The organism is Nonomuraea sp. NPDC050733 (assembly GCF_040654215.1).
Classification (GTDB): Bacteria; Actinomycetota; Actinomycetes; order Streptosporangiales; family Streptosporangiaceae; genus Nonomuraea.
The window spans coordinates 109,780-151,813 of the sequence record NZ_JBFAHO010000017.1; the positions used below are offsets into that span (position 1 = coordinate 109,780).

At 70.0% G+C, this 42,034-nt stretch carries 38 protein-coding genes and 2 pseudogenes (1 of these 40 cut by a window edge); 22 read left to right on the forward strand and 18 right to left on the reverse strand.

Translation table 11 applies throughout. From position 1 onward, the window contains the following. Positions 1-620: the 3' end of a hypothetical protein gene (locus AB0H64_RS25375; RefSeq protein WP_357628922.1), read on the forward strand. Its footprint begins 2,740 nt before the window's first position; only the last 620 of its 3,360 coding nucleotides appear in the window; its start codon lies beyond the left edge, outside the window; its stop codon occupies positions 618-620. A gap of 20 nt (positions 621-640) precedes the next feature. Here the strand turns inward: AB0H64_RS25375 and AB0H64_RS25380 are convergent, their stop codons facing one another. Both AB0H64_RS25380 and AB0H64_RS25385 read right to left on the reverse strand, forming a co-directional pair. After that, positions 641-1,585, reverse strand: a complete 945-nt coding sequence (locus AB0H64_RS25380; protein ID WP_357628925.1) for a hypothetical protein — start codon at positions 1,583-1,585, stop codon at positions 641-643. 161 nt (positions 1,586-1,746) lie between these two features. Then, positions 1,747-2,712 (reverse strand): annotated as a pseudogene (locus AB0H64_RS25385) (WYL domain-containing protein). Positions 2,713-2,764: 52 nt separating this feature from the next. On the opposite strand from AB0H64_RS25385, the gene AB0H64_RS25390 reads away from it, so the two are divergent. From AB0H64_RS25390 to AB0H64_RS25425, 8 genes are all read left to right on the forward strand, one after another. After that, the gene (locus tag AB0H64_RS25390; RefSeq protein WP_357628927.1) at positions 2,765-3,910 is read left to right on the forward strand and encodes an epoxide hydrolase family protein; all 1,146 of its coding nucleotides are present in this window, start codon (positions 2,765-2,767) and stop codon (positions 3,908-3,910) included. Between the two features lie 754 nt (positions 3,911-4,664). Further along, complete coding sequence (locus AB0H64_RS25395; RefSeq protein WP_357628929.1) at positions 4,665-5,540, forward strand: hypothetical protein; 876 nt, start codon at positions 4,665-4,667, stop codon at positions 5,538-5,540. Between the two features lie 142 nt (positions 5,541-5,682). Then, a complete protein-coding gene (locus tag AB0H64_RS25400) occupies positions 5,683-6,087 on the forward strand; it encodes a hypothetical protein (protein ID WP_357628931.1) in 405 nt (134 codons plus the stop codon). Positions 6,088-6,225: 138 nt separating this feature from the next. Continuing rightward, a complete protein-coding gene (locus tag AB0H64_RS25405; protein WP_357628934.1) occupies positions 6,226-7,218 on the forward strand; it encodes a zinc-binding dehydrogenase in 993 nt (330 codons plus the stop codon). A gap of 41 nt (positions 7,219-7,259) precedes the next feature. Continuing rightward, positions 7,260-7,601, forward strand: a complete 342-nt coding sequence (locus AB0H64_RS25410; protein WP_357628937.1) for an EthD family reductase — start codon at positions 7,260-7,262, stop codon at positions 7,599-7,601. A 53-nt stretch (positions 7,602-7,654) separates the two neighbouring features. Next, positions 7,655-8,671 (forward strand): RNA polymerase subunit sigma-70, encoded by a 1,017-nt coding sequence (locus AB0H64_RS25415; protein ID WP_357628940.1) that lies wholly within the window; start codon positions 7,655-7,657, stop codon positions 8,669-8,671. Positions 8,672-8,876: 205 nt separating this feature from the next. Then, positions 8,877-9,305, forward strand: coding sequence for a helix-turn-helix domain-containing protein (locus AB0H64_RS25420; RefSeq protein ID WP_357628943.1), 429 nt, complete (start codon positions 8,877-8,879; stop codon positions 9,303-9,305). 57 nt (positions 9,306-9,362) lie between these two features. Continuing rightward, a complete protein-coding gene (locus AB0H64_RS25425) occupies positions 9,363-10,646 on the forward strand; it encodes an MAB_1171c family putative transporter (RefSeq protein ID WP_357628946.1) in 1,284 nt (427 codons plus the stop codon). On the opposite strand, the gene AB0H64_RS25430 is transcribed toward AB0H64_RS25425, so the two are convergent. The 9 genes from AB0H64_RS25430 to AB0H64_RS25470 all read right to left on the reverse strand — a co-directional run bounded on the left by AB0H64_RS25430 (position 10,597) and on the right by AB0H64_RS25470 (position 24,259). Continuing rightward, positions 10,597-10,950: a hypothetical protein gene (locus AB0H64_RS25430; RefSeq protein WP_357628949.1), complete on the reverse strand. Its 354-nt coding sequence runs from the start codon at positions 10,948-10,950 to the stop codon at positions 10,597-10,599. The genes AB0H64_RS25425 and AB0H64_RS25430 overlap by 50 nt on opposite strands. A gap of 11 nt (positions 10,951-10,961) precedes the next feature. Next, a complete protein-coding gene (locus AB0H64_RS25435) occupies positions 10,962-12,908 on the reverse strand; it encodes a TOMM precursor leader peptide-binding protein (protein WP_357628952.1) in 1,947 nt (648 codons plus the stop codon). After that, positions 12,901-14,937, reverse strand: coding sequence for a YcaO-like family protein (locus tag AB0H64_RS25440; RefSeq protein ID WP_357628955.1), 2,037 nt, complete (start codon positions 14,935-14,937; stop codon positions 12,901-12,903). The genes AB0H64_RS25435 and AB0H64_RS25440 overlap by 8 nt, the downstream gene beginning before the upstream one ends. A 6-nt stretch (positions 14,938-14,943) precedes the next feature. Then, on the reverse strand, positions 14,944-16,362 hold the full coding sequence (locus tag AB0H64_RS25445) for a SagB family peptide dehydrogenase (protein WP_357628958.1): 1,419 nt from the start codon (positions 16,360-16,362) through the stop codon (positions 14,944-14,946). Then, positions 16,359-17,402: a thiopeptide maturation pyridine synthase gene (locus AB0H64_RS25450; RefSeq protein ID WP_357628960.1), complete on the reverse strand. Its 1,044-nt coding sequence runs from the start codon at positions 17,400-17,402 to the stop codon at positions 16,359-16,361. The genes AB0H64_RS25445 and AB0H64_RS25450 overlap by 4 nt, the downstream gene beginning before the upstream one ends. A gap of 3 nt (positions 17,403-17,405) precedes the next feature. Beyond that, complete coding sequence (locus AB0H64_RS25455) at positions 17,406-18,422, reverse strand: lantibiotic dehydratase C-terminal domain-containing protein (protein ID WP_357628962.1); 1,017 nt, start codon at positions 18,420-18,422, stop codon at positions 17,406-17,408. Further along, positions 18,415-21,072, reverse strand: a complete 2,658-nt coding sequence (locus AB0H64_RS25460) for a lantibiotic dehydratase (RefSeq protein WP_357628965.1) — start codon at positions 21,070-21,072, stop codon at positions 18,415-18,417. Before AB0H64_RS25460 ends, AB0H64_RS25455 begins: the two co-directional genes overlap by 8 nt. Positions 21,073-21,157: 85 nt before the next feature. After that, entirely contained in the window at positions 21,158-21,346 is a 189-nt protein-coding gene (locus AB0H64_RS25465) for a thiomuracin/GE37468 family thiazolyl RiPP peptide (RefSeq protein ID WP_357628967.1), read from the reverse strand. A gap of 186 nt (positions 21,347-21,532) precedes the next feature. Then, positions 21,533-24,259, reverse strand: a complete 2,727-nt coding sequence (locus tag AB0H64_RS25470) for a BTAD domain-containing putative transcriptional regulator (RefSeq protein ID WP_357628969.1) — start codon at positions 24,257-24,259, stop codon at positions 21,533-21,535. Between the two features lie 332 nt (positions 24,260-24,591). On the opposite strand from AB0H64_RS25470, the gene AB0H64_RS25475 reads away from it, so the two are divergent. After that, entirely contained in the window at positions 24,592-25,107 is a 516-nt protein-coding gene (locus AB0H64_RS25475) for a hypothetical protein (RefSeq protein WP_357628971.1), read from the forward strand. Between the two features lie 83 nt (positions 25,108-25,190). Here AB0H64_RS25475 and AB0H64_RS25480 read toward each other — a convergent pair whose 3' ends face one another. Both AB0H64_RS25480 and AB0H64_RS25485 read right to left on the reverse strand, forming a co-directional pair. After that, positions 25,191-25,463, reverse strand: a complete 273-nt coding sequence (locus tag AB0H64_RS25480; protein WP_357628974.1) for a hypothetical protein — start codon at positions 25,461-25,463, stop codon at positions 25,191-25,193. After that, positions 25,460-26,530, reverse strand: a complete 1,071-nt coding sequence (locus AB0H64_RS25485; RefSeq protein ID WP_357628977.1) for a LacI family DNA-binding transcriptional regulator — start codon at positions 26,528-26,530, stop codon at positions 25,460-25,462. Before AB0H64_RS25485 ends, AB0H64_RS25480 begins: the two co-directional genes overlap by 4 nt. Before the next feature lie 276 nt (positions 26,531-26,806). On the opposite strand from AB0H64_RS25485, the gene AB0H64_RS25490 reads away from it, so the two are divergent. The 7 genes from AB0H64_RS25490 to AB0H64_RS25520 all read left to right on the forward strand — a co-directional run bounded on the left by AB0H64_RS25490 (position 26,807) and on the right by AB0H64_RS25520 (position 34,285). Then, entirely contained in the window at positions 26,807-28,024 is a 1,218-nt protein-coding gene (locus AB0H64_RS25490) for a family 1 glycosylhydrolase (RefSeq protein ID WP_357628979.1), read from the forward strand. Positions 28,025-28,067: 43 nt separating this feature from the next. Then, positions 28,068-30,218 (forward strand): hypothetical protein, encoded by a 2,151-nt coding sequence (locus tag AB0H64_RS25495; RefSeq protein ID WP_357628982.1) that lies wholly within the window; start codon positions 28,068-28,070, stop codon positions 30,216-30,218. 117 nt (positions 30,219-30,335) lie between these two features. Continuing rightward, positions 30,336-31,676: an ABC transporter substrate-binding protein gene (locus AB0H64_RS25500; RefSeq protein ID WP_357628985.1), complete on the forward strand. Its 1,341-nt coding sequence runs from the start codon at positions 30,336-30,338 to the stop codon at positions 31,674-31,676. Next, on the forward strand, positions 31,673-32,608 hold the full coding sequence (locus AB0H64_RS25505) for a sugar ABC transporter permease (protein ID WP_357628986.1): 936 nt from the start codon (positions 31,673-31,675) through the stop codon (positions 32,606-32,608). The genes AB0H64_RS25500 and AB0H64_RS25505 overlap by 4 nt, the downstream gene beginning before the upstream one ends. Beyond that, entirely contained in the window at positions 32,605-33,504 is a 900-nt protein-coding gene (locus tag AB0H64_RS25510) for a carbohydrate ABC transporter permease (RefSeq protein ID WP_357628989.1), read from the forward strand. The genes AB0H64_RS25505 and AB0H64_RS25510 overlap by 4 nt, the downstream gene beginning before the upstream one ends. A 125-nt stretch (positions 33,505-33,629) precedes the next feature. Beyond that, positions 33,630-33,968 (forward strand): VOC family protein, encoded by a 339-nt coding sequence (locus tag AB0H64_RS25515; RefSeq protein ID WP_357628992.1) that lies wholly within the window; start codon positions 33,630-33,632, stop codon positions 33,966-33,968. Between the two features lie 5 nt (positions 33,969-33,973). Further along, entirely contained in the window at positions 33,974-34,285 is a 312-nt protein-coding gene (locus AB0H64_RS25520) for a hypothetical protein (protein WP_357628995.1), read from the forward strand. Here AB0H64_RS25520 and AB0H64_RS25525 read toward each other — a convergent pair. From AB0H64_RS25525 to AB0H64_RS25535, 3 genes are all read right to left on the reverse strand, one after another. Beyond that, complete coding sequence (locus AB0H64_RS25525) at positions 34,239-35,576, reverse strand: cytochrome b N-terminal domain-containing protein (protein WP_357628997.1); 1,338 nt, start codon at positions 35,574-35,576, stop codon at positions 34,239-34,241. The two genes, AB0H64_RS25520 and AB0H64_RS25525, sit on opposite strands and share 47 nt — an antisense overlap. Continuing rightward, positions 35,573-35,881: a BBE domain-containing protein gene (locus AB0H64_RS25530; RefSeq protein WP_357629000.1), complete on the reverse strand. Its 309-nt coding sequence runs from the start codon at positions 35,879-35,881 to the stop codon at positions 35,573-35,575. The genes AB0H64_RS25525 and AB0H64_RS25530 overlap by 4 nt, the downstream gene beginning before the upstream one ends. A gap of 167 nt (positions 35,882-36,048) precedes the next feature. Next, positions 36,049-37,008 carry a LysR family transcriptional regulator gene (locus tag AB0H64_RS25535; protein ID WP_357629003.1) on the reverse strand — a complete coding sequence of 320 codons (960 nt, stop codon included), beginning with the start codon at positions 37,006-37,008 and terminating at the stop codon, positions 36,049-36,051. A 51-nt stretch (positions 37,009-37,059) separates the two neighbouring features. Between AB0H64_RS25535 and AB0H64_RS25540 the strand changes: the two genes are divergently transcribed. From AB0H64_RS25540 to AB0H64_RS25560, 5 genes and pseudogenes are all read left to right on the forward strand, one after another. Continuing rightward, positions 37,060-38,451: an FAD-dependent oxidoreductase gene (locus AB0H64_RS25540; RefSeq protein WP_357629006.1), complete on the forward strand. Its 1,392-nt coding sequence runs from the start codon at positions 37,060-37,062 to the stop codon at positions 38,449-38,451. After that, a complete protein-coding gene (locus AB0H64_RS25545; protein ID WP_357629009.1) occupies positions 38,435-38,782 on the forward strand; it encodes an FAD-binding protein in 348 nt (115 codons plus the stop codon). The genes AB0H64_RS25540 and AB0H64_RS25545 overlap by 17 nt, the downstream gene beginning before the upstream one ends. Positions 38,783-38,795: 13 nt before the next feature. Next, positions 38,796-39,635, forward strand: coding sequence for an NAD(P)H-binding protein (locus AB0H64_RS25550; protein ID WP_357629012.1), 840 nt, complete (start codon positions 38,796-38,798; stop codon positions 39,633-39,635). Positions 39,636-39,671: 36 nt separating this feature from the next. Beyond that, the gene (locus AB0H64_RS25555; RefSeq protein WP_357629015.1) at positions 39,672-40,514 is read left to right on the forward strand and encodes an NAD(P)H-binding protein; all 843 of its coding nucleotides are present in this window, start codon (positions 39,672-39,674) and stop codon (positions 40,512-40,514) included. Between the two features lie 10 nt (positions 40,515-40,524). Further along, a pseudogene (locus tag AB0H64_RS25560) lies at positions 40,525-40,785 on the forward strand (Tn3 family transposase); the annotation flags it as partial. A gap of 41 nt (positions 40,786-40,826) precedes the next feature. Here AB0H64_RS25560 and AB0H64_RS25565 read toward each other — a convergent pair. After that, entirely contained in the window at positions 40,827-41,594 is a 768-nt protein-coding gene (locus AB0H64_RS25565; RefSeq protein WP_357629018.1) for a helix-turn-helix domain-containing protein, read from the reverse strand. 140 nt (positions 41,595-41,734) lie between these two features. Further along, positions 41,735-42,034 (reverse strand): alpha/beta fold hydrolase (locus AB0H64_RS25570; protein WP_357629021.1); only part of this gene is annotated, 300 nt, incomplete at its 5' end.

Below are 42,034 nucleotides of genomic sequence, written 5' to 3' on the forward strand. Positions count from 1 at the left end.
CGGTGTTCAACGCCGGCACGGTGAACTCCGACGGGGGCGTCAACCGCGTCACGCGCGAGGGCGCCGGGCGCTACCGGGTGACGCTGGAGGGCTCGGCGTTCGCGTCCGGCACCGGATACGTCCAGGTCACGCCGTACGGTGACGGCGCGGCGGCCCGCTGCGTCCCGGCCGGGAGCACGCCGGGGGCGGACCGGGTGGAGATCACCGTGGCCTGCCACACGATCGGCGGCGCGGTGCCGGCGGACTCGCCCTGGTTGTTGTCGTACGTGGACGGCGCGGGCCTGCACCGGGACGGCACGACCCCGGCGGCGTACGCCGGCGTGACCGGCGATCCGGCCGCCCCGGTCGTGGACCGGGAACATTCGTTCAGCGGCAACGGTGAGGTGCCCGCGCTCACGCGGCTCGGCACCGGCCAGTATCGGCTGAGCTGGGACACTCTGGGGAAGACCGGCGACAGTGTGCAGGTCACGGCGACCGGTACGGGCGGCGGATACTGCCACCTCGGGACCATCGACTCCTACTCGGCCCCGCCCCGGGTGTCGGTCCACGTCTGGTGTCACACCGCCGCCGGAGCCCCGGGCGATCACACGTTCGCCGTGGCTTACCTACGAGCCCCGTGACGCCGCGGCCTGCCTGGCGCTCAGAGGCGTGCCCGCCTGGCCAGCCGGCGTAACCAGCCGCGCCACCCCGCCACCCGGCCCGCCGGACGCCGCCGGGTGGCGACGGCGTCCCGGCCGGGCGCGGCCGGGAGGCGCTCCTCCAGCGCCGCCAGCACCCGTGCCGCCGCCAGCTCGGCGATCTCCCGCCGCTCGGCCTCGGCCTCCACGCGCCGTTCGTTCTCCTGCCGCCGCTCCGCCGCCCCCGCCAGCACCAGGTCGCCCGCCCACGCCAGCGCCGACAGCGCCGCGCCGCCCAGCAGGCCGGCCCAGAACAATGACCGGTTCGCCGCCTTCTCCGCCGCGACGTCGGTGAACGTGCCGTACGGGGCCGCCTCGGGGATGCCCGGGGTGTTCGCGACCTGCCGCCGCGTCCACCGCAGCCCTGGACCCCGGTAGTCGGGTGAGACCGCCTCGGGCTTCAGCCCGTTCTGGGCCGCCGGGTCCGTGTGGGCGAAGGTTGCTTCGTACGCGAGGTCGTACTCACGATCGGTGCCGAACCAGGTCGCGGTCAGCTCGGGCATCCGCACCACCGTGGTCGAACCGCTCTTCGCGACCAGCGGCTCGACCGGCTTGAACACCGCCGACAGCACACCGCGGGTGCCCGGTGGCGACGGGCACAGCCGGGTGGTTCTCGACTGCGGGGGGCCGTCGGTGTAGAAGTGCACGTCCGCCGACACGCACTCGCCGGGCTTGTTCTGGTCGACCGTCGCCAGGACCTCGACCGCCAGCCCCAGGTCGTCCGTCGCGATCAGCTTGACCGCCACATCCCGTGCCGGGCCGCGGATCAGCAGCGACACCGTGCTGGTGTCGCCGACCACCGGGAACGAGGGCACCGCCGCCTCGTACTGCCACCATCCGGCCAGCGTGAGCACGACGGCGCCGGAGATCAGGAACAGCGGGGTTCTGGTGGTCCTCGCGGCAGCCATGACCCGACGATGACAGGTGCGGCGGCATTCCGGCAGGCAGTCGGACTCTCAGGCGGACGTGGACTCCCGGGCGGACGCAGGCTCCCGGGCGGACGCAGGCTCCCGGGCGGACGCAGGCTCCCGGGGGTAGGGCAGGCCCGGCAAGCAGGACGAGCGGCTCGTCAGGTGGGCGGGTGCTCACGGGCCGCATCGACGAGGCGGCTGCCGAGCGCGCGGATGTGCCGGATGAGCTCGGGCGGTTCGTGCACCTCGAACGGGACGCCGAGCTGTGCGACCCACATGGCCAGCTCGTCGAGGGAGTTCGATCCGGTGCTGAGGACGCATGCGCCGTCGGCGACCGGCTCGACCACCGCCATCGTCGGCGGCATCCGGCCGGCGACCACCTCGGCCGGGGCGTGCACCGTGAACCGGCCGCGGTAGCGGTACGGGTTGACGGAGATCCGCTCCGAGACTTACCGGACCAGGTCGGCGCTGGGCGGGTCGCGGGGCGTGAAGCGTGGCCCGTTCGGGGTGTGCAGGCTCAGCCGGTCGACACGGAACGTGCGCCAGTCGCTCCGGCCGGTGTCCCACGCCACCAGGTACCAGCGGCGGCCGGAGTTGACCAGCCGGTACGGCTCGGCGATGCGGCGATCCCCGGTGCCGTCGTGGGAGCGGTAGGCGAACCGCAGGCTCTCCCGGTTGCGGACGGCCGCGGCGATCGCGGTGAGCACGGCCGGGTCCACGGCCGCGGCCTGGCCCGACAGCGGCACCGTGACCGACCGCAGGTCGCCGACGCGGTTCCGCAGCCGGGACGGGAGGACCCGCTCCAGCTTGGCGAGGGCGCGGACCGAGGTCTCCTCGATGCCCGCCACGCCGGAGACGGCGGCGGTGCCGAGCCCGATGGCGACCGCGACCGCCTCGTCGTCGTCGAGCAGCAGCGGCGGGAGTCCGGTGCCGGCGCCGAGCCGGTAGCCGGGGGTGCCCGCGGTGGCGTGCACGGCGTATCCGAGTTCGCGTAGCCGGTCGATGTCGCGGCGGATCGTGCGGTGCGAGACACCGAGCCGTTCGGCCAGCTCGGCGCCGGGCCAGTCCCTGGGGGTCTGCAGCAGTGACAGGAGCCGCAGCAGCCGTGCCGACGTCTCCAGCATGACGTCCCTCCTAGGACTGAACTTGTCCTAACCGGCTCCTACGGTTGCAGACATGAACGACGAATCGCAAATCCACCCGTTCCAGATCGACATCCCGCAGGCGCAGCTCGACGAGCTGCACGATCGGCTGACGGCGACCCGCTGGCCGGACGAGCTGCCGGGGGTGGGCTGGTCCTACGGGGTCCCGGTCGGCTACGCGAAGAAGCTGGCCGAGTACTGGCGGACCGGCTTCGACTGGCGTGCCGCCGAAGCCAGGCTGAACGCCTTTCCGCAGTTCACGACCCGGATCGACGGGCAGGACGTTCACTTCCTGCACGTCCGCTCCCCCGAGCCCGACGCGCTGCCGTTGATCATCACCCACGGCTGGCCGGGTTCGGTCGCCGAGTTCCTGAAGGTCATCGGCCCGCTCACCGACCCGGCGGCGCACGGCGGCGACCGGTCCGACGCGTTCCATGTCGTCGCCCCGTCGATCCCCGGGTTCGGCTTCTCCGGTCCCACCACCGAGACCGGCTGGGACCTGGAGCGGGTCGCGCGGGCGTGGGTGGAGCTGATGGACCGGCTCGGCTACCGGCGATACGGCGCGCAGGGCGGTGACAGCGGCTCGGTCATCTCACCGATGCTCGGCCGCGCCGCGCCCGGGAACGTCGTCGGCGTGCACGTCAACGGCGCGCTCGGGTTCCCGACCGGCGACCCGGCCGAGTTCGAGGGGCTCGCCCAGGCGGAGCTCGCCCGCCTCGCCCAGTACCAGGACCAGGACCGGGCCGGCTACGCGATCATCCAGGCGACCCGGCCGCAGACCGTCGCCTTCGGGCTGCACGACTCCCCCGCGGCGCAGCTGGCGTGGATCGTGGAGAAGTTCAAGGAGTGGACCGACCCGGCCCGGGAGCTGCCCGAGGACGCGGTGGACCTCGACCAGCTGCTCACCGACGTGAGCATCTACTGGTTCACCGGGACCGCCGCCTCGGCCGCGCGCCTCTACAAGGAAGGACAGAAGGGCTGGGGGGCGGTGGCCGAGTACTCGCCGCTGCCGCACGGCGTCGCCGTCTTCCCCGGCGACGCGGGGGTCCGGCGGATCGCCGAGCGCGAACACAACGTCGTGCACTGGTCGGAGTTCGACCGCGGCGGCCACTTCGCCGCGATGGAGGCTCCCGACCTGCTGGTCGACGACATCCGCGGCTTCTTCCGCCGGCTCCGCTGATCCTGGCATGCCGGGTACTCCCGAAGCCATGGCGTGCCCGGCGCCTCAGCAGGACCAGACGATATGCGAGTGGCGGCCGGCGGGCCACGACAGCCTGACCCCGCGACCGCGTCCAACGCATCCGGGTCAGTGCCGTCCCGCTCCTCCGGGTCCCCGACCACCAGGGTCGTCACGACCTCGCCGTCGACCACGTATTCGAGGTCTTCGACCCCCTCCAGTTCGTACAGGGGCCAGCCGAGGTAGAGCAGCCGCCCGCCGTCCCGGGTCAGCTCCACCCAGGACCGCCATCGCCACGTGTCGTTCCCGTCGAGTTGGATCACCTGGACCCAGCCCGGCGCTTGCGGGCCGATCCAGATGACGCCGTCGCCGTGCTCCGTGTAGCTGCCGGTGACGATTTCCCGCCAGCCGCAGGCCTGGGCGCTGCTCGGATCGGCGCGCAGCCTCCGTGCCACCTCCTCGACGTCCAAGCCTTCCACCCAGATGCCCCGGAACGGCGTGTCCCAGTCGATGCCGTGAGCGACCAGGAGCTCCCAGAGGTCCTTGTCAGTGTCCAATTCCGCGCTCCTTCTCCACACACCGGTATGCCTGAACCCCGGGCTGGAGTTGCTTGTCGGATTCTGCTTCATCACGGATCTTGGTGCTGCAGAGTGTCCGTCATGACGGCTTTGCACATGTTGGCTGGCGGGCTGGAGACTCTGCCTCGTCGGCGGAGCCTTGGGGCGTCAACGTGAGGCGTCGGCTCGCAGCCTCACTGGTGTGCGCGCTGGTCGCTGCTGCTCTGATTGCCGTGCAGGTCCTCGCAGCGGATCGCTTGGGCATCAATCGGTGGACGACCAGAGCGGGCCCCTACGATGACTACGTCGGCTGGGACCACGCGGTGACCCGCTCCACGTGGTACCCGGCCGTTTCCACGCTGGTCGCCTCCGCGATCACGTACCGTCTGCTCCGTCGTGCGTCGTGGTCCTGGCTGTGGCTGCCGGCCGCGGCTTGGCTCGGCTCCTGCCTGATCGCCGCTCCGCTTCTGTACGCCCTGGCATCCGCGGCTCCGGAAGAGGGCCTGAACTCCAGCCCATCCGAGGTGGCCCGGGCGACGATCATCGGCAGCGCGATCGGCGTCGCCGCGGCGATGGCTGCGCTACGGCATCGGGAGGTCGGGGTCGGCCTGGTGGCCTATGCCCTGTGGATCTCCCTTCTGGAGTTCACCAGACCCTGGTGGTGGGACAGGCCGCCGACCTTCGACCCCATGCTCACGGAAGGCGTGTTGAGCAGCGATACCGGTGAGTACGTGGTGAAGGCGACGTTCCTGGAGGCCGGTGGGGTCACCGCCGGGCTGATCGGACCCGTGGTGATCAGCGGCATCGTCGCGGCATGGGCGGCAGCGCGACACGGCCGATGGATGAGCGGCACTCTCGCAGGCGCGGCCGGACCGCTTCTGCTCTGCTCGGTCTATCTCACAACGGATCCGGGGTTGGGCGACCAGGAAAGCATTCAGAACACTTTGTGGGCCTACTCCATCCTGGCGCTGCTGATCGGACTGTGCGTCAGCACGATCATCGGTGCCGTCGCCCGGATCATCGTGAAGCGGAAGCAGGCTGGCGCTCGTCCAACAGCGCAAGGCTCACGTACCTGATAACCACCCCGTCATGCCAGAACCCCCCCGCCAGCGATCATCCGCCACCGCGCTGGTCGAGAGGAGTCTCTTGACCCTCACGTGGCGTCAGCCTGCATAGTCGGGACCGTGGAGGATAGCGGGGCTGCGCGAGATGCGGCGCGTGGCCCACCGCGTGGTGGTGCTCACCTTCGACACCGACGAGCCCGGATGGCGGGACCGGTTCTGGCTCACCCGCGACTACCTGCCCGAGTTTGCCGCCCTCCTCGTAGGATTTCCCTCGCTCGCTGGGATGGCCGACGCGATCGGCGCCCGCGCTGAGCCGGTGCCCATCCCGTGGGACTGCGCTGACGGCCTGTTCGAGGCGTACTGGCGCCGACCGGCGGCGTATCTGGAGGATCACGTGCGCCGTGCGATGTCGGTGTGGACGAGGGTCGGGCCGGAGGCCGAGCAGCGGGCGGTGCGAAGCCTCAGCGACGACCTCGACTCCGGCCGGTGGGCCGAGCGCAACAGCGGCCTCGCCGACCTCGAAGCGGCAGATCTCGGCCTGCGCCTGCTCATGGCCTGAACCGCGTCGCAGCGGGTCTCCCTGCACTCAGCCTCCTCCAGAGCCGATTCCTTTCGGTGGTGGCCGGGGTCTACATGAGAGAGGCCGGTCCGCGCCGGGCCTGCCTCTCCCATGTACGCCAAGAAAGGCTGATCGCCGATGAGCATTCCCGCGACCATGCGCGCGCTGGAGCAGACCTCCCTCAACGGCCCGCAGGACATGCGCCTGATCACCGACGCGCCGGTGCCGAGCCCCGGCCGGGGCGAGGTCCTCATCCGCGTGACGGCCGCCGGCGTCAACTTCGCCGACATCTCGAAGGCCCACGGCACGTTCCTGAACGGCCCGCGGCCGCCGTACCTGGCCGGTTTCGAGGCCGCCGGTGAGGTCGTCGCGATGGGCGAGGCAGTGACCGGCCCGCAACCGGGGGCCCGCGTGACCGGCGTCGGAACCGGCGCTTTCGCCGAGTACATGGTGCTGCCCGCGGCTGCGGCGGTGCCGGTGCCGCCCGGCTGGACGGAGCAGCAGGCGCTCGGCCTCGTCGTGAACTGGCCCACTGCGCTGGCCGCACTCAAGCCTCTGGGCGGCGTCACCGCAGGGCGGACCGTGCTGGTCCACGCCGCGGCAGGCGCGACCGGCCAGGCCGCGGTCACCATGGCCAAACACTACGGCGCGACGGTCATCGCCACCGCCTCTCCGGCCAAGCACGAGACAGTGCTGGCGCTGGGAGCCGACCACATCCTGGACTCCCGCGGCGGTGATCTCGCCGCCGAGGTGCTGCGGCTGACCGGCGGCGCCGGCGCGGACCTTGTGCTGGAGTCGGCAGGCGGCGCCACCTTCGTCGCCAGCCTGGCCGCCGCCAAGCGGGTCACCGGCCGTGTCGTCGTCTACGGCGTCGCAGGCGGCGAAGCCGCGATCACCAACTGGGACCTGGTGTACAAGCACCAGGTCCATGTCATCGGCCTCAACATCGGCGTGCTGATCCAGGCCGCGCCACAGATCTTCGGCGAGGTCATGGGTGAGCTGTCCGCGCTCGTCGCCGCCGGCGTGCTCACCCCCGGCCGGCCCACCGCGTACGAACTGGCCGACGGCCCGAAAACGCTCGCGGAGCTGGAGGCCAGAGCCACCGTCGGCAAACTGGCCCTGCTGCCCTGAGACAACCCGCTCGTACCAGCCCATGACAGGAGGCGAAACAGATGACCGCAACCGTGGACCCGGCCGCCAAGCAGACGGCGCGATTCGTCGTGATGTACGACACCCCTTCCGACGTCGACGCGTTCGAACGTCACTACAACGATGTCCACATCCCGTTGGCGAAGCAGTATCCGGGCCTGCGCCGTTACACGCGCAGTCATGAGCCGGCAGCCGTGATCGGCGAGCCGTGCTATATGTGCGTGATGCTGGACTGGGACGACATGGCCGCGCTGGAAGCCGCGCTCGGGTCCGAGATCGGCCGGCGCACCGCCGAGGATGCCGTGGCGAACCTGGCCCGCTACGCGACCTTCCGCGGCATGATCCTGCAGCTGGACGAGGTCTGATCGCAGATGCCGCCTCTGCGAGAGAGTGCCCGCGTCGTCGACAGGCTCGCGGCGTGACATCGCGTCTGCGGGCGGCACCGGATCGAGACCGGTTCACCACCGAGACCGAGCGGTTCCGCCGGGAGCTGTTGGCGCACTGCTACCGCATGGTCGGCTCGGCGCACGACGCCGAGGACCTGGTGCAGGAGACGTATCTGCGGGCGTGGCGGTCCTACTCCGGATTCACGGGCCGGGCGTCGATCCGGTCATGGCTCTACAAGATCGCCACCAACGTCTGCCTGACGGCGATGAAGCCGCGCCCGATCCGGGTGCTGCCCTCGGGTCTGACAGGCCCGTACGACGGACCCGATCGCCCGCCGAGTCCCGTCGCGCCGGGCGAGGTCTCGTGGCTGGAACCGCTGCCGGACGCATGGATCACCCCGCCCGCCGACGATCCGGCCGCGGTGATCGTCGAACGCGAGTCGCTGCGGCTGGCGCTCATCGTCGGTCTGCAGCACCTGCCCGCCCGCCAACGCGTGATCCTCATCCTGCGCGACGTGCTGGCCTTCTCGGCGGCCGAGACCGCGGAGATCCTCGACACCACGACGGCGGCGGTCAAGAGCGGTCTGCAGCGCGCCCGCGCCCGGCTCGACGAGCTGGAGCCCGAGCCCGAGGAACTACTCGAACCGACCGACCAACGGGCACGCGCGCTGCTCGACGGCTACATCGCGGCCTTCGAGCGCTCCGACGCCGGCCTGCTGGAACAGGTGCTGCGCATGGACGCCACGCTGGAGGCGACGCCGTTCCGCGAGTGGCAGGCGGGCCGGGCGATGTGCATCCACATGCTCGACACGTACGTGCTGGGCACACCGGGCGACTGGCGGATGCTCACGACCACCGCCAACGGCCAACCCGCCGCCGTCGTGTACCACCGGGACGCGGACGGCGCGCTCCGAGCCGACGGCGTCGTGGTGCTGGCCCCCACCGCCACCGGCGTCTCCCGCGTGATCAAGTTCCACGATCCCGCGCTGGTCGCGACGTTCGGCTTCCCCGACGTGCTCGAGCGCACGGGCGGGGTCATGTCCGCATGACGGAAGCGAGCATCGTGCGGCCACGCCGAGCCGTACAAGGGGCGAGTCAGGCGTGGCGGACGAGAAGGTTCGCCGCGGACTCCACGACGTGGGCGACTGCTGACCCGACGGCGCGTATGAGCGGTCAGGAAGGGGTCTGCCGTCAACCTCTGTGTAGGATGACGGCAAAGTCGCTAAACTCTGGCTGTTAAGGATCGGCACGGCGATGAGCGTTGATGAGTCTCCCCGGACGCTGGCCGACAAGCTGAACCGGTTGTTCCAGACGGTCCGTCGCCAAGGTGACGCCGAATACAGCAACGTCGCGGTCGCGGAGGCCATCAGCAAGGGCCAGGACGTACAGATCTCGCATACCTACATCTGGCAGTTGCGCACGGGCCGGCGGGTCAATCCCACGATCATGCACCTGACGGCGCTGGCCACGTTCTTCGGGGTGCCGGTCGCCTACTTCCTGGACGACGCGGAAACCGCCAAGATCGACAAGGATCTGGAGCTGCTGGCCGGCATGCGGAAGGCGGGTGTCACGCACATCGCCCTGCGCAGCGCCGAGCTGACCCAGGGCAGTCGCGCCGCCATCACCGAAATGGTCAATCAGCTCTGGAAGCTGGAGAATCCCTCCGATGAAGATGTCAGGTGATCTCTTGGCCGCCGATCGTCGACGTCCGCCGCCGGTCCCGGACCCGGCGCACACCTTTTGATCGGGCTGGCCGTCGCCGGATGGATCGCGGTGGGCATCAAGCTGTTCCACCTTCGCGCCCGACCCGGCTGCCGGTCGACGCGTTGGATCTGCGCCGCGTTGCTGACGCTCTCAGCGTCGATCTGCCTGCAGGACCAGACCGTCCACGAGGTGATCGACGGCCACACGGCGCTCAACACCGCGGGCACCCTTTCCAACTGCTTGACGTTGATGGCCGCGACATCCGGGCACTGTGCCTTTCTCCACATGATCTATCCGGCCGAGCAGGCCAGGAGGAGCACGCGGCTGCGTCTGCGGCTGCTGACCGGTGTCCTGGCACTGATCGGCGTCCTGCACGCGACGACCCCGTCGAACTACGCGGAGGCCCTGGCCAGTCAGAAGCTGGCCGTGCAGATCCCGGTGATCTCGGCCGCCGCCTACGTCTATGTCGCCTGTCTGACGTCGACCGTCATCGAGGTCGCGCGGGCCACGCACTACCGCGCGAGTGCCGCGAGAGAATTCTCCCTCCGTAACGGCCTGCGGCTGCTGTTGCTCGGTCTCGCCGGCACCATCGCCTATGCCGGGCTGCGGTTCGCGGCCATGTCCGCCCACCTTCTCGGATGGCTCGTGCCGTGGCTGTACGGCAACCTGATCGGGGTGGTGTTCCGCCTCGCGATCCTGTTCGTCATAACCGGCATCCTGCTGCCCGTCACGGGCCCGCGACTCGGCCTGGACCATCTCGCGCGCTGGTGGTCGCTCGATCGCTCCTACCGCCGGCTCTTTCCGCTGTGGAAACTGCTGTACGACGAATTCCCGGCCATCGCCCTCGATCCGCCGAGGACCCGGCACGTCGGTCTCCGGAAACACCTTGGTCTCGGGAAACACGTCGGTTCCCGGAGACACGTCGATTTCCGGGAACCGGAACAGGCCCTGTACCGGCGGATCGTCGAAATCTGGGACGGCCGCCTGCTGCTCCTCCCCTATTTCGACCCGCGCATCGCCGAAACGCGTCGGGCGCAGGCCACGGGCCTGTCCGATGACGCGCGCAGCATCGCCGTCGAGGCCGGTCTGATCGCCTCCGCCCTGCGCCGCAGCAGGCTCGGCGTGCCGCCGGACGCGCGCGGACCGGCGATTCCCGACAACAGCCCCGCCGACCCGGACGCCGAACTCGACTGGTTGATCCGGTTGGCGGCGGCCGTCAGGGCCGAGAGCCGGAGCGAACCGGCAGGGCCCGAACAGCGGCCGAACCCGCTCACCCCGCCGTCGCGTGGTCTCCTTCCATCGCGGCGCCGAGCCCTGTGAGGCTCGGGTACGCACTGACGCCTTCGGCGACGGCTTCCAGCTGGAAGACGCTCACCGACGTGGGCGGGTAACCGATGAGCTCGATGACGCGGCTCACCCGGGCGGGCCCGTTCATGGCCTCGGCGGAGTCCCAGAGGTAGACCGCCCCCCAGGTCTGGCGGGCGGGATTGGAGAACCACGCCTTCAGCCGCATCCCCTCAAGCGTGGCGTAGGCGTCGATGGCGTAGTCCCGCAGGTAGTCGCGCAGGCTCTCCACAGTCTCCGTGGACCTGCTGAGATCCCAGGCGACGATCGATACGAACATGGCCGGCCCTTCTACGGGAAAGCGTGCGGGTACGGGTTGACGTCCTGCGGCTCCAGGGGCCGATCCCGGTATCCGAGCCGGTACGGCACCTCGTACAGCCTCGGCAGACCGTCGACCCGCCGGTAGTCGTGGCCGAAGGTGACCGGCAGCGTGCCGGGGATGACGACCTTCACACAGGCCAGGTCGGACACCTCGTGCTCGGGGGTCGTCTGGTCCACCACGATGACGTCGGCACCGGTGACGAGGTAGCGGTTGACCAGCTCGATCAGGTCGTCCCGGAGATCGGCGTTGCGGAGACCCGCCGGCGCGGGAAGGTCGTCGATGTGCCGCCGCCGTGGCGTCTCGGTGAGGAAGCGCAGCCGCTCGTACGTCCTGTGGTCGCCGTACAACAGGCGATGGTCCTCCATCTCCTTCACCAGCGACGAGTCGGCCACCATCCGGCCGGCTTCGTCCATGTGGTCGGGATAGCGCGTGATGAGGTCGGCGAGGAGCGGGCCGAGCTCGTTGAGCGCGTTCTCGATCGCGCGTTCCGGGACGGGGTGAGCGCCCGCGGAGCAGGCGGCCTTCGGGCGTTTCTCGTCGTCGCCCGGATCGACGGCCATCGCCCAGACGCAGGGGATGCCCTGTTCGAGGGTGGTGTCGAAGAGCATCACCTGGTAGCCGGTCTCCGCCTCGATGGCCTCGATGATCAGGGGGATCATCGAGTCGCGGGCGGAGGTGACGTCGATCCGCGGGACCGGCATGCGCGCGTACCACGTCATCATGAAGGCGTCGCGCTCGGCCACTTCGAGTATCCCGTGGAAGATGGCCTCCTCGAGGCTGCCGCCCAGGGCGCAGCCGTTGGAGACCTCCTGGACGAACGGCGGGCGGGCGGCGTCATGGTGGCGGGCCCGGTAGTAGGCGTAGGTCTCGGGGACCAGCACAGGAGCGCCGCGGACGAAGGAGTGTCCCCAGACCCAGCGGCACACCTGGTCCTCGTCGAACGGGCGGTACGGGAAGCCGGGGATCCGATGCCGCTGCGCCGGATAGAGCCCGAGCGTCCGGGGGTCGAGCGCGTCGCGGCGGACCTCGGCGTAACTGGCCGACACCGTGGTGCGCTTTCCCCCGGGCTCCATGCCGCCGTGCCGTTCCAGCGTCTCCAGCATGGCGGTGACCTGGCTGCCCTGGTAGTTACGGGTACGGCCGAAGCCGTACTCGGTGGAGCCCTGGCGCAGGCCCATGGGCGCCGCGGCGACGACGATGCCGCCCTCGGTGCTCTTGAGCACGGATCGGATGAGACCGCTCTCGCCGTCGACGTACCTGGCCTTGAGCGTGTCCACCTCGCCGGTCATCGAGCGGAGCCGGTAGACGTCCGGGGCGGGTTTGGGACGGGACCGGAGGGAGATGCCGGCCCGCGACCGGTCGTCGGGCGGCAGCGTCCCGCAGGTGTCACAGAGCGGGTCGGGCAGGAACGGGTGTGGCTCGACGGCCAGTGTCTCCAGGTCCACGTAGACGAAGGCGGATCTGGTGCGCGCGGGTTCCCGGTTGCCGAGCCGTGCGATCTCCTCGGTGACCAGGGTGGCGGCGAGGTCGGCCGCCAGCCCGGTGAGCCAGGCCGACGGCAGCGCGGACAGGGTGGCCCTGTGCTCTCGCCACACCGTCTCGTGCCCGTCCGGCCGGCGACGGGCCAGTCTGCGGCGGAACTCGCCGCAGTTCACGCAGCCGGGGAGCCCGGACTCCTCCAGGGGACCGAGGACGACCCGCCCCAGTTCGGCCCGTACCGGCAGCCAGGGCACACCCGCGGCTGCGGCAGCGGCTCTGACCTCGGCGTAGCCGGAGAGGTCCCAGCGGTCATGGGCCACAACGGCCGCGAGGGCGCCGGGCGTCAGGAGCGGAGAGGCGGAGGATCCGTTGCCGGACAGCGCCGCGACGACGCTCTCCGCGAGCAGCCCTTCACCGAGGACGGCGATCTCATGCATGGGCCAGCACCACGTGGACGGTGTACGGCATGATCGAATGAACCTCACGATCGTGGTCGAGGGGTACCGCCACCGGCGAGAGACCGCGTCCGACCAGAGCGGACACCAGACTCGCCGAGTCCGTACGGGAGGCGTCGGGCAAGCGGCGGATCGCCGAGCCGCGCAGCGCGGGCGGTATGCCCGGCGGCACGGGTGGCGCGTAGGCGGGCTGGGCGTTCTGCCGCGCCTGGTAGTGGAGGAGGGCCTGTTCGAGCGCGCCGGTCACGGCTTCGGCCGCCGACGACCCGCCGGCGTATCCGACAGGCGTGTCACCCAGATAGCTCATGGCGGCCGGAATCCCCGACGGCCCGGTGAGGTCGTAGCACGTGACGGCCTCGCCCGTGGCCTCGATCATGGACCGGTACCGTTCGCCGCGGGGTGGAAGCGACCCGCTGTCCAGGTCGAACCGGGGCAACGGCGTCGTCCTGCGCTCCAGGTCGGCGAGGGCCAGCCGCCCTGCCTGCTCGGCCAGTGCGACGTCGACGGCCTCCTGCCAGCTGTATCCCGCGGCGATCCCCACCGTCCGGGCCGGTGCTCGGCTGCCGGGCCGGCCCATGCCGGACAGCGCGGGGAAGGCGACGTCCGCGGCGACGGCTCGCGTGCCGCCGTCGGCGAGCCGGCGGCCGAGGACCAGCCCGCTGATCCGGCCGGCTCGCAGGTCCGCGAGCAGGGCGTCCGGGTCGGACTCCGGCGCGGCCAGCGGAGCGCGGCCGTCGGCCGCGAGCAGCCGGCGCGGATCCACCATCAGCGAGGCGTAGACGGCGAACGCCTTCAGGGCGGCCTGGTGGCGCGCTGACGCGAAGTCGAGACCCGTTCCGACGACCCTCGAGACGGCTCCGCCGAGCAGTCCGGCCGGGTCGGGTACCTCCACCTCGCTGACGTGCAGCGGAAGCTGCGCGTAATCGCGCTCGGTCGGCTCCCCGAACACTCCCAGGAGATCGTCGGCGCACACCACCGCCCGCTGGGAGAACGCCTCCCGGCCGAGAACGGCGCCGTCGCGGGCCGGGTCGGCGGGTCCGGGGACCCCGGGTTCGGCCGGTCGGGCGTAGGGGTGCGGGACGAACACGTGTGACGTGCGGCGCAGCGTGGAAAGGTCGATCCTGGTCAGCCGGGCACGGTGGTCGGCCGGCAACCCGGTGGCGGTTCGGAAGGCCAGCTGGACCAGGGCCCCGGCGATGGCGGCGGCCCGCGTCCCGTCGCCGACGGTGGGCGAGGGCGGCGCGGGCCGGGCCGCCACCCGGCGCCGGCCCGCCGTCCAGCTCGCTCCCGACCGCGTGCCGAGGTCCTCAGGGCCGAGCCAGACCTCGCCGTCCAGCACGACCGCCTGGGCCAGCGGGATCCTCCGCCGCGCGCAGAGCCGGTCGAGCAGCGGCTCATGCGCCGCGCCGCCGGAGACGTGCAGGACCAGGTCCGCGCTGTCGAGCAGGGGCAGCAGCCCCTCCTCGCTGAAGCCGGCGAGCCGGTGCCGCTCGACCTGCTGGTCGGGGGTACGCCGCGCGCGGTCGACCCATTCGACGCCCAGGGGCTCCGGGGCCGCCATCTTCACCAGACGCGATCCCGTGAGCACGGCGGCACGCGCCACCCACGGCACCAGCTCCCCCGACCCCAGAACGAGTATCACTTTATCCCGATATGTCTGAAATATGGATATAGGCGAATCCCGGAAATGAGCGATGAACGCCACCTCGTGGCGATATTCCGGGTATTCCGTATATTCCGGGGCGGCCTCCTGATCCGCGGTGCCGACGTCTCTCACGACGTCCCGCTCCAGCAGCGCGGTGAGCAGGCTCTCCACGGCGGCCCGGCGCTCGGGCGGCAGCTCCTCCGTCAGCTCGGCCAGCGTGTGCCGTCCGTCGAGGTACGGCTTCAGCAGGTCGATCAGCGGGCCGACGGATCGGCCTTTCAGATGGCTGGCTCCCCGGTACGTGAGCAGGTACGTCCCCTCGGAATCCGGGGCATGGAACGCATCCGGGCGTAGCAGTAGGCCCACGTTCGTTTACTCCTGTTCCTCTTCGGCGGGCGGGCTCGGCCGACTCCCGAGCATGAACTCGCCCACGCTGGCCTCGATCGCCGGATCGGCCCCCGTGGCCTCGTTGAAGGCCGGCGCGTCACCTCCGCCAAGACCGGAGGCAGCCAGTCCCATCGCGGTCGCGACCAGGTACATGGTCTGGAAGAGCACCCCGACATGCTTGAGAATCAGGGCGTACGGCATCTCCTCGTACGTCCACATCACCCGCCCGAACCTGGCCGAGGCCACGATCAGGACCTGGGGCAAGGTGGTGGTGGCCGCCGCCCGGCCCGCGGTCGCGAGCAGCCGCCCGACCGCCGGACCGGGGTGGCGGACCAGGCGCAACCTGTGCTCGTGCGCGTCGTAGTGGTACATGCCCGGCGCCAGGCCCGCGACATGCCGGACGACCGGGTACAACTCCAGCTCGTCGACCCCGCCACCGGCGGGACGGGGCGTGTCGACGTACTCCACGCCCTCCCACACGTTGACCCGGCGCACCCGGGCACATCGGTAGAGCAGCTCAGCGAGCTGATCCACCGTGATCGGGTGCTCGTCGTCGTGCTCGCGTATCGAGCGCCGCTCCTCGATGGCGTCGGTCAACCTGAGGTCGCGTACGCGGATCTCCTCCAGGTCCGGTACCCGCAGGTCGATCGCGGGTCCCGGGTAGGGCTCCCGGCGGGCGGGGAGCGGAGGGAACCGGCCTTGCCCCCATTTCGTCCGGCCGAATCCGGCGTCGAAGTAGCCCCCGTTCCCGTTGCGGCTGCGCGAGTGGAACCACAGGTCGTGCGGTCGCCACTGGCGCAGGCGCCACTCCGACTCCGCGTCGCTCCCGGCCGGGATCGCGATGCCGGTCCAGCTCAGATCCCGCAGCAGCCTGGCGATCAGCTCTTCGGGCAGCGGGCCCTTCAACGTGCCGGTCGACAGCGGCCGCGCCATCTCCGTGAGCACGGCCGCGACCTCCGGGGCATGGATCAGCACCTGCGCCCACGAGGCCGGCGCCTCGGCGAGGATGTCCTCTCCCTCACGCCGGAACACCGCGAAACCGGACAGCCTCACCTCGTGGTCGATGTCCTGCTCCACGTCGGGGGCGGGCGCTCGGACGGGCTGCACCGTGTACAACGGCCTGCCGAGATGGCTCAGCGTGGTCGTCACCCAGCCCCCGCTCCGCAGGGCCCCGAGGAATCCCGGGTCGGACGCGCCGAGCTCCGTCAGCTCCGACGGCGGGCACGGCCCCTCGGCCAGGCGACGCAGTACGGCACGGCCACCCGCCCCCACCGGCCCGAACGAGGCCACCCTCCGCCACAGGTCATGGCGGAACAGGTGAAGCTCGCCGTTCGTGCCCGTCGCGCTGTAGACGCCCGGCCGCAGCCGCAGCTGTTCCTCATACACCGGAGCCTCGCCGGTCATGATCCACTTCCTTTCCGCACCGGAGTTTCCAGGTACGCCTCCACGGTGTTGGCGAGCAGATGACACAGGAGAAAGCGCTCCACCGGGACGAGACCGAGCCGGGTCAGGTGCAGATAGGTGAGGTTGAGCAGCAGCCGGTACAGGAGGAACCCGGGCGCGTCCCGGACCTCCGCCCACACGGGATCGGCGTAACCCGCGCGATGGAAGGGGCTCGACTCGGCCAGCTTCGACTCCTGCTCGGCGCTGACGGTCGGCACGACGAACGCGCCGTGTTCGAGCAGCCGCGCCCCCCGCTGTCGACAGGGGATGAGCGCGGTCTCCCAGTCCGCCAGCAGCGAGGCGTCGACGTCGTCGCCGCCGAGCACCGCCCGCAGCTGGGCCAGGAGGGTCCGGCGGTGTTGGCGGTAGTAGCCGTCCCACATCGGCCTCATCCCTCGCCCTTCCGGAAAGGTCGACAGGAACGCCTCGGCGTGGGACCTGAAGGTGAAGTATCCCTGTGAGATGTCGGTGCCCGACAGGCGGTGCGCCGTCGCCACCATCAGCTTGAACGCCAGCTGCCGCCGTCGCGCGCCGCCGCCGGCCTCGGTCATCGCGAAGGCGAGGTCGGTGGTGCCGGCGTAGAAGTCCGCCACGAGGTCGGCCATGTGTGGCCCGCCCAGCACCTCCTCCCGGTCGTCGTACTCGGCGACGCGCAGGGTGTTGTCGGGGAACCACGGCGTCAGAGGGCCGGACTCCCGTTCCAGCTCGGCCAGCCGCTGATGCAGGGCGAGCTCCTGCCGGGGGTCGAGCAGCAGCGATGAAGGGTGCTCGGCCAGGCAGCCCCCGACGATCTTCTCCGCGGCCGGCCGCACCACGTGCGTGAAGGTGTCGTGGTCGGTGCGGAAATTGAGCCGCAGATGCGGCCCCTGCCGCCAGTGCCGGGTGTAGAAGAGGCCCTCCACCTGCCCGGCCACCTCACGGAAGAGCGGGCGCACTCCGTGCAGGATCAACGGGTCCTTGTCATGGTCGTAGTAGCGGACGTGGATGCTGTGCCAGCGCACGGACTATCTCCCCTCTTCCGCGAGTACGGCCACCGCGTCCGCGCACAGCCGCCGGACGGCGCCCTCTTCGTGCACGGTCACGCCCAGTCGGTTGCAGACCAGGTGAGCGCAGATGTCGAGAACGGTGAGGACCTGCCGCGTCCTGACCGCGCCCTCCCCCTCCCAGCCTCGGGACGGTGGCTCGAACCGGCCGGCGGCGGCCTCGGCCGCCAGCGCGTCACGGAGCGCGGTCACCGATCGGGCCCAATCCGCCAGGGAGCCCGGCCCGGAGACGTGCTCCAGGTGCGTGGCGAGCTCTCTCATCCCGCGAGCGAGGCCGATGACGCGATCACGCTGCTGCCCTGACGGTTGCCCTGTCGGCTGCTCTGTTGGCTGCTCTGTTGGTTGCTCTGTCGGTTGCGCGAGGCCGGCCTCGGTCGCGTCACGGGGCCGGTCCTGGTCGATGCTGACCCACGGCGCCAGCCGGGCCACGTCCCGCTCGCCGCAGAACCAGGTGAGCAGGATCATCGCGGCTCCCGCGGTGGTGCGGTCCGCCGGTCGCAGGCCGTCGCGCAGCAGGCCGAGGGCGATGCGGCTGGACTCCGCGAAGTGCCGCTCAACCGCCTCCATCGAGGCTCCGGTGCCGTAGCGGCCGTGCTCGCGCCGGTACGGGATGAACGCCACGGAATTGTTCGGGAAGAGCCGCTCCGTATGCCCGGGAAGTCCCTCCCACTGTGCCAGGGCCTCGCCTATGCCGGCATAGTCCTGCTGGCTCATGGAAAGACCCGCCGGATTCTCGGCGAGATACTTCCCGAACCGCTCCGTGATGACCCGTTCCACCTCGGCCCGGAGCGCGGGGCCGGTGGGCAGCGCGCGGAACCGCAGATGCGGTCCCCCGTCCCAGTACCTCAGGAAGAACGTGGCCTCCGCGAGCCCGCGCCCGGCGAGCTCGTCGATCAGCGGACCGGCCGCGTCCGTCAGCAGCGCGTCCAGGTTCTCGTGATAGAAGACGTGGGCGCTGACCCAGTCTGATTCATGCATTCCGGCCGTCCTGGTCAGAGATCTCGATGAGGAATTCGGTGACGCTGGGGTCATCGGGGTCCGGCCCCAGCGCGTCCGCGAAGTCGGGCAGCACCTCGTCGAAGATCACCATCGGCCCCGAACTCGCCAGCATCTTCTCGAAGGCCGTGACCAGGAACCAGTTGGCGAAGTCGACGTAGACGGGCTTGCGGGATTTGTCGAAAATCCACTGCGTCCAGTCCCCCGTCCCCTCGCCCTCGTCGGGACGTGCGAACCGGACGAAGGATCGCGCCGGGAGGTCGTGCTCGTGCAGCCACGACGCCAGGCGCAGCAGATAGGCGGCGTCGCCCTCGCCCTTGGCCCGTTCCGGAAGCAGCTCCTTCGGCACGATCCGGCGGGCGCGCTGGATCACCACGCCACCGATCTCCACGCGGGGGTAGGCCACCGACGACGAGGGCAGCTCCAGATCGGCCTGATCCGCCAGCAACGGAATGCTGGGATGCACGTAGTGCGTCTCTCCCGAGACCTGGATCAGCAGGCGAGCCGCCGGTGGGAGCAGCAGGTCGGACATCATGCCCAGATGCAGCGCGGAAAGATCGGCACCCAGCCGGTCCGAGACCACCTTGAGCAGGCCGCTGCGCGGATCGAGGACCATCCCGAGGTCTCCCAGCGGGATGCGCTCCTCCGCGGGGCGACTGCTCACCGCGAACGGATAGTCGATCTCGTACGCCACGTGCGGCACCCGTCTGTTCAACGCCGAGGCGGCCACTCCGCCCAGCTCCGCGAGCACCCGGGCACTCGGCCGGTGCCCCGTGGCCGGGCTCTCGCCCGTGGCCTCCGCCATCAGGGCCAGCACCCTGCTCCGTCCACGGCCATAACCGGTGTGCGCCGCGTTGAGCACCAGGCCGATCCCGCCGTGGCCGGGGACGACCTGCACATAGCAGGCCAGGGAGCGCGGCGGCTCCACCCATGACGGCCAGTCCTCCGTCAGCTTCCTGATCACCTCCGCCGGGACGCTCACGACGCCGTCGCTCTCCGGCTGGGCGAGCACCGCCTGACGTGCCTCCCGCTGGATCGCGGCCAGCTCCCGCAGCCGCGGAAGCGGGCTCTCGGACAGAGCGCCGCCCGCCCCCAGGGACGGGCCCATCAGCCGGGCGACCTCGCGCGCCGCGTCGCTCAGTCCGGCGGACTCGCCGTCCCGAGCGAGCACCTCCTGGAGCGCGCGGTGCAGCACGAGAAGGGGGACACGGGCTCCCGGGCCGAACCGCTCGGCGAAGTAGGCGCCGAGCGCGATCCGGAACGGCAGCGTCAGGTCGAAGGCGCCCAGCCAGCGCCGTACCACGTCCAGGTCCTCGAGCGCCGGACGCCATACCGCCGACCCGGCCTCCGCCACCGGGCCCGTGAAGACGGCGTTCTCGCGGAATGTGTGCCTGCCCTGCCCGTCAAGCGCGGCCGGTCCGAAGCCGAGCGGTCCGGCCAGGTCGGTGAGCGCGGCTTCCAGTTCGTGCTGCCGCTTCCAGTGCCCCTCGACGTCGTCCACGACCACGGGCAGCCGCGCCTGCCGGCGTACGCGCCGCAACGCCTGGACGACGTCCGCGAACTCGGCTCCCCCATGGTCCGCGACCCACTCGGCCAGGTCGCCCAGCGGATCGGCCGACTGGTCGGCGACGGGGTGCTGCTCCTCCAGGAGCCCGGCCCGTACCAACGCCTGGAGAAACGCCTCGGCCGGGGACTCGTCGGCGGCGCCGCCGCCCGCCAGGCGGGAGCGGAGCTCGACCAGCGTGGACCCCGGGCAGCGCTCCGCCAGGCTCAGGCATGCCTCGACCGCGGCGGTGGCCGGCATGGTCACGATGGGTTCCTCGGTGGAGCGCCCGATGAAGCTGACGGTCCCGTCCTGGAGGGTCGCACTCGGGTTGACCCGCAGGACCAGGTGCCGGGCCAGGCGTGGATCGCGGGTGAGCGTCTCGCCGATCCGCTGGAGGAGGAAGGTGTGGATCTCGAGCACTCCCTGGATCTCCGCGGGAACGAACCGTACGGGTGACCCACCTGATCCGCCTGATCCGGCGTCCGCCCACGTTCCCGTGCCACTCGCCATGAAGGTGCCGTACGGGCTCGTCTTGGCGGCCGCTCTCGCCAGGTACTTCGCCAGCCGGGCCATGGACTGCCTGCGCGGTCGCCGCCGCGCGTCCGCCAGCCACTTGGCCAGCTCGCTGAACAGTGCCGGGCTGGCCTGGGACAGTGCCCGGCGGAAGCCCGGATGACCGGCCACGTCCCGCAGGACGAGCTCCTTCTCCCGCAGTTCGGCGGCGAACACGTCGTCGAGCGCGCGCCGCCCCTCATCGAGCCGGTGCCTGGTGACGATCCAGGATTCGATCGCGGCGCCGACCTCGGCGGGGAGCAGCGCGGCGACACGCGCGTTCCATTCGGTGTCGCGGGGCAGTCGCCGCTGGTGCAGCGCCCTGCGCAGGCCGACCAGAGCCGGCTTGGACGTACCGGGGTTCAGCGCGCCGATCAGGGGATACAGTGCCTCCGACAACGCCTCGCCGTCGCGCCGTAACGTGGCCGCCAGCCGGGCCAGTCCTTCCGCCCGGCCGTACGCGCTGTCCAGGCGCAGCCGCGACAACGCCGCCACCGGCACACCCGCGACACGCACCACGACAGACGGCTCCACGTGGGCGCCGCTCGTTAAGATCACCATTTCCTCCGGAAGCGCCAGAGCCGGGCCGCCGGCGCCACGCCGACGGCCCGGCCGGGAATCAGCTGCTGCTCGAGCTCGTCGACGACGTCGAGGTGCTGCAGACGCTCGGGCAGAGCACGGACGCGCCGTTCTCCGCCATCCCGTGGCCCGCCGTCAGCGACTCGATGGCGAGACCGCTGTCGGCGAGGTCGAAAACGTCCATCGGCAGGTTCTTGAGGTCGAAGTCGAGCTTCTGGGAAATGCTCATTCTTCTTTTCGGCCTTTCTCGGGAGAAAATTGTGAGACCCATGGCCGCGGCCCTGAAAACTGCCAGGAAACGTGCGGCTGATGGCTTTCGAGAGAAGGCTAACCTCGATGCGCGGAGAACAGCCTTTCTCCGTCCTGTCACCGACCTGTCGGCGCGCTGAAACGCTTCTTGGAAAAGGTCGCCAGCTCACGCGCTGGACGCGAGAGCGGCCTCGATGTCGTGGGCTCGCGGGTCCGCCAGCCCGGTCATCAGCTCGAGCGCCGTCCGCAGGATGCCGCGGGCCAGCATGTCGTGCCCGCCCTCGCTGAGCGCGTTGCCGAGATCGGCGAGGGTGATCGCCTCCCAGCGCTGGTTCCTCGTGTAGCGGAACAAGTCGATGGACTGGCGGAAGGCGCGGACGGCAGCGCGGGTGTCGCCCGTCATGACGTGGGCGCGGCCCAGGTTGCGCAGGCACATCGCGTCGGACGTGTACTCCCTGAGCCGCAGGTTGATCCGGTGCGCCTGCTGGAACGCCTTGACCGCGCATCGGTAATGGCCCGCCACGGTCTGCGCGATTCCTATGTTGTCCAGGGCCAGGGCGACGCCACGGGGATATTCGTTCCGCTCGTGCAGATCCAGCGCACGCATCAGGTGCCGCTGGGCCTCTCCGTATTCTCCGGCCTCGCCATATGTCATGCCGAGATTGCACAGCGCCATGGCCTCGCCGTGCGGGTTCTTGCTCCGCTCGAAATGGATGAGCGCTTCCCGGAAATGCCGCGCCGCCAGGTCGGCGTCACCCCTGTCGGAGTAGATGCAGCCCACGGAGTTGAGGGTGTAGGCCTCGCCGACGGGTTCCCTCGCGGCCCGAGCCGCACGTACCGCCGACTTCAGGCTGTCCAGGCCGTCGGACCACGGGATGCGCGCATCGAAGAAGCTGGTCATGGCCATGATGGTGCGCCATGAGTAGTGAGCCCACCCGTTCGTGGCCGCCCATGACGTCACCGCCCGGAGGGAGTCGTACTCCAGCTCCAGCCATGCCATCGCCTCGTCGGCGTCGGCGAACGCGAGTGGGCGCCGGCGCGGCCGCATCGGCGCGAGGAAGTCGCGGCGGCGGTACGGCACCAGGTGCCGGTCGGCGCTCACGGCGGTGAAGAGGTAGTGATCGAGGAATCGCCGTACGGCGGCTTGCCGCTCGGCGGGCGGCATGTGCAGCCGTGCCTGATCGACGGCGTACAACCGGATCAGGTCGTGCAGCTGGTAGCGGCGGGGGCGGCGCTGTTCGAGCAGATGCGCCGCCACGAGCTGGTCCAGGCCCCGCTTGACCTCGGCGGGCGGGAGGTCGACCAGTGCCTCGACCGTCTCCAGCGCGATGTCGTTGGCGGGGTGCAGGCCGAGCGCGTGAAACGTGGCGGCCGCCGCCGGGCTGAGCGCTCCGTAGGACCAGGACAGAACGGCGCGCAGGTCGATGTTCGGATCGTTCTCGCCGGTTCCCAGGTTGTCGAGGCGGGCCTTCTCGTCCTCCAGCCCGTCGACGACTTCGGCGAGGGTGTCGGCGCGCTGCGCGCGCTCGGCGATGATGGCCAGCGCGAGGGGCAGATGGTCACACAGCTCGACCAGCCTGGAGGCCGCCGCGGGCTCGTGGGCGACCCGGGAGGGGCCGACGGCCGCCGCCAGCAGCTCGACGGCCTGGGCCTCCGGCATCGCGCCCAACGTGACACGGTGCGCGCCGTCACGGATCGACAGAGACCGTAACTGGTCGCGACTGGTCACGATGACCAGGCCGCCGGCGCCCGGCAGGAGGGGGCGCACCTGGTCGGCGTTGCGGGCGTTGTCCAGCAGGATGAGCGCGTGCCGGTCGGCGAGGATGGTCCGCAGCAACGCGCAGCGCTCGTCCACGTCGACGGGGATGGCCTCGCTCTCCACGCCGAGACCGCGCAGCAGGCTCTCCGCCGCGGCGGCCGGGGTCATCGGCTCGCTCGGTCCGTAGCCGCGGAGGTTGAGGTAGAGCTGGGCGTCGGGGTAGTCATGGGCGACTCGGTGGGCCCAGTGCGCGGCCAGCGTCGTCTTGCCCGCGCCGGGAGCGCCGTCGATGGTCACGATGATCGGGGCGTTCGCGCCGTTCCGGCCCGATGCCGCCACGCCTGAGGGCAGCCTGTCCAGTGCCGCCAGTTCCTCCTCCCGGCCGGTGAAGCGCGCGATGCCGTGGGGCAGTTGCCGGGGGCTCGGTGTCCCGCGCCGGACGGCGGTGCTGCCCGGGCGGTCGCCGGTGTCGCCCATGAGCACCGTCTGGTGCAGCTGGACCAGTTCTTCGCTCGGGTCCAGGCCGAGCTCCTCGCGCAGCACCGTACGTACGCGCTGGTAGGCGCTCAACGCCTCCGCACGCCTGCCGCTGCGGTGCAGCGCGGTGATCAGGCGCGTCCACAGCGGCTCGCGGGTCGGGTAACGCCTGGTCAGCTCCGACAGCTCGGCGACGAGGTGCCCCGGCGGCTCGCCGGCCAGCTCCAGGTCGATCCGGCGCTCGGTGGCGCCGAACCACTCCTCGGTCAGGAGGGGAATCACCTCGCGCTCCAGCCAGGGGCCGCTGGCGTTGCCGAAGGGCTGACCGCGCCACAACCGCAGCGCCTCGCGTAACAGGGCCATCTCCTCCTGCGCGGAGCCGGCGTCGTCGGCGCGGCGTACGAGGCCGCGGAAGCGGTGCAGGTCCACCGCGTCGGGCTCGATCTGGAGCTGGTAGCCGTCCGGCTCGGTCCGGATGAGGTCCGCCCCGATCAACCGCCGCAGCCTGGTGACATAGGTGTGCACTGCTCCGCGCGGCCAGCCCGGCCCTTCGCCCGGCCAGAGCCGCTCGGCGAGCGTGGGCGTGGAGACCGACTGGCCGACCGACAGCAGCAACGAGGCGAGGACCGTCCGTAGCTGGCCGACGGGCACCGACACCGCGTCCTGGCCGACCCTGACCTCCCAGGGCCCCAGGACGCCGAAGCTGACATCGCCGCCAGGTGATCCCGCAACCGTTCCGGATGACGCGCCTGCCAATGCCTGACCTCCCACGGGGACGAGCTACGGGCCGGGTTGCCGGCATGTGCCGGGTATGGATGGTGGGGATAAACGGCAGTTGCGCGCCACAGTGCCGCGACGCCGCCTGCCCTGTCAATCTAAGCTAAAACGGGTTGCGACGCGCTTAAACTTTGGTTGAAGCATCGCGGGCGGCCCACTCGCGAGCGCCTATGATGTGAGTGTTGTGGCCAGTGCCCTCTATGAGGAGGTTCGTGAGCGGCGAACGCCTGGAAGAGATCGTCGAGCGGCTCGACATCCCGCGCCCGTTCGACATCGTGGAGTTCACCCACCAGGTGGCGCGAGCCCGGCAGCGCCGTATCGAGCTCAGGCCCGTCGACACCGCCGCGAACGGCCCCAGCGGCATGTGGCTGGCCACCGACACGGTCGACCTCATCTGCTACGAGCAGCGGACGAGCCGCACCCATCAGGAGCACATCATCCTGCACGAACTGGGCCACATGGTGTGCGAGCACGCGTCGGCGCCGATCGCCCCCGACGCCCTACTGCGGATCTTGCTGCCGACGCTGGACCCGGCCATGGTCCGCTCGGTGCTCGGCCGGACGGCATACTCGGAGCCGCAGGAACACGAGGCCGAGCGGTTCGCGATGCTGGTGCTGCGACACGCCGGCCGTCTTCCCGCGGTGCGCAGGCCGCCGCTCTCGGCCGAGGCGGCCGGGATTCATGACCGCATCCAGGCGGCACTGGCCCCGCGTACCAGGTCATCCTGACATCTACGGGACTCGGCGAGCCGGGAACCACGGGCGTGGCAGACCTTCCGCTCGTCCTGCCTGCCGCGGTCGTGGTCGGCGGGTCACCTCGCCTGGGCGCGGGCGGTCTTGAGCCTGGCGATCGTCCGGATGAGAAAGGTCGCGCTTTCTCGCAGGCGCGCTTCGGGCAGTCGTCCGGAGATGACGGCCTTCTCGAGCTGCCGGGTGTGGGTGTCGCCGGATCCCCGTCGAGGTGACGTTTTGTCCTCGCGCACGGTGAGGCGAGGCGGGTCCTGGTGGCCGCGCGGGGTCTGGGAGCGGAGGGCCATCTGGATCCTTGAGGTGGGTTGCCGATCGAAGCGGATCGTCACGGTCACCCGTGTTGCCTGGCCGCGTCGGCTGCGGTCACGTCGCGGACGGTCCGCGCCGGCATCCACGTTCCGGTATCGGCGGGGCATGGGCGGGGAGAGGCGGTGGAGCGCCGGACGACCAGGCTCGGAATGACCGAGAAGTGCGCGGCGGAGGTGCGGCCTTCGATGCGTTCGAGCAGCAGTCGTCCGGCCGTGCGGCCCATGACGACGCCGTCCTGGTCGACGGTGGTCAGCGCGATGTTGGGATGAGCGGCCAGCTTGGTGTTGTCGTAGCCGGCCACGGAGACGTCGCCCGGGACGGACAGGCCGGCCTCGTGCAGCGCGGCCAGGACGCCGAGGGCCGCCTCGTCGGAGCCGGCGAAGATCGCGGTGGGGCGGGGAGAGCGGCCCAGCAACTCGCGGGCGCCGTCGTAGCCCCCCTCCTCGGTGTACGAGGTCGTGGCGACGGCGATCTCGCCGGCCAGGTCGTGCTCGCGCATCACCCGCTCGTAGGTCTCGGCCCTGATCTGGGGCGTGCGGTCGGCGGCCTGCCCGTGCTCCTTGTCGAAGGTGATGTGCCCGATGCGCCGGTGACCGAGCCCGATCAGGTGCTCCATGACGAGCTCCGAGCCGGCCCTGTCGTCGTCGACGATCGAGTCGTAGGCCGGGGACCGGTCGTGCCTGCCGAGCACCAGCGTCGGGATCTCGCGGGCCACCTGCTCCAGGTGCGTGCGAGCGGCGAGCGGGGCGATCATGAGGATGCCGTCCACCTGCCGGTCGATGAGGGCGTCGATGGCTCGTTTCTCGGTCTTGTCGCGGGTGCCGCCCTGGATCATGATCGCCTGATACTCCGACTCGGCGAGCTCGTCCACCAAGCCAGTCACGATCTCGGCGTAGAACGGGATCCCGATGTGCTGCATGAGCACCCCGATGGTGAAGGCCCGCCCGCGCAACGCTCGCGCGGCGGCCTGGGGACGGTAGCCCAGCTCGTCGATGGCCCGCTTGACGCGGTCACGCATGGCCTGGCTGACCCCGTAGTCGTTCCGGATGACCTTCGACACCGCCGCCTTGGACACCCCGGCGTGTTTCGCCACGTCAGAAATGGTCACTCTTCGTCGCCGCTCAGGCGCGACCATGGGCATCCCCTTCTCCAGCCGAGTGCTGCCGAGCCTACGATGCCGCGACCGTCACTGATGTAGACCGGTCCATGAAGCATAACGAAAGATCCACAGAGACGCTGCGCTGGCGACTAGTAATGTCGTAGACCGGTACACATTTTTCCTTGACCTCCGCGCGGCGTAACGACTACGTTAACTCGCACTCGGGGCCCGCTCCGGCCCTTCTACCAGCCCCTTCTGTGGCACCGACACGTGATCGAGAGACGAATGCACACCTTCCCCGACGGCTTCCTCTGGGGCGCGGCGAGCGCACCGCACCAGGTCGAGGGCAACAACGTCAACAGCGACTTCTGGGCGCAGGAGGAGCGCATGCCGGGAGCGGATCGCAGCGGCGACGCGCTCGACAGCTACCACCGATACGCCGAGGACATCCGGCTCGTTGCGGAGTCGGGCCTGAACACCTACCGCTTCGGCATCGAGTGGGCACGCACCGAGCCGGCACCGGGAAGGGTGTCCCGCGCGGCGCTTGCGCACTACCGGCGCATGATCGACGAATGTCTCGCCGCCGGCGTCACCCCGTTCGTCACGATCCACCACTTCACCTCGCCGAGATGGTTCGCCGAGGAGGGCGGCTGGCGCGGCGAACGGGCCGTGGACCGCTTCCGCGCGTACGTCGAGACGGCCACCTCGATCCTCGACGGCGTCGAGTGGGTCTGCACGATCAACGAGCCCAACATGCTCGCGATCATGGTGCGCGAGGCGGAGGCGACGCTCGACCCCGATGCGGGCCTGGAGTGGCTGAGTCCCACGCTGGAGGCGGACACGCCCCGACCGGTGAAGCCCGCTCCGCCGGTGGAGATCGGACGCCGTCTCGTCGAGGCGCACCACGCGGCCCGGGAGGTGCTGCGGGAGCGCACGGACGCCCGGGTGGGATGGTCGGTCGCGAGCCGCGCGTTCGAAACCCGTCCCGGGGCGGAGGAGGTGCGCCGGCGGCTCGAGTACGTCTGGGAGGACCTCTACCTGGAGGCGGCGCGCGACGACGACTTCATCGGGGTGCAGGCCTACTCGGCGCAGTGGGTGGGGCTGGAGGGCATCGAACCGCACCCCGTGCATCCCGACAACACCCTCGTGCGGACGGCGTACCGCCCCGACGCCCTCGGCATCGCCGTCCGGCACACCGCCGACGTGCTGCCCGACGTTCCGATCGTCGTCACCGAGAACGGCATCGCGACCGGCGACGACTCCCGGCGCGTCGCGTACACCACCGGCGCGCTGTCCGCGTTGTCCGAGGCGATGGACGACGGCGTGGACGTGCGCGGCTACATCCACTGGAGCCTGCTCGACAACTACGAGTGGGGGCACTGGGACCCGACGTTCGGCCTCGTCGCCGTCGATCGGGAGACGTTCGAGCGCCGGCCCAAGCCGAGCCTCGCGTGGCTGGGCGGTGTCGCCAAGGCCAACGCGCTCTGAGAGACCGCAGCAGCAGAAACTCAAGATTCAAGGAAAGGCGAGGATGTCCGAAGTGATCGACCGGCGCCGGCTCGTGCGACGGCACAACCCCGTGCTGACGTCCGCGCACCCCGCCGACGTCCTGACGGTCGGCAACGGAGACATCGCGCTCACGGTGGACATCTCCGGACTGCAGACGTTCCCGTCCTTCCACGAGCTGGTGCCCGACCCGTACCGCGTCGTTCACGACGGGCTGTCCGGTCTGCCCGAGCAGCGCCCGCGCGTGTTCGACGCCGACGACTTCCAGATCCCCCTGCGCACGCAGTCGACCTGGGGCTGGTACGAGACGCGCACCGACCGGGAGCTCCGGCTCGAGGACGCGACCACCGTGTACGAGACGTCCCGCGGCCCGGTGCCCTACCTCGACCGCATGGGGCTGCAACGGGCCGGCGACCCCATTGCCGACGAGTTCGTCACGGGCGCATGGTTCCACTTCAACCCCCGCCGCGCTCACCTCGGCCGCCTCTGCCTGGTCCGCCCTGACGGGACGGGGCTCGACGACCCGGCCGCGCTGACCGACGTCCGCACCGAGCTCGACCTGTGGACGGGAACGGTCCACGCCACGTACGTGCTCGACGGCGAGCGCGTCCGCGTCACCACCGTCGCCGACCCACGAGAGCACCGCTTCGCCGTGCGCGTCGAGTCCGGCCTGCTGCTCCGCGGATGGGGCGTGGCCTGGGTGTTCGACGGACAGCCCGACGACCTCGCCGCCTTCGAACTCCCGCTCGCGCAGGAGACGATCTGGGACCAGCAGGCGGAGCGCCACTGGAACGCACGACGCACCGTGGAAACGCTGACCTACAACGTCGGCGTCCGCACCACCGGCAGCCTGCGGGAGGAGGCGGAGTCCGTCGTCGCGCACACGGCCGCCACCGTTCTCGAGGTCGTCGTGACGCTGACACCGGATGATCGCCGGCCGCAGGACAAGGACGGCTTCTCAGCCGTCAGCGAGTCGTCGACGACCTGGTGGGCGGAGCACTGGAGCACCGGCGCCGCGGTCAGCCTCGCCGGGAGCACGGACCCGCGCGCTGCGGAGCTGGAACGGCGCATCGTTCTCTCGCAGTACCTCACGGCCGTCAACGGGGCCGGAGTCACGCCTCCCGCGGAGTCCGGTCTGACGTACAACACCTGGTCGGGCAAGTTCCACCTCGAGATGCACTGGTGGCATGCGGCGCATTTCCCGATGTGGGGCCGGGGGCGGCTGCTGGAGCGCAGCATGCGCTGGTATCACGGCGCCCTGGAGGCGGCGAAGGCGACCGCCCGCCGGCAGGGGTACCGCGGGGCCCGATGGCCGAAGCAGACCGACCCGTCCGCGCGCGAGTCGCCGAGCAACATCGGCGTCTTCCTCCTGTGGCAGCAGCCGCACGTGATCCACCTGCTGGAGCTGCTGCGTGGCGAGGGGCGCGAGGAGTCGTTCCTGCGTGAGCACTACCCGCTCGTCGAGGCGACCGCCGACTTCATGGCCGACTTCGCGGAGGAACGCGACGGATCGTTCGGGCTGCCGCCCCCGCTCATCCCCGCGCAGGAGAGCTACCTCGCCGACCGGGCGACGAACAGCGATCCGACCTTCGAGCTGGCGTACTGGTCATGGGCGCTCAGCGTGGCCAACGAGTGGCGGATCCGGCTCGGTCTCGAACCGAACGAGGAGTGGGACCGGGTGGCGCGGAACATGCGCCGGCCCGCAGCACTGCCCGACGGCACCTACGCCGCGATCGCGACGCCCCCGCTGCTCATCCGCAAGGATCACCCGTCCATGCTCATGGCGTCGGGGTGGCTGCCGGACACGCACCTCGTGGACCCGGCCACGATGTCGGCGACGCTCGACGCCGTATGGGAGCACTGGGACCTGCAGACCAGTTGGGGCTGGGACTACCCCGTCATGGCGATGACCGCCGCCCGCCTCGGCGACGTCGGCCGCGCGATCGACGCCCTCCTGCTCCCCTCCCCCAAAAACGTCTTCCTCCCCAACGGACACAATCCGCAAATGCCGGGATTCCTCACCATTTATCTACCGGCAAACGGAGGGCTGCTGGCCGCGATGGCACACATCGCCACAGCGGTGAACCAGGGGGCAGAGCTTCCCGACGGCTGGCTGATCACGTCAGAAGAACTGGGCGCGCTCCCCCGCCCCTGCGTCCTGTCCACACCTGAGTAGCTACGGAAGGAAATAGCTGGCCGACAGCCGACTGGCAGCAGTGACATGGTCGGCCCCAAGCAAGAAGAAACACATCAATGGCATCGTACGGCGTCCACCGAAAAGTGCCGGGCGGGCATGAAGAAGTGGCCGCTTCCCCATCCAAGGCTTCCAAAGGTGAGGACCATGGGTACAAATATTTCAGCATGCGGCACTCGTCGCCGCACCATCATCGCGGCAGGGGCATTGGCGATCGTCGGGGCCCTTGCTCTGACAGGCTGTTCGTCGTCCGACGAATCCGCCTCCGGGGACGCCGGACTGACCTTCATGAACCAGTCCCGCGGGCAAGAGGCCGCGCTCACCCAACTCGCGCAGCAGTACACCAAGAAGACCGGCGTCAAGATCAAGATTGAGTCGCCCGGGCCGGCCGACTACCTGCCCAAGCTCCAGGCGAAGGCGCAGTCCAGATCCATGCCCGACATCTATTCGTCCTTCGACGCGACGCAGATGGCGCCGTTCTACAAGGCCGGCTGGGCGATGGACCTCTCCGCCGAGTTGAACGCCGGTTGGAGCAAGAACTTCAGCCCCGCCGTGCTCAAGATGTCGACGTTCCAGGAAGGCAACAACCTCGGGATCAAGCCCGGCGTCTACTCGGTGCACTGGGAGACACAGACGTACGGCTTCCTCATCAACCCGGCGCTGACCGGAATCTCGGCGAAAAAGCCGCCCGCGACGACGGCCGCGTTCATCGACGCGCTCGCCGCGAAGGGAGCGAAATTCTCCATCGCGGCCTCGCAGACACCGAACATCATCCAGACCCTCGCCTCGAACTGGCTCACGGACGCCGAGATCGAAGCGACCCTCAACGGGAAATCGAGCTGGAAACAGGACGGCTGGCGCAACGCCTTCCAGTTCCTGGCCGACCTGAAGAAGGCCGGCGTCCTCGCCGACAACACCATCCCCGGCGGTCAGGACGACCACCCGAACGTGGAGTCGTCCTTCTTCACCAAGTCGATGGGCGCGATCTTCGATGCCGCCCCCGGCGTCTCGGTCGGCCTGCGGACGAACCCGGAGTTCCAGGACTACTTCTCCGCCGGGCTGCCCAAGGCTCCCGGAAGCGTCCACGACCCGCGCTCGCCGGGCATCCCCGGGAAGGGCGCGGTGATCAACCCGAGGGGCAAGCATCCCAAGGAGGCGCTCGCGTTCGTGAAGTGGCTGACCGAGCCCGAGCAGCAGGCGGTGTTCGCCAAGACCGCTCGCATCCTGCCCAGCAACCCGGAGCTCCTCGCCGGCGCGGACATCCCCAGCCAGCTTGAGGGCTTCGCCGCCGGCGTGAAGTCCATGCAGGTCATGTCGACCACCTTCACGCCTGACGTGACCACCGCGATCAGAGCGGAGTCCCAGCGCCTGGTGCTGGGCGAGACGACGGTGGACGAAGCACTCAACACCATCCAGGCGGCGCAGGACCGCACGTCATGACGACGCAGCACCTCGCGGTTCCCGCGCGGCGTCCATCCCGGACGCCGCGCGGGAGGCGCACTCTCCGGCGCAACCTGATCGGCTGGGTGTTCCTGGCTCCGGCCATCGCGCTCATCGGCGTCTTCACGATCACGCCGTTCGCGCAGGCGATCCTGTTGAGCTTCCAGTCCTGGGACGGCGTCAGCCCCGACACCCCATGGGTGGGGCTGGACAACTACCACTTCGTCGCCTCCGACCCGATCTTCTGGGCGTCCATGCGCAACGTCCTGTTCTTCGGCGTCGTCGGCTTCGTCGTCGGCAACGGAGTCGCCTTGGGCATGGCGCTGGCCGTCAACACCGTCACCCGCGGCAGGACGTTCTTCCGCACCGTCTTCTACCTGCCGGGCGTGCTGTCGGTCGTCGTCGTCGGTCTGCTGTTCTCGTTCATCCTGGCGCCTGGATCCGGCGTCCTCAACCGGCTGCTCGGCCTGGTGGGGCTGGGCGCGCTGCAGCAGAACTGGCTGGGCGACCCGGCCGTCGCGCTGCCTGTCGTGGCGGCGGTGTTCGTGTGGTTCCACTGGGGGTTCGGCTTCCTGCTCTTCCTCGCGGGGCTGCAGGACGTCCCGAGGGAGCTGTACGAGGCCGCCGAGCTCGACGGCGCGAACCGCTGGTCGAAGTTCCGCTACATCACCTGGCCGCAGCTGGCCCCGGTCACGTCGATCGTGAGTCTGCTCACCCTGCTCGCCGCGCTCCAGATCTTCGGGACCGTACAGGTGCTGACCAACGGCGGACCGGGCCACCACACGATGGTGCCGACCCTCGCCATCTACAACGAGGCGTTCGTCAACTGGCGTTACGGCAGTGCCGCGGCCATGTCGGTCATCTTCGGCGGCGCGCTCGTGCTGCTGTCCCTGATCCAGCTCGCGATCACCAGGCGGAGGTCTCACGTATGAGCGGCCGGACGACAGGAAGGGCCGAGCAGATGCCCGTCACTCCAGGGCCGGCCGGCACGGCCGAACGCCCTCGACGGGCGGTACGGCTCGACAAGATCGGCCTGTACGGGCTGCTGGGCGTCGCCGCGTTGATCGCGCTGTTCCCGCTGCTGTGGATGCTGTCCGGGTCTCTGCAGAGCCTCACGGAGCTGCTCTCGAACAAGAGCTTCCTGCCCGCGGACCCGCAGTGGGGCAACTACGTGACCGCGTGGGTCCAGGGGGACCTCGGCATCTACCTGCGCAACAGCGTGATCTACACGGGATCCGCCGTCATCGGCATCCTGCTGGTGTCCAGCCTCGCCGGGTACGCGCTCGCGCGACTCGACTTCGCGGGCAAGGGCGTGTTCACGTTCGTCATCCTCGCCGTGATGATCATCCCTGCGCCCGCCATGTTCCTCTCGCAGTACAAGCTGCTCATCTCACTCGGCCTGACGAACAATCCCGTGGGCTACGTGCTGATTCTCATCACCTCGGGCATCCCGATGTCGACGCTCATCATGCGCAGCTTCTTCATCAGCCAACCCCGCGCCCTGGAGGAGGCGGCCGCGCTCGACGGTGCCGGTCCGCTGCACATCTTCTGGAACGTGATCCTCCCACTGGCCCGGCCCGGCCTGGCCGCCGTGGCGGTCATCCAGGGGCTGGGCGCGTGGAACGAGTACCTCATGGCGCTCGTCCTGTTCGAGGACAACTCCCTCATGCCGATCCAGCGCGGTCTGACCGCCTTCACCTCCGCCGAGACGCCACAGCAGCAGATCCTCCTGGCCGCCACGACCATCTCGATCGTGCCGGTCGTGATCTTCTATCTGATGGCGCAGCGTCACATCGTGAAGGGCATCGGCGCGGGCGCGATCAAGTAAGCCGGACCGCCGGCACCGCCGATGCGGGCGACGACGCGGTGCTTCATGTGCTGCTCCTGTCGCGCCGATGAGTTTCGGTGGCGGGAGCGGTCTCACCCGTGAATCGACTGGAAGGAGTGGTTCGGGTGGACCTGTACAGCGTCGTGTGCGTGCGTGACCGGACGACCTCGCAGAAGTGGTTCGAGGTGTTCTTCGGGCGGCCTGCGGACGAGATCATCGGCGAGGAGTACCTGTGGCGGGTCGGTGAGAACGCGTGGATCGTCATCGACGACCGGCACATGCGGGCCGCACGGGTGGGCGGCACCATGATCACGCTCGGCGTGACCGGCCTCGACGACATCTTGGCCCGGTTGGCCGCGCACGGCATCGAGCACGAGCCCGTGGAAACCTACGGCAACGGCGTGCGCCACGTGGAAGTCCTCGACCCGGACGGCAACAGCCTGTCGCTCGCCGAGGCACCCTGACCCGGATGGGCGTCACCTACGACGCAGCCGGGGTCCGGACGGTGGCGGCCGAGGCGATCCGCAAGGCGGCGCAGGCGAAGGACAAGCCGGCTGACTTGATCGTCGATGCTGCGGCTCGGGCGGGGCCGGCCCGGTTGCTGGTAGTGGATCCGGTCACTCGGCGCAGCGAGTACGAGGGGTTGAAGGACGTGGCGCAGGCCGCGCTGGGTGACAACATGGGAGCCGACGTTTCCGGCGGCGCCGGTGACCAGAATCATGGGTTGGTTCTCCTCAGGGTTGGCTTGCAGGGATTCGTCCCTGCGCGGGGGATGTGGTGATCGTCTCGGCGTACCCGCCACTGGGCGAGCGGCGGATGATGCCGGTCTCGGTGCCGTGCGCGCGTTCTTCCCGCTCCTGTGCCTGCAGGGCCAGGCACAGGAGTCGGGTGACCTCGAAGGTCACGACGGGACCGGCGAGGACCGCGATGCGGAAGAACCAGGTCACCGCGAAGAGCGACACGTCGAACTGGTGGGCGATCTGGTCGTTGGCCGCCGCCGCCCACAGCAGGCCGAAGAGAGTCATGCCCGCCGCGCCGAGCCCGGTCCTGACCGCCGCCTCGCGGGGCCGGTCCAGGACGTGATGGAGCGTACGGTCACCGGTGAGTCTGCGTTCGATGAGCGGACAAGCCGCCAGGACGGTGAAGAAGGCTCCCGGCACGATGAGAGCGGGGATGAGGATCGAGAGGGAGAGCGGGTGGCCGAAGACGACGGGCTCCCAGGCGGGCATGATGCGCAGGGCGCCGTCCAGGAAGCCCATGTACCAGTCGGGTACGGCGCCCGCGCTGGTGATGCTCGGGTTGGCCGGGCCGTACAGCCAGATGGGGTTGATCTGCCCGACGGTGCCCAGCAGTGTGAGCACGGCGCAGGTGGCGAAGAACAACGCCGGCGAGCTGAGCGGCGGCACCGCGGTGGCGGCCGGATAGTGGGTACGACCGTGCCTCTGCAGCAGCCGGCGTCTGACCAGCAACAGCTCGTACATGAGCACCGGGATGATTAGCACGTGCAGCCAGTAGAACAGTTCGATGACCTGATCACCGGGGACGGCGCCGCCGAACAGCAGACCGGTCAGGTAGGTACCGATGAGCGGGATGGACTGGGTGACGCCCTGGATCAGCGCGAGGCTGCCGCCGGAGAGCATGTCGTCGGGCAGGATGCCACCGGTCACGCCCCCGGCGATCGCCAGGAGGAACAGGCCGACCCAGATCAGCCAGTTCAGGCCGCGGGGGCGGCGGAAGGCTCCGGTGAAGAACAGCCGCAGCAGGTGCAGGCAGATGGCGCCGATGAGGATCAGCGTGGCCCAGTGGTGGATCTGCCGCATCAGCAGACCTCCGCGTACCTCCAGGCTGATCTCCATCGTGGAGTCGAAGGCGCGGCTGACGGGTACGCCGCGCAGCGGAACGTAGGCGCCCTGGTAGATCACCTGGGTCGTATCGGGGTCGTACAGGAAGGCCAGGAAGACCCCGGTGATGATGAGCACGATCAGGCTGTGGATCGCGATCTGGCCGAACAGGAACGACCAGTGGTCCGTCCGGCCGCCCGGCCGCGCCGGCCGTACCCGCAGGCCCTTCATGCGTGGACCAGCGGCTGCGGCCGGGCGTTGTGGTTGCAGGCGAACAGGTTGGCGGGGTCGTAGCGGTGTTCGACCGCGGCCAGGCGCTCGTAGGCCTGCGCGGGATAGATCGCGGCGACATCGATCATCGTGCCGGCGGCGAATCTGACGCCTGCTTGCATGTCGGCGACGTTCTTGGGTCTCAGCACGCAAGCCGGGTCTCCCAAGGCCAGGAGCGAGCGGCTGACCGACGCGTAATGCTCTGCGCCCGGTTCGATGATGTCGACGCCGAAGTCACGGCGAAGGGTCTCAATCGTCGATCTCATGCCGCAAATCGTGGGTTTTGGCGGCCATGAGGATCAACAACGGATCCCGTCATACTGCGGTAAGTCTGCCTTACTGCCGGAAACAGGATCCTGCTCCGTGAAGGTGTGCATGCCGAGGTCTCGCACAACGTCGGCCAGCACATCGAGGGAGACGGCCGGGCACAACCCTAGTCAAAAGTGAGCGTTCCCAGGTCTGTGAAAACCTGGGCGAGACCGCGGATGGCGGGGGTCTCCGCATCCGCCCGCCAGACCAGGCCCCAGCTGATGGGGCGGGCGTCCCGGAGGGGCAGGTAGGCGATGTCGGGACGGGCGTTGTATCGGATGGCGTGCCAGTGAACGGGCTGGACGACCTGGCCGTCGGCGATCAGCGTGGCCATTTCGTCCCAGGTCGTGATCGGCATGGTGCGTGTGACCGGGCGGCCCTTGGGGGTGTTGAAGGGCACCGCGGTGTCTTCCCAGTAGTCGGGCAGGGTGATCGAGGGCCCGCAGACGCCGTAGTGGGCAAGCGCTTCGAGGCTCGCAGAGCCACGCTCGACCAGGTCGTGGTCGGCGGCCACCATCAGGGCCCGGGGTTCGGTCCAGACGACGGGGCCGGCGGTGAGGTCCGGTTCCTCGACGGGAAACCAGCTGATCAGGACGTCGATCGAGCCGTTGCGGAGTGGTTTGAACGGCTCGATGAAGAGGTTGTGCCGGATCTGCAGGCCCCACTGGGGGTGCCGGGCGCGGAAGGCGTCCCAGAACGGGCGCAGGTCGTGGGCGAAGCTGGGGATCATGCCGATGCGGAGCACACCGGTTTTGCCCTGGGCGGCCAGGCTGGCCCGCCGCATGCTCTCGTGCAGTTCCCGGTAGACCGGCCGGAGGTCGTCTCTCAGCTGCTCGCCGATCGGCGTCAGCCGTACGGTCCGGCTGGTCCGGTAGAACAGGTCGGCGCCGATCTTCCGCTCCTGCTGCTTGATCACCTGACTGACCCGCGCGTGGGTGATGCGTAAGCGCTCGGCGGTTCGCCCGAAGTGCAGCTCTTCGGCGAGCGTCAGGAAGATCTCGATGTCACGAAGTTCCACGTTCGCCTTCCATCGGTAAGCCGCGCTTACCGGAGCATAGCGAACTGCGTCGTTGATCCGGATCACCTGAAAAACCACCATTTGGAGAGCCGGCATCAAGCGGACTGAGGAGAGACCATGACGCATCGACCGCGAGTCGTGATCATCGGCGGTGGGTTCGCCGGTTACAACGCCGCGCGGGTTCTGAACCGCAAGCACCGGCGGGAGATCGATGTCACCCTGCTGAATCCGACCGATTTCATGCTCTACCAGCCCTTGCTGCCGGACGTGGTGGCCGGGATCGTGCATCCGCGCCATGTCGCGGTGTCCCTGGCCGCCGCGCTGCCGTACACGCGGTTGCTGCCCGGCACCGTCACCGGGCTGGACGCCGATCAGCGAGAGGTCCGCTACGTCGACTCCGAGGGCCGATCGCGGCAGGTCGGCTACGACCGGCTGATCGTCAGCGTGGGTGCAGTGAGCAAGGTTCTGCCGATCGAGGGCAGCCAGACCTACAGCCACGGACTGAAGGGTCTGCCCGAAGCCCTCTACCTGCGCGACCACATCATCCGGCAGGTCGAGCTGGCCGCCGTCGCCGAGGACCCGGAGGAGCGGCGGGCCCGGCTGACCTTCGTCGTGGTCGGAGCGGGCTATACGGGCACCGAGACGGCCGCTGTCGGGCAGTTGTTCACCCGGTCTCTGCAGCGCAGGTACCGGAGCTTGGCCGGGGTGCCGGTGCGCTGGATCGTCGTGCAGTACGACGAGCGCGTCCTGCCCGAACTGCGCCCTTCCCTGGGCAGAACCGCCGAGCGGGTCCTGCGCAAGCGCGGAGCCGAGCTGTGGCTGGGCACCACCGTGCGCAAGGCCGCGCCGGACGGAGTGCTGCTCAGCGATGGCGAGTTCGTCCCGGCCAGGACCGTCGTCTGGACGACGGGCGTCCGTCCCGATCCGGTCATCGATGCGTTCGGCCTGCCCACGGTGGGCGGCAGGATCCAGACCGACGAGTTCATGGCGGTGAGCGGCCACCCGGAGATCTACGCAGCCGGCGACGCGGCCGCAGTGCCCGACCTGGCCGGTCCGGGCGAGATCACCCCGATGACGGGGCAGCACGCCGAACGCCACGGCGCGGCCGTGGCCCGCAACGTCGCCGCCTCGCTCGGACTGGGTCGGGGCGCCAAGCCATACCGGCATCGGCTACTCGGCTTCCTCGTCGACCTCGGCGGCTGGCAAGCCGCGGCGGACCCGCTGGGCGTGCCGCTGTCCGGAGTGGCCGCGAAGCTGGTCACCCGGGGCTACCACCTGTACGTCATGCCGGGCAACCGGATCAGGGTCGCCGCCGACTGGCTGCTGGACGCGGTGCTGCCGCGCCAGGTCGTGCAACTCGGCCTGGTCAGAGGCGACGCCGTACCGCTGGACAGCCCCGACCCTGAGCTCCCCCGGCGGGTGTACCCGACCCGCTCCCCACAGGGTGAGCACACCGAAACGGTCACCCCCCTTTCCAGCGCTGGATACCTCTATGCCCATCACCACTGACATCCAGATTCACGCCGTGAACGTCCTGGTCATCGGCTCCGGCGCGGCCGGACTACGGGCGGCGATCGCCGCCTCCGACGCCGGTTGCGAGGTGCTCGTCGTGGCCAAGGCGACCGCTCTGGGGGCGATCGCTCGCAGGGAGACGAGGGGCTGCCACAACCGCAGCGACTACCCCCAACTGGACGAAACGCTGACCAAGACCCTCGAAGTCTCGATGGACGAGCGCGAACTCCTGGTCGGCAGCCGCGCCCTGCTCGAACCCGCCCCCGAGCTCGCCCGCCTGGCCGCGCTCACCCCCGACCTCGACCCAACGGGTCGACTCACCGAATAAGGAGATCGCAACCATGATCCTGGTAACCGGTGCCACCGGAAACGTCGGATCCCACGTCGTCGACCAGCTGCTCGACGCCGGCGAGAAAGTACGCGTCATCACCCGCAACCCCGGCGGCCATTCCTTCCCCGAACAGGTCGAGGTCGTGCCCGGCGACCTCACCCAGCCGGACACCCTGTCGGAGGCGCTGGACAGCGTGGAGCGGGCATTCCTGTTCCCCGTCTTCACCGGGCTCGACGCCTTCCTCGACGCGGCCCGGCTGTCCGACCTGCAGCACGTCGTCCTGCTGTCCTCTGCGGCGGTCACGTACACCACGCCTTCGTGGATCGGCGAACAGCACCTGAGCCTGGAGCAGGCCGTCGCCGCATCCGGGCTGGCGTGGACGTTCGTCCGCCCCGGCTTCTTCACGACCAATGACCTGGCCTGGGCGCCGCAGATCAAGGCAGGCGACGTCGTCCGCGGCATTTACGGCAACGCCGCCGTGGCCCCGGTCGACCCGCGCGACATCGCCGCCGTGTCCGTCCGGGCACTCCTCGACGAGCGCGTGGGCGAGTCCTTCCTGCTCACCGGGCCGCAGTCGCTGACCGGAGTCGACCGGGTGCGGATCATCGCCGAGACGATCGGGCGACCGCTGCGTTTCGAGGAGCTGCCTCACGAGCTGTTCCGGGAGCAGATGCTCCACCACGGCATGCCCGCCCCCGCGATCGACGACATGATCAACGGGTTCGCCGAATGGGACGGCAAGACCGCACCGGTCCTGCCGACGATCGAGGAAATCACTGGACGGGCGGCCTTCACCTACGACCAGTGGGTCGCCTCCCGCGCGCAGGACTTCGGCCCGACGCCCGCCTGACGCTGTGCCATCTATCGACTGAAAGAGACAACCGCCATGATTCTGATCACCGGGGCCAACGGCGTCGTGGGACGCCAGGTGATGAACCAGCTGCTCCACGACGGCACCCCAGTCACCGCGGTCACCCGCAGTCCCGCCGAGGCCATGCTCCCCGATGGCGTGCGATCCGTCAGCGGAGACCTGTTCCACCCCCAGTGGCTCGAGCCGGCGCTGGAAGGAGTGGAAGCCATCCAGATCAGCCCGCGCGCCACCGGCCCGGGCCTTGGCGACCTGCTGAAGCTGGCCGTCAAGCAAGGCGTACGGCGTGCGGTGCTGCTGTCGGCCACCACCGTGGAGTATCCAGCGGGGGAAGCCCGCTTCGCCGCCCAGTTCAAGGACGCCGAGGACCTCGTCACCAGTTCCGGCCTGGACTGGACGATCCTGCGCCTGGCCGACTTCGCCGCCAACGCCCTGGCCTGGGCGCCCCAGATAAAGGCCGGTGACGTGGTGCGCGGCGCATACGGCCAGGCCGCCACCAGCCCGATCCACGAAACCGACATCGCGGCGGTCACCGTACAAGCCCTCCGCACCAGCGCCCACGCGGGAAAGGTCTACACGCTGACCGGGCCGCAGTCACTGGACCAGTTCGAGAAGGTGCGCCTCATCGGCGCCGCCATCGGCCGGGAGCTGTCGTTCCAGGAGCTCCCGCCCGAGCAGGTACGGCAGGGCCTGCTCGCGCAAGGGCTGCCCGAGGAGGTCCCGGCCCGCCTGCTCGGCTCCCTGGCCGACTACGCCGGCCGGCCGGGCCCCACCACCGCCACCGTGGAAGAGCTGCTGGGCCGGCCCGCACTCACCTTCGCCGACTGGGCACACGACAACGCACGCACGTTCGGCGGCTGATCACCACCCGGTGAGCGGCCCCGTACCGAGGAAGCTCACTCGCGCTGCCATCGAACACGGGACAGAGCCCTCACTCGTAGAGAAGATGTGGCCCGACCTCATGCGGGTGGCGATCTCCATCCGCGAGGGCAGGCTCAACTCCGTCACCCTGCTACGCCGGCTCGGCTCCCACTCGCGCAAGAACGAGATCTACAAGGCCTTCCGGGAGGTCGGCCGCAGCGTGCGCACCGTCGCGCTGCTGCGCTTCCTGGCCGACCCCGCGCTGCGCAGGCGCATCACCGACGTGGCAGCCGCATCGTGGAGGCAAGCGGTTCAACGAACGTCGGGGATGCGTTCGCCATCCTTCGCCGGGCGCTGGGTCGGCGAAGAAGCCGGCCACGCAACGTCGTCGACCGCGAGCCACGGCGCGACGGCCAGGGCCGTGGGCGTGAGCCCGGCAAACGTCGTGACCTCGCGGTGGAGGTGGGACTGGTCGACGTAGCCGCTCTCGGCGGCAACGCGGGCGGCGGCGTGACCCGCCGCGAGTAGGTGGGCGGCGTGGTCGAAGCGCACCAGCCGGGCGGCGCGTTTGGGTGTGATGCCGAGCTGGGACCGGAAGCGGGACCACAGGCGCTTGCGGCTCCAGCCGACCTCGTCCGCCAGGCCGTCGACCCGCACCCGCCCCCGGCTGGTGAGCGTCCGCCGCCAGGCGTAGGCGACCTGCGGATCGACCGGTGGGTGGGCGCCCAGCCGTCGGCCGAGGATGTCCACCGCGATCGTGAACCGTTCGTCCCACGACGCGGCGGCGCGCAGCCTGTCCTCGGCTCGCTCGGCGTCGCGGCCCCAGACCTCCCTAAGGGCTACCACCGTCCCGCTGAGCTCGGTCGATGCGCCGAACAACGCAGCCGCCGCGACCGGCTCCAGCCGGATCTGGAGGCACTGGCCGGCTCCCCAGCCAGCCGCCCGGAGATCGCCGGGGAGGAGCCCGACGACAACACTGCCGCGCTCGTGCCGGCCATGGGTTTCGTAGACGACGCCTTCTCCCTCGCTGAGATCGACGAGCAGGGTGACGGACGGATACGCGACCATGGCGATGTCCACCAAGGCCGGGGCACGATGGCGGAACCCGGCCATGCTGACCCCCGGCAGCCGAACCGACGGGCGTGGGACTGCGACGTCCACCCACGCCCGGTCAGGTGGCGTCCCGGCCGGCAACACATGGCCAGTCTAGGCATCAGGGGTCACGGGTTGTCGGCGGCCGTTGCCGTGAAGCGCAGCAGCAGTTTGCTGATCGTCTCGGGCGCTTCCACCATGGGGAGGTGCCCGACGCCGGGCAGCAGCTCGACCCGTGCGTTCGGCACCGCGTCGTACTGGTGCGCCGACGACGGCTCCCAGCGGGGGTCGGCAGAGCCGAAGATCACCTGAACGGGGACCTGGAGGGCGGCCAGACGCTCGGGTACGCTCCGTTCGGCGATGTAGGCGGTGTTCCGGCGCAGCACCGTTCTCATCACGCGGTAGGTGATGCTCCGTACGTCGGCGAC

Bases quoted from the DNA above. Each gene is read 5' to 3' on its own strand.
- AB0H64_RS25530 (WP_357629000.1), bottom strand. From the start codon at position 35,881: ATGAGATCGACGATTGAGACCCTTCGCCGTGACTTCGGCGTCGACATC.
- AB0H64_RS25495 (WP_357628982.1), top strand. From the start codon at position 28,068: ATGTCCGAAGTGATCGACCGGCGCCGGCTCGTGCGACGGCACAACCCC.
- AB0H64_RS25380 (WP_357628925.1), bottom strand. From the start codon at position 1,585: ATGGCTGCCGCGAGGACCACCAGAACCCCGCTGTTCCTGATCTCCGGC.
- AB0H64_RS25520 (WP_357628995.1), top strand. From the start codon at position 33,974: ATGGGCGTCACCTACGACGCAGCCGGGGTCCGGACGGTGGCGGCCGAG.
- AB0H64_RS25420 (WP_357628943.1), top strand. From the start codon at position 8,877: ATGAGCGTTGATGAGTCTCCCCGGACGCTGGCCGACAAGCTGAACCGG.
- AB0H64_RS25435 (WP_357628952.1), bottom strand. From the start codon at position 12,908: ATGCATGAGATCGCCGTCCTCGGTGAAGGGCTGCTCGCGGAGAGCGTC.
- AB0H64_RS25500 (WP_357628985.1), top strand. From the start codon at position 30,336: ATGAAGAAGTGGCCGCTTCCCCATCCAAGGCTTCCAAAGGTGAGGACC.
- AB0H64_RS25525 (WP_357628997.1), bottom strand. From the start codon at position 35,576: ATGAAGGGCCTGCGGGTACGGCCGGCGCGGCCGGGCGGCCGGACGGAC.
- AB0H64_RS25550 (WP_357629012.1), top strand. From the start codon at position 38,796: ATGATCCTGGTAACCGGTGCCACCGGAAACGTCGGATCCCACGTCGTC.
- AB0H64_RS25455 (WP_357628962.1), bottom strand. From the start codon at position 18,422: ATGCATGAATCAGACTGGGTCAGCGCCCACGTCTTCTATCACGAGAAC.
- AB0H64_RS25405 (WP_357628934.1), top strand. From the start codon at position 6,226: ATGAGCATTCCCGCGACCATGCGCGCGCTGGAGCAGACCTCCCTCAAC.
- AB0H64_RS25540 (WP_357629006.1), top strand. From the start codon at position 37,060: ATGACGCATCGACCGCGAGTCGTGATCATCGGCGGTGGGTTCGCCGGT.
- AB0H64_RS25505 (WP_357628986.1), top strand. From the start codon at position 31,673: ATGACGACGCAGCACCTCGCGGTTCCCGCGCGGCGTCCATCCCGGACG.
- AB0H64_RS25465 (WP_357628967.1), bottom strand. From the start codon at position 21,346: ATGAGCATTTCCCAGAAGCTCGACTTCGACCTCAAGAACCTGCCGATG.
- AB0H64_RS25410 (WP_357628937.1), top strand. From the start codon at position 7,260: ATGACCGCAACCGTGGACCCGGCCGCCAAGCAGACGGCGCGATTCGTC.
- AB0H64_RS25390 (WP_357628927.1), top strand. From the start codon at position 2,765: ATGAACGACGAATCGCAAATCCACCCGTTCCAGATCGACATCCCGCAG.
- AB0H64_RS25445 (WP_357628958.1), bottom strand. From the start codon at position 16,362: ATGACCGGCGAGGCTCCGGTGTATGAGGAACAGCTGCGGCTGCGGCCG.
- AB0H64_RS25555 (WP_357629015.1), top strand. From the start codon at position 39,672: ATGATTCTGATCACCGGGGCCAACGGCGTCGTGGGACGCCAGGTGATG.
- AB0H64_RS25545 (WP_357629009.1), top strand. From the start codon at position 38,435: ATGCCCATCACCACTGACATCCAGATTCACGCCGTGAACGTCCTGGTC.
- AB0H64_RS25430 (WP_357628949.1), bottom strand. From the start codon at position 10,950: ATGTTCGTATCGATCGTCGCCTGGGATCTCAGCAGGTCCACGGAGACT.
- AB0H64_RS25510 (WP_357628989.1), top strand. From the start codon at position 32,605: ATGAGCGGCCGGACGACAGGAAGGGCCGAGCAGATGCCCGTCACTCCA.